Source organism: Glutamicibacter sp. (assembly GCF_050701915.1).
Lineage (GTDB): Bacteria > Actinomycetota > Actinomycetes > Actinomycetales > Micrococcaceae > Glutamicibacter.
In genome coordinates this window covers 1-56,600 of the sequence record NZ_JBOGEG010000003.1, presented here as the reverse complement: position 1 = coordinate 56,600, position 56,600 = coordinate 1, and the positions used below count along the sequence as shown (strand labels likewise).

Below are 56,600 nucleotides of genomic sequence, written 5' to 3'. Positions count from 1 at the left end.
CGCCGCTGGGCATCGCGCTGGCCACCGTGTGCTTCTTCCTGGTGTCGCTGGCTGGTGATGAGGTCTTGCTCGGGTGGGCCTGGCGCATCCCGTTCCTGGTCTCGGCACTGCTGTTCGTGGTGGCCATCTACATCCGCAACAAGCTGGAAGAGACCCCGGACTATGCCGCTGCCATGGCGTCGGCCCGTGCCAACCAGCAGCAGGCCAAGCTTCCCATCGTGCAGGTTTTCGCCGGGCACTGGCGCCGCGTGGCCCTGGGTTTCCTGGCCATCACCGGGCACAATGCAGTCAACTACATCCTTGCGGTCTTCGCGCTGAGCCTGATGGTCACCAGCGGCATGGAACGCAGCCATGCGCTGCTGGCGGTCACCCTGGGCTCTTTGGTCTCCGTATTGCTCACGCCGGTGGGCGGCTGGCTGGCCGATCGGTTCGGCGCTTCCAAGGTCCTGGCGGCCGGAAACATCTCCGGCTTCATTCTCGCGTTCCCGATCTTCGCGATGATCTCCACCGGCGAGTTCGCCTTCGGTTTCCTGGGCATCGCTGCCGGCTATGCGCTGGTGATCCCGTGCACTTCCGGTGCCCAAGGGGCCTTCCTCACCGAGCTGTTCCCCGTCTCGGTCCGTTTCTCCGGGATTGCCATCGCGCGCGAATTGAACGGCGCCATCGTCGCCGGTCTTTCGCCGCTGATTGCCGCCGCTCTCTTGCAAGCGGGCAACGGCTCCATCGTGATGCCAGCGGGATACCTGGCCCTGTGCTGCCTGTCCTCGGCCATTGCGATCTTCATCGGCACCCGCGCGAGCTCGCGCACCCTGTACTAAACCGACAATTTTTCACAGAAGTAAGGAACAATCCATGGGTAACCTCAAGCGCCAACTGCCGGACGTGGCCGAACTGGTCAGCCTGATAAAGTTCAAGCTCCCCTCCACCAGCCGTCGGGCCGCCCGCCTGGCCGGTGCCGCCGACATCTGGGATCTGCGCAAGATCGCCAAGCGCCGCACCCCCACCGCGGCCTTCGACTACGTCGATGGCGCTGCCGGACGCGAGATCACCGCGACCCGCGCCCGGGCGGTGTTCGACGGCGTCGAGCTGTTGCCGCGAATCCTGCACGGAACCGCGCACTCGGATCTTTCCACCACCATTGCCGGTGCACCATCGGCACTGCCCTTCGGCATCGCCCCCACCGGCTTCACCCGCTTCATGCACTCCGAAGGCGAAATCGGCGGCTCGCGGGCTGCCCAGAAGGCGGGGATTCCCTTCAGCCTGTCCACCATGGGCACCCGTTCCATCGAGGAGGTCGCCGAGGCGGCGCCCGAGGGCCGCAAGTGGTTCCAGCTCTACCTGTGGAAGGACCGGGAGAAGTCCAGGGCGCTGGTGGAACGCGCTGCTGAAGCGGGCTATGACACCTTGCTGGTCACCGTGGATACCCCGGTGGCTGGCCAGCGCCACCGCGATACCCGCAACGGCATGAAGATCCCGCCGGAATTGACCGTGAAGACCGTGCTGGATGCGTCCTACCGCCCGGAATGGTGGTACAACTTCCTTACCACCGATTCGCTGAAGTTCGCATCGCTGTCGGATACGTCGGCAGACCTGCCAACCATCATCAACTCCATGTTCGATTCCTCTTTGGACTTCGAGGATCTGAAGTGGATCCGCGAGCTGTGGAAGGGAAAGCTCTTCGTCAAGGGCGTGCTCACCAGGGAGGACGCTGCCAAGGCCCAGGCCGCCGGTGCTGACGGACTGGTGGTTTCCAATCACGGCGGCCGGCAGCTGGACCGCGCACCGATCGCTTTCGAGGCGCTGAGCGAAGTGCGTGCCGAGGTCGGGGCGGACATGGAAATCATCATGGATTCGGGCATCATGTCCGGCGCGGACATTGTCGCCGCGCTGTGCGCCGGAGCGGACTTCGTGCTGATTGGCCGCGCCTACCTCTATGGCCTGATGGCTGGCGGAGAAGAAGGCGTCAGCCGTGCCATCGAATTGCTGGCCAAGGAAGTGGAAGTGAATATGCAGCTGATGGGCGCGGCGAGCATCAAGGATCTGGACGAGTCGCTGATTCGCCGACGGCTCTAGAAGGGAAAAGCCTGAGCAACTAGACATATCGCATGGAAGGCATCAACGCATTATTAGATGATAATTGCTAAATTTCATCGCTATTTCTGATTTAGGGCTTCTATACTGGCCGTATGGATATCACGTTGACGCAGCTGAGGTACTTTAGCGAAGCAGCGGCACAGCTGTCGATGACGGGCGCCGCTGAACGGCTGAAGGTCGCTCAGTCAGCCGTATCGAGTGCTGTGGCACAGGTGGAAAAACAGCTCGGTTCCCAGCTGTTTATCCGTCAGCGTGCCAAGGGGCTATTGCTGACCCAATCGGGGGAGCTCTTCCTGAAGGACGCGAATGCGGTGCTCGCACATCTTGAAGAGATCGTAGAGAACGCAAAGGGTGACCAATCCAGAGTTTCCGGAGTGGTGCGACTGGCCTGCTTCAGCACATTGGCACCGTTTCATATCCCAGAACTGGTAAGTCGGCTCAAAGCCGAGCATCCGGAACTTGTGCTTGAGGTTTTGGAAGCTGATGCAGCTGGCTGTGCGAGGGCTTTGAGCGAGGGGCAGGCTGATCTGGCTCTCTGTTACGAATTGGGGCTGCCGGAAAATGTAGCGATGAATACCGTCAGCAGCGCTAGGCCTTATATTGCGCTGCCCATGGAGCATGAGTTGGCTGGTGAAACAGCCCTAAAGCTGCAGCAGCTGAGCGACGAGCCTTTCATCTTGCTGGACATGCCGCATTCCAGGGAACTGATGCTCTCGATTCTCCGGAATGCAGGTGTGGAGCCAAAAGTTCGATACCAATCAGCGAGCTATGAAACTGTGCGAACTTTCGTAGCGCACTCGCACGGCTACTCGATTCTCCACCAGCGGCCAACGCATTCGTCGACTTACGACGGCAACCAGGTGGCCATGGTGGAGATTGCAGACAAGGTTCCGGAATTGCGCACGGTCCTTGCCTACCTTCGTTCGCAACGACCTACCGGGAGAATGCGCGCGGTGGCCGAAGCCGTTCACGCGCAGGTCGCGGAACGGGCTACGATCTCCCTTGCCAAAAACACGCGGTAATCCGCTAGTTCGATGACCGGTAGCGGTCAATCATTTTCTTGAGCAGATGCCGTTGGTGTGAGGACGTGACTTCCGCCGGATCCAGCATCGAGGTGATGTGCAAGCCCATCATGGTATTTATCAGCTCGCTGCGAGCATGATTCAAATTCAAGTCACGGGGCACTTCGCCAAGGGTCTTAGCTGCGTTCAGGCACTGCATGATCTGAACCTTCCAGCCGTTGAGAGCTGCCGCTCCAATTCTGCGCAAGGCCTCATCGGTCTGGGCCCTTTGCCAAAAGGCAATGGCAACGCGGGCTTCGCTCGTGGTGATTTCGTCGGCGGGGATGATTTCAAAGCACAGTGCCAACAGGGCATCCAGTCCTTGGCGGGATTTCAGGACCCGCGCGATGCGTTGGTCGGTATGCTGGCAGATCAGCTCGTAAGCCGCGAGCAGCAGCTCGTTCTTGTTCGCGAAATAGTGGGAAATAATTCCAGGCGTGGCGTAGCCGCATTCGCTGGCGATGTCGCGCATCGTCGCGTTGTCGATCCCTCTCGTGGCAATGATGTTCCACGTGGTGCGGATTATTGCCGCACGGCGTTCTTCATGGTCGACAAGGCGGGGCATGGTTACGCAGCTTTCCGGCGGTAAAGGCCATTCGCAGGTGGCTCTGTGGAAAAAGGTCAGGTGCTGGGACCCTGAAGGCCCCACCACCTGACTATCCTTGCATGTTCGAAGGTGCGCGTGAGCTAAGCCCCGCAATGCCCGCCTGAGCCGGGGGCATCGGTGGCACAGTGCGAGCCAGCCGAGGACGGGATATTGAGCATCGGGTTCTCATTGAAGAACCCGTGCGGCTTCAGCGAGAAACCTACGGTATCCACCGGCATAATCGGCCAGTCCTCGGGACGCGGGAAGTGGGTCAGGCCGAAGGAATGCCACAGGACTATGTCTTGCCCGTCGATATCCCTGTCTGCTTCCACGAATGCAGGCAGGCCCGCACCGCCTGGATTGCGGTTGACCAGGTCGCCGGCTGCGTAGAGCTCGCCTTCGGCGAAGCGCGTGACCCACAAGTCGTGGCGCGTGAAAGCAGCTCGGGCGGCGATGGACGAGTCATCGGCCATGGCCAGGGTCGGGTTGTTCTGCGGGTATAGGGTGTAGCCCACCGGCTCGCCTACTTGGTTCAGCGAATTGGGGTTGCTCACCTGCCAAATGCGACCGGCTGCGGCGTTGGCGTCGCGCACCGCCTGCTTCTCATGACCCAAGCGCAACCGGCTCTGGGCGAACGCGTTGCCATGCGGATTTTCCGAGGATTTGGGCAGGCGGACTACATCCAGCTCATCGACGGCGTTGGTGTGCCCGTCGAGCATCATGTCCAATCGGGCTCCGAACAAATGCTGGTGGTATGGGGCAGCCAGGCCCGGCGCGATTTCCGAAGCATACTTGTATCCCTTGTGCGGCAACGCTGCGGTGAATACGATTCCGGTGGCCTTGGCCTCGAATTCTATGGTTCCATCCAGGTAGAGGTACCAGTAGAAGCCGTAGTCGTAGTTGCCCACGGTGGTGAAGAAGGACACGACAAGTCGGCGGTTGCGGCGCACCTCGTTTGACCCGGCCCATTCATCGGTGTGCTTCCAGCCTATGCCGGCGTCTTCCTCGTGGATGCAGATGCCGTTCTCGATGACTCGTGCGTTGCCGAAGTCATCGGCAACCACGGGGGACATGTAGTGGATTTCGCCTAGGCAGTCACAACCTAGCTTCAGCGAGTTCGCATCGCGGCCCACCAGGTATTCGCCGGTGTCGAAATAGTTCTGCCAGCTGCGGTAGGGTGCCGGGTCGCCATAGGGGACAACCATTTCCGAAATGGAGGCCCGGTGGATCAGCGAACGGCGTCTCTGATTCTGCGTGTGGTGGATTTGGTGCAGGACCAAGCCCTCGCGGGCGTCGAATCCTACGCGCAGATCCCAGCCGAGCCACGAGAGATGGTTGCCCTCGACCGTGAAGCTGGCGCCTTCCGGCTGGGTGATCTCGATGGGTTTCATATCATCCCGGAGCTCGCCGTGCACGGCCGAATCAGTGTAATTTCCATTGATTTCGGGGACGGGAACCGGGCCGTCATCGATGAGCCTGTCCACTCGGCAGTTCTCCAGGTCGACGAAGGCGACGAGCCGGTCGATTGGGTGCGCCCAAGCATGGTCATCTGGGGAGTTCTGCACGAATCCAAGACCGCGCAGCAGGCGCTTTCCCTCTTCGTTCTCGTAGTCGAAGACTCCGGCGGACAGCGGCGCGACGCGAACTTGGGACGGGGTCAATCCGCGGCTGGCCAGAGCGTTGATCCATCCTTCGTCGGCGGCCAGGATTTCTTCTACGGTATCGAATTCCTCTAGCAGGACCGGGACTTGTCCATCGAATTCTGGATCGATGTCCCGCTGGGACTCGATCTCCCCGCTGGTCAGAGACAGGATGATATCCGTTGACCAGGATTTGCTCGGGTCATAGAGCATTACACGGATCTTGCGGGGGATCTCCATCTCGGTTGCTGAATACAACAGGTCCTTTGGGGGATCGAGAAGCCCCAGATAGGCGAAGCGGGTGGTGTTCGCTATGAGCCCGGCGCTATCCAGGAGGCGCCGGGCGAGCTCGATTTCCTCGGAGGTAATCTGCTCCAGCGGGTGAGCAGTGCCCACTGCTGTGGTGGAATCCTGAGTTGTCATCGATATCTCCTTTTGTTTTGGTGGAACAGTTGTTCAAAAACAATATCGATTGTGACAGAGGCCATGGTCAAAGGTAAAGAGTTTCGGGAAAGGAATTTCCCGCCTCCCGCGCGACGCGTCTTTGTCGAACTCGCTTCCACCCACTGAGTTTCGGTGGTCGGCAAAGGAAATGATTGCAGCTGCGGGTTGTTCGCGGGAATGTCGAGTTCCCACGGGAGTGGTGTGTCTAAATCTGAAAATCCGATTCGAAACATCGGATTATATTTATTTACTTGATTCAAATGCGGCCTTAGCCTTAATTCATGTGACGCGGAGCACTTCTTGGATTGGGTAGTGCCACAGCGTTACCGCTAATTGCTCTGGCGTTCCCCCGCGCGGCCGGATTCCAGAGCACCACAGTTCCTGCTGGCACGAGCGTGCCCCGCAGGCAAGCAAGGGCAACGGGACATAGACATGCATAACGACGCGTCATCAACACAACTAGCCCAGGATCAAACACAGCACCTGCAAAAGAGCCTTGGGCGCCTGGATATCCTGCTCCTGGTAGTCGCCGCAGTAGTCTCCATCGAGATTCTCGGCTCCGTCTCCGGTTTTGGCGCGGAGACGTTCACTTGGACCTTCATCCTGGCGATTACCTTCATGATTCCCTACGGCCTGATCTTCGCCGAAACCGGTGGGACGTTCACCGAGGAGGGTGGAGTCTACGTCTGGACCAGGATGGCTTTCGGACGTGTCGTCGCTGCTATTGCCGCGCTGCTCACATGGGTGACCCAGCCAGTATGGGTTGGCGGGGCAATGGCTTTCGTGGCCGTCGAGACGTGGTCGGAGTATGTCTCCGCCATCGAAGCGGGGTCGGTGTGGGACTACCTGTTCAAGCTAGCCTTCATTTGGATCACCGTGACTTCCGCGATTATCAGCCTTAAGCACGGGAAGTGGCTCCCTTCGCTCGGTGCCATTCTCAAGCTGGCCTTCCTCGTATTTTTCCTTGTCGTCACATTGATCTACGGTTTCGTCAACGGTTTTAATGGATTGTCTTTCGGAGATTTCAGCCCGACATTAGGCGGATTCCTCGGCTTGACTCCACTGCTGCTGTTCTCCTTTCTCGGCTTCGAATCCGGTAACAGCGCCGCCGGGGAGATGAAGAATCCTGCCAAGGACGTGCCCATCTCGATTGCGCGCACCTCGATCCTCGCTGCTTGCAGCTACCTGTTGCCGGTGCTTGCGATCCTGCTCGTTGTTCCGCTGGACCAGATTACCGGTATCGGAGGATTGTTCGGAGCAGTGGAGCAAGTCTTCTCTATCTTCGGCGCTGGTGCACCTGCCATGCTGGCAATTGCCGCTGTGGTGTTCTGCTTCGTATTGGTCTCGCAGGGCGGTGCATGGATGATCATCTCAGACCGAATGCAGGCCATGGCTGCAGCGGATGGCTCATTTTTCGGAGGGTATTTCGGCCGGTTCAACCCAAAGCTGGGCACGCCGATGCGAGTTAATACCCTCTCCGGGGTTGTGGCGACGGTCTTCATGCTGGTAGCCATGCAGCTCAGCGGTTCCAGCGGAGCGATCTTCGGCATCGTGCTGACCATCTCGATTTCCACGTTCCTGCTGAGCTACCTCATTGCCATCCCCGCGGCCGTCCGGCTGCGCACCAAATTCTCCGAGGTGCCGCGGCCCTTCCGGGTGCCGGTATCAGATCCTATTTTCAAGGTTTTGGGCAGCATTTGCTTCGCTTGGATCCTGCTCGGGTCTTGGGTGGCCTTGTTCCCTGGGACGCTGGAGGCAGTCTTCTCTGTTGAATACGACTTCGAGGGAATCTGGGGCGTGTCCCAGCTGGAGTACGAGCTCTTTGCCTTGGGCACGCTGGCGGTCATTCTCGCACTGGGTATTGCGGGCTATCTTCGCGGCGGCAAGGTCCGCCGGGCCGGCAATACTGCTATCGATGATAAGGCGCCGGTAATCGTCCAGGAGCAACGCGGCCAGGAACAGGGCGTGCGCCCATGAAAATCGGGGCTTCGGGCAATGGTCGGGGGACGGCCGAATATTGGGCCAGGGGGATCATTCCATCGCTGGCCTTCGCCTCTGCCGCGGCGCATTTTGCCTTGGCGGCGCGCTCGGATGGATCCATGAAGCTGTTCATGATCGCCGGCGGGTTGCTTTGCTTCTGGTGCTCGGTGCACCCCTTGTTATCCAAATGCAGATTGCGGCAGAAAGCCTTATGGTCCATCGGAGCATCCGGGGCTAGTGCAATAGTGCACATGGGATTCATTACTGCTCATGCGCAGACTGGAGGGCACCAGCACGGTGGCGGGCCGCTGCCTGCCTCGGCTGGCGGACATGAGGAGTTGATGCTGGGCATGGTTGCCTTCGAATTGGCGCTCGTTATCTGCCTGAGCATCCTGGCCCGTTTCCTGCCAGACCCATCCGAGAGCGAGGGTCGTCAAGGCAGTGTATCTGCATCTAATTTTCAGATTTATATGCACTAAAAGAACTTCTTTACAGATTTGCTTTGCATCGGCAATTCTGGAATCAACACCAATCGACAGCTTTCCCTGGACGGAGAAGAATAATGCAGGAATCCCACACAGACGTACTCGTGGTCGGCGGCGGCCAAGCCGGCATCGCGATGAGCGAGCACCTAGGACAGCGCGGCATCAAGCACCTCGTGATCGAGCGGGACCGTATTGCCGAGCGCTGGCGCACCGGTCGGTGGGACTCGCTGGTCGCCAATGGCCCAGCCTGGCACGACCGCTTCCCGAATCTGGAGTTCAACGGCATCGAGCCTGAGGCCTTCGCCACCAAGGACCAGGTTGCCGAGTATTTCGAGCAGTACGTCTCCAAGCTTGGCGCCCCCGTCCGCACCGGCGTTGAAGTCACGAAGGTGACCCGCAACGAAGGCCGCCGCGGCTTCACCGCGCAAACCAGCGAAGGCGCCATCCAGGCCAATTACGTGGTTGCGGCCACCGGCCCATTCCAGAAGCCGGTCATCCCTCGGATCATTCCGGAAAGCAACCCGGTCAACCAGATCCACTCAAGTGCCTACCGCAATCCGCAGCAGTTGCCCGAGGGAAATGTCCTGGTGGTCGGTGCCGGTTCCTCGGGCGTGCAGATTGCCCAAGAACTGCGCGCGTCCGGACGCCAGGTCTACCTCGCAGTGGGACCGCATGACCGTCCGCCGCGGCGCTACCGGGGCCAGGATTTCTGCTGGTGGCTAGGGGTGCTGAACAAATGGGAGATGTCTGCGCCGCCCCAAGGTGCTGAGCACGTCACCATCGCAGTCAGCGGCGCCAACGGTGGACAAACTGTCAACTTCCGAACTCTCGGCCACCAGGGCATCACCCTGGTTGGACGAGCCACGACCTACAGCGACGGTGTGCTGCGCTTCGACCCGGATCTCGCTGCGAATGTAGCCAGTGGCGATGAGAACTACCTGTCCATCCTGGACGAGGCAGACGCCTATATCGAGCGCAATGGGCTGGATTTTCCAGTCGAACCCGAAGCCCGGGACCTGGGTGATCTGCCCGAATGCATCACCGATCCGCTGGTCGAACTCGACCTGCAGGCCGCTGGTGTCAGCACCATCGTGTGGGCCACCGGATTCACCGTGGACTACAGCTGGCTGGAAGCGGACACCTTCGATGAGCGTGGACGGCCCAAGCACCAGAAAGGCGTCTCGGAAGAGCCGGGAGTGTATTTCCTCGGTCTGCCTTGGCAGTCCCGCCGTGGATCCAGCTTCATCTGGGGTGTGTGGCACGACGCGCAGTACATTGCCGATCAGATCAGCATCCAGCGCTCCTACGCCGAGCACCTGCCGATGGACTCCTCCCTCGGGCTTTCCGCTACGGCCCTGGCCTGAACACCAACGCAAATCCAAGGAACGAATCACATGAACCACACCCGCATCCGCACGTTCAACACCAAGGACACCTACCCTGAGCAGAATCTGGACAATGACTTGTGCCAGGCCGTTGTCGCCAACGGCGTGGTCTACTTGCGCGGCCAGATCGGACAGGACCTCGATACCAGGGAGTCGGTGGGCATCGGCGATGTCGAGGCGCAAGCCGAAAAGGCCATGGCGAACATCGACATGCTGCTCAAGGAAGCAGGCAGCAGCCTCGAGGACATTGTTAAAGTGACGGTTTACCTAATTGACCCCCGCTACCGCGAGGCCGTCTACCGAACCATGGGCAAATGGCTCAAGGGCGTCTATCCGGTGTCCACGGGGCTGGTCGTCCAGGCTTTGGCACGCCCCGAATGGCTTGTCGAAATCGACGCGACCGCCGTTATCTCATAAGGAGGAGCAATGACTTTCAGCGTAATCGGCACCGATGGCAACGGCCGTTTCGGATTGGCAGTTTCCTCGTCATCGCCGGCTGTTGCGGCCCGATGCACGCACTTGCGAGACGACGTCGGGGCGGTAAGCTCGCAGAACATCACAGACCCACGGCTGGGGCCCAGGATCCTGGACCTTATGCAAGACGGGGCATCAGCCCAGCAGGCGCTGGATACGGCTTTGGAGGGCTACCGGTACGCACCGTTCCGGCAAATAACTGTTCTGGATGCCAGCGGTGGCAGTGCGCTTTTCCAAGGCGAGCAAACCTTGGGAATCCACGGAGGCTACGCCCAGGAGAACTGCGTAGCGGCAGGCAACATGTTGGCCAGCGGCCAGGTGCCGCAAGCCGTGGCGCGGGGATTCACCGCGGCCGAAGGCCAGCTGGAAGAACGCTTGCTGGCAGCCTTGCAAGCCGGGGTGGCCGCCGGAGGCGAAGCCGGACCGGTTCACTCGGCAGGTTTGGCTGTTGTCTCGGGCCATGGTTGGCGCGATACCGATCTGCGCGTGGACTGGCACGATAACCCCGTTGCCGAGTTAGAAAGGCTCCTGGGAGTATGGCTGCCGCAGCGCGAGGACTATGTGCAGCGAGCCCTGGAGCCAGCGGCCTCGGCGGGATACGGGGTGCCCGGCGATGAGCGCTGAACCACTATCGCAGACCGGATCGCTGGCGCAACTGCGACAGCGAACCGCAACCGCTGCGGAATCGCTCCAGGACGAGCTCATTGCCTTCTCCGAGTTGCTTCATGCCAATCCCGAGCTGGGATGGGATGAACACCGGGCCGCTGAATGGACTGCGCAGTTGCTGGAAAAGCACGGTTTCAGCGTCGAACGCGGCTATTTGGGTCTGCCCACCGCGCTGCACGCAGTCTACGGCAGCGGGCCTCGCCGTGTTGGCCTGATGGCTGAATACGATGCCCTGCCCGGACTGGGCCATGCCTGCGGTCACAACATCATCTCGGCAATGTCCTGCGGGGCGGCGATCGCACTGGCAGGCATTGCCGAGGACGCGGGACTGTCCGTCGAACTATATGGAACGCCGGCCGAGGAAGGCGGAGGCGGCAAGATCGAGTTGCTGAACCGAGGAGCCTTCAAGGGCCTTGATCTGGCATTGATGGCTCATCCGGCTCCAGTAGACAGCGCGGAAGCCAATCCTTATGCGGTAGGGCACCACCACGTGGAATACCGGGGAAAGGCAGCGCACGCCGCCGCCTACCCGGAACAAGGGGTCAACGCCAACGATGCCTTCATCGTCGCGCAAGTTGCCCTGGGGCTCATGCGACAGCAGCTCCCGTCCGGGACCCGCGTCCATGGCATCCAGACCAACGGGGGACAAGCTCCCAACGCAATTCCCGGGAAGACCGAAGGCCGCTGGTACGTTCGTGCCCAGACTCTTGCCGAACTGGAGAAGCTGGAATCGCGGGTCAAGGACTGCTTCGAGGCTGGTGCCCTGGCGACCGGCTGCGAGCTGGAATTGACCCCTGAGTCGGAACCGTACTCTGAATTCCGCACGGATCGGCGCGCACTGGGCATCTACCAGCGCCACGCGGAGTCCCTGGGACGGCGATTCGATGCTCCCGCCGAACAGGCCACCATGAACCGAGCCTCGACGGATATGGGCAACGTGTCGCAGGTCGTTCCGGCAATCCACCCCTATATCGGATTGGATTGCTACCCGGTATCAAATCATCAACCCGAATTCGAGGCGCATTGCATCGGGGAAGCCGCCAACCGCGCGATCCACGATGGCTCGATTTCACTGGCATTGACCAGTCTGGACTATCTGGCAATGCAAGGAGACGAATCATGAATCCAGCAACCCAGTCTTGGCGCACCGAAAGGGATTCGCTGGGTACCTGCCTGGTGCCAGCCCAGGCCTATTACGGCATCAGCACCCAGCGGGCCAAGGACAACTTCCCGGTTAGCGGGAGAAGCATCGGCAGCCAGCGCAATTTGATCTGGGCTTTTGGTGCAATCAAGCGCGCCGCGGCCCGGGCCAATGCACTGCAGGGACTTATCGGCGAAGGCAAGGTCGACGCCATCGAGCAGGCCGCATCCGAAGTGATGAACGGGCAGCTGGATGAGCACTTCGTCGTGGATCGGATCCAAGGCGGCGCAGGTACCAGTACCAATATGAATGTCAACGAGGTCATTGCCAATCGGGCTCTGGAAATCATGGGCTTCGGCAAAGGCGAGTATTCCCGGCTAGACCCGATCGACGACGTCAATCGCAGCCAGAGCACCAACGACACCTATCCGACGGCCGCCAAGCTGGCCCTGCATGTGGAGCTGGTGGAGCTGTGCCGCGAGCACCAGCTGCTGGAGCAATCCTTCCGCGCCAAGTCCGGAGATTTCGACGGAATCCTCAAGGTGGGGCGCACCCAGCTGCAAGATGCGGTACCGATGACATTGGGGCAGGAATTCGGCGCATTCGCCGACACCATAGCCGAGGACCGGCAGCGCATGCTGGAGCTGCTGGTCCACCTGAGGGAAATCAACCTTGGCGCGACAGCCATTGGCACGGGGATCACCGCCACGGGCGGATATCGCCATGAAGCGGTCAAGCAGTTGGCACTGCTGACAGGCATCGAGGTGGTCAGCGCCGAGAATCTGGTCGAGGCGACCAGCGACACCGGGGTCTTCATGCTCGTTTCCGGGGTGGTCAAGCGTGCTGCCATCAAGCTGTCCAAGATCTGCAATGACCTGCGGTTGCTGTCCTCCGGGCCGCAGTCAGGATTCAATGAAATCAAGCTGCCCGCCGTGCAGGCAGGGTCCTCGATCATGCCCGGCAAGGTCAACCCGGTGATTCCGGAAATGGTCAACCAGGTGGCCTTCCGGATTGCCGGGGCAGACACCACAGTCACCATGGCAGCTGAAGCTGGGCAGCTGCAGCTCAACGCCTTCGAGCCGGTCATGGTTGACGCGCTGATGGAATCCATCCAGTGGCTCGGGTCGGCCTGCCGGTTACTGCGCCAGCGCTGCGTCGAGGGGATCGAAGCCAACGAAGCGCTGCTGGCCCGCCGCATGGATGAGTCTCTGAGCGTGGTCACTGCACTGACCCCGCTGCTGGGCTATTCCGTGTCTGCAAGCCTGGCTAAGGAGGCCCTGGCAGAGGGCAAGAATCTCATGCGGCTGATCGCCGATCGCAAGCTGCTTGATCCGGAAGAACTCGAACAGGCGCTGAACCCGGACCGGCTCACCGGCTCCGGGTCGCGTGGCACCCTCGAAAACCCGGCACCCGCCAACCACTACTGAGCAATGGAGAAAACCATGACCAAGCTATCGACCGGCACCTCATGGCGCGAACTCGCCGGATCGCTGCGCCTTGACGGGCGTGCACTGATCGACGGGAAACGCCGAGATGCTGAGAACGGCGCGACTTTCCCCAGCATCAGCCCGATCGATGGAAGGCACCTCGCAGATATCGCGAGCTGCTCGGCCTCCGATGTGGATGCGGCCGTTGACTCGGCCCGGACGGCATTTGCAGACGGCCGCTGGAGCGGATTGGGGGCAGAATCGCGCAAGCGCATTCTGCTGCAGCTGGCGGAACTCATGGAAGCCCATGGGTCAGAACTGGCATTGCTGGACAGCCTCGAAATGGGCAAGCCCATCGCGCAATCCACCACGGTGGATGTTCCCGGAAGCGTCGAGACCTTCCGCTGGTACGCCGAATTGGTGGACAAGCTGTCCGATGAAATCCCGTCCACCCCGCCGGGATCTACTGCGCTGGTGACTCGCGCACCGTTGGGCGTCATTGCTGCAATTACGCCGTGGAACTATCCGTTGGAGATCGCCTGCTGGAAGCTCGCGCCGGCGTTAGCCGCGGGAAACAGCGTCGTGCTCAAACCGGCGGGCCAGTCTTCGCTATCTGCGCTGCTCCTTGGAGAATTGGCTATCGAAGCAGGCGTGCCAGCGGGGGTGCTGAACGTCGTGCCCGGAACAGGCCGGATTGCCGGGGAAGGACTGGCGCGCCACCTGGGTGTGGACGCCTTGGCATTTACCGGATCGACTGCGGTGGCCAAGCGCCTGCTGGAATGTTCTGGCCAGTCGAATATGAAGCAGCTGGGACTGGAAGCCGGAGGGAAAAGCGCCAACCTGGTCTTCGATGATGCAGAGGACCTGGATGCTGCTGCGGCGAAGGCGGCCTTCGGGGCCTTTTACAACCAAGGCGAGGTTTGCTCGGCGAATTCGCGGATCCTGGTGCAACGCGGGGTCGCGGAGCAGTTCCTTGAAGCCCTGGTCAAGCACAGCGCCGACTATCTACCCGGCGATCCGCTGGACCCGGAGCATAACGGGTGCGGTGCGCTGGTGAATAGCGAACATGCCGATCAGGTGCAACAGGCGATCGATGCCGGTCGTGCAGCCGGAACGGTGCTCACAGGCGGCCGGCGGCTGGCCTTGAACGGTTCGGATGCCTACATCGAGCCGACCGTCATCACCGGGCTGCCTGCAGACCACCCGCTGCACCGAACCGAGATCTTCGGTCCAGTGGCCACCGTGACGGTTTTCGACACCGAAGATGAAGCAGTATCGCTGGCCAATGACACGGACTACGGTTTGGCAGCGTCGTTGTGGACAGCCAGCCTTTCCCGTGCGCATCGGGTCTCATCCCGACTGGTAGCGGGCACCGTCTCGGTCAACACCGTTGACGCCCTGAGCCTGGCCACGCCGTTTGGCGGTTTCAAGCAGTCCGGGTTTGGGCGTGATCTGTCCGTTCATGCGCTGGAAAACTATACGGGGTTGAAGACGACCTGGATTCAGCACGGCTAGTTGCCGCTGACGGCCGGAGTGCTGCTGTACGCTAGCGGGACCTCGGGTCCATGCTCGGGCATGGGTCCGAGGCCGCCAGCGAATTTTGATGAAACATGCATTCCATAAAAGCTGAGAGGGGCCACAGGGGAAGCATCGTTGACCGCTTCCGCAGGTTTGAGGCCTGGCGCTTAACTGAGCCGTAGAAGAATCGAGTTAGGCATCACCATCCCCGTCACTTGCTCAGGAAAGTGAATCGTTTTTCCAGATTCAAAGTATCTATATTCGCTCATTTACGTAATTCAAGACGCCGTCTACTCTTGAAATAACGTGATGGGGAACACGCTGTTAATCCGTATTGGTCGACTAGCCGATGCCTGTCGGTCCGCCAGCACCAATTGCCCGCTACCCGGCGACTCCGGTTCCTCGGCTTCCCCAAGACCATCCGATGCAGGCGCTCCGAATGCGCCAGCAATCGGCCAGCGGAAAGCATCTCCCGACGAGCAAGGAACACCATGAGCAGCCTCGCGAAGAACCGGCTATTTGCCATAGAGAAGGAATCCATTGGGCCTATTCCGGCCCATGAACGGCACGGCAGCGGTAAGCAGCTGTTTGCGATCTGGATGGGCATGAACATGACGCCGCTGACTGTCGTCACCGGCGCAACGGCAACCACTCTGCTGGAACTGCCTTTCCTGCCGGCAGCGCTCGCCATTCTCCTGGGCCATGCCATCGGCGGCATCGGCATGGCGCTCCATGCGGCCCAAGGACCTGTGCTGGGAATTCCGCAAATGCTTCAGGCCCGCGGTCAATTTGGCACCAAAGGCGCGAGCTTGGTCGTGGTCATCGCCATTTTGATGTTCGTAGGTTACTTCGCATCGAATCTCGTGGTGTCGTCGGCATCGGTTAGGGCCATCATTCCGCAGAGCAATCCATCGGCAATCATCATCGCCTGCGCCGCGCTGAGCTTCGTAATTGCGGCCTTCGGCTACAACTTGATCCGAAAAGTCACCGAGATCAGTGCCTACGTGGTCGGCGCACTGGCGGTCATCTCGTTCGCGGCCCTATTGAGCACCCCCGACTTCTGGGGCAACTTGCTGGTGGGTGCGTTCAGCTGGTCTGGCTTCTGCGCAATGGTCGCAATCGGTGTTGTGTGGCAACTGGCTTATGCACCGTACGTATCCGATTATTCGCGTTACATACCGCGGGACTCCGGGGAACGAGGCGCGTTCTGGGGCACATACCTCGGTTGCGTAGTCTCCAGTGTCCTGTTGATGATCCTTGGGGCGGGGGTGGGCATAGCCTATGCGAACCTCGAGACGATGAGCGCCCTGTCGGCGATCGCCGGACCGTTTTTCGGTTACCTGATCCTGTTCGGCTTCGCCCTGGCCGCGGCTTCGGGCAACTCGGTCAACGTGTACTGCAGCACACTGTGCCTCCTGACCCTGGTGGAAACGTTCCGCAGTGGATGGCGGCCGGTGGCAAAGCACCGCATCGCGGCCTCCGCACTGCTCCACGTCATCGGCGCAGCGCTGGCATTGGCGGCAGCTACTTCATTCGCTTCGAGCTATTTCAGCTTCTTGAGCATCCTGCTGTACCTGTTGATTCCTTGGTCAGCGATCAACCTGGTCGACTACTATCTGGTGCGCGCTGGAAGCTATGCCGTCAATGATTTCTACTTGCCATCGGGAGGGCGCTACGGGTCATGGAATCGTTGGGCATTGGCCGTATTTGCGCTGGGAGTAGCGGTGCAGATTCCTTTCATGGCCACGGCCTTCTACACCGGGCCCGCAGCGGAGCTGCTCGGCGGCATCGATATCGCGTGGCTGGTGGGCTTGCTGTTCAGCGGAATTGCCTATCTGGCGATTTGCCGAATGGTGCCATCCGCTGTCCACGCTGTTGCCGAAACAGCGGCTTCGACCACCTCTGACTGGGAGAGATAATGCAGGCAGATCTGTTATTCGCCAACGGCCCGATCTACACCATGGACCCGTCATGCCCGAAAGCTTCGGCCTTGGCGGTGCGGGACGGCCGGATCATCGCCGTGGATGGTGCTGCGCATCAACTGCGCGGCCCAAGCACCGAGGTCGTCGACTTGGCATGCAAGGCCTTGCTGCCTGGTTTCCACGACGCGCACGTTCATCCGTTGCTGGGAGGGCTTCAACTGCTCCAATGCAACCTGGACGCCGTCCATTCGCTTGCCGAGTACCGCGAGATCATCAGCTCCTATGACCGAACGCACCCGGACCTCGAATGGATCCGTGGCGGTGGCTGGTACGGGGATGTATTCCCCGGGGGTTTCCCCACCAAAGAATTGCTGGACCAGTTGGTTCCCGACCGGCCTGCCTACATGCTTAGCCATGATGGCCATGGGGCGTGGGTCAATTCCAGGGCACTGGAGCTGGCAGGGATTACGGACAGCACTCCGGATCCAGCCGGCGGGATCATCCAGCGGGATCCCAGCGGCCGGGCCACCGGCATGCTGATGGAACGCGCGGCGGAACTCGTGGACAAAATGCTCCCAGAGGCAGGCGATGCCGAGATCGACCAAGCCCTGCTTGCGGCACAGGATTATCTGCTGTCACTGGGAATCGTGGCCTGGCAGGATGCCGCAGTGGGCCAGGCACTGGGAATGCCGGACTTCTTCGATCGCTACCGGGACCTGGAACGTTCCGGAAAGCTGGCTGCCAGCGTGACCGGGGCACTGTGGTGGCATGCCGACCAGGGGCTGGACCAGATCCCTGAAATGATCCGGCGCCGTGAAAGCACGGGAGGCCGCTTCCATGCCAGTGCCGTCAAGCTCATGCTGGACGGTGTCTGTGAGAACCTGACTGCCTCGATGACGAGGCCGTATTCAGGGCATCCGGGCAACCGGGGGATGCAGCTGATCCCCGCGCAGGACTTGAACCTGATTACCCGCCAACTGGATGCTGCGGGATTCGACATGCACATCCATACGGTCGGTGATCAGGCTGTGCATGACGCCCTGGAAGCCTTGCGGCTACCGGTGCGCGACGGCTGGGATCCGCGCCACCAGCTTGCACACATCGACATCTTGGACCCAGCCGATCTGGAGCTGTTTTCCCGGACGGGTGCCATTGCCAACATCCAGGCCTTATGGGCGCGGCAAGATCCGGTGCTTGTGGAAACCAAGCTTCCCTACCTCGATCACCGGCACCAGCAATCCCATTTCGCCTTTGAGACCCTGAGATCGGCGGGGATACCTCTGGCCATGGGCAGCGACTGGCCTGTGTCCAGCCCCGACCCGATGTGGGCCATCCACACCGCTGTCAATCGCACCGCTCCACCGGTGGATCCGCATGCCACCGATCATCGATCCCAGACCCAGCCTCTGCTTGCCCATGAAGCGATTTCACTGCAGCATGCACTGCATGCGCAAACTGCGGGGGCCGCCTACGCGAATCGTCAGGAACACCTCCGCGGTACCCTCCGCACGGGTTTGCAAGCAGATTTCGCGGTGCTGGAGGCGGACCCATTTGCAGTGGAGGCGTCCGAGCTGGGTAATATCGGCGTGCACCAGACATGGATCGACGGAGAGCTGGTCCACGAACTCAGCAAGGTGAAGGGCTGAAGGGGCATTGACCGGTGCAGGCACCGCGACGATGTGATTAACCCCGGGCGAACTGGCGGTTAGTTCTATGAGCGGTAGAATAGAAATTGTGCCTGCACCAAAAACCACCCCAGTTCAAGCTTCAGAAGTTTTCCGCCCAGTCTTCCTGCGCGGCCTGACAGCCCTGGCCTATGCACTGATGTCGATTTTCTGGATCGGCGCAGATGACAAGGTCGTCACTTACTCCACGGCAGCATTCCTCGTTGTCACTGGCGTGTTCATGTGGCAGTACGTATCTGTGGAAAGCGCGCCGGAGAAGTCGCGCGCCCCATACGCGCTGGGCGCGGGGTTGATGCTCCTGGCTGGTATCGCCACCATCTTTGTCAGCTCGATTGCCTGGGTTGGCTACGTGGGTGCCTTCGCATTCCTGGCCGGAGGCGTTGCCGAGCTCATCGTCTTTGCCAAGCATCGCGAGGCCTTCCCGCCGTTCAGGAACCAACTGGTTACCGGCGCAGTTGGCGTGATCTTGGCCATTTCGCTGTGCTTCAGCGGTGGCATGGATGCGCACGCATTGTTCGGCCTGATTGGCGGCGGCGCTATTGTTCTCGCGGTCTTCGCGCTGATTGCCGCCTTCGGCCATCGACATGAAATGAAGGCAGCCGCCCCAACCTCGATCAATACGCCGGACCAGGAAAACAACTAGTCTTTAGGTCTGCAGTAAAAGTAGAAACGGAGTTCCTGGTGGGAAACAACAAGAAGAAGCAACCGTGGAGCCAGTCAATCAAGGGCCCGCTGAGCTTCTCGCTGATCTTGGCCATCGTCGCCGGCGTGGTCGGTCTGATTAGCTCCACCGGCGGATCGCAGAATCCATTGCGCTTCGATATCGGCTTGGCCTGTTTCGGCATCGCATTCGTCGCAAGCCTGCTGGTCATCTCGGTGATGACCATGGCTGCCAAAGACAATGATCCTGACCTGGGAAAGGGGACCGGGGTAAACCGATCCTCCTCCAACCCGGACAAGAAGTTTGAAGACTGATAATAAAGCTTAGCCACGCGGCATGACGCGCTGGGACTGTCCATCAACAGATAGTCCCAGCGCGTTGTCGTTTGCGGGCCAATTGATCGAGGCAGGACGCCTCAAACACGCACCAAGGATTTCAAGTGAGTAGCACGAGTATCTCTGAGCAGCACGGCCGCACCCCACTGGGCAAGCAGCTGCGGCGCCGCAAGTCCATCCAGGCGATGGCCAACGACGCCGCGAACAACGCCGGGCTCGGGGCGCTCAAGCGCTCTCTGGGCGTCACCCAGCTGGTCATGATCTCGGTCGGAGCCACCTTGGGCACCGGCATTCTGGTGATCCTCGGATCTGCCGTTCCGGTCGCCGGCCCGGCGATCTGGATCGCCTTCGTGCTTGCCGGCATCACCGCGCTGCTTTCGGCGGTGTCCTACGCCGAAATGGCGGGTATGGTCCCGGTCTCCGGCTCCAGCTACTCCTATTCCTACGCCACCCTGGGCGAAGGCATGGCTTGGGTGTGCGGTTGGTGCCTGGTGCTGGAATACGCGGTTTCCGCGGCAGCCGTGGCGGTCGGTGCCGGTGCCTACGTGAACCAGACGCTGGAGATTTTCGGGTTGGCATTGCCGCAAGCCCTGGCCGCCGGTCCGGGCGATGGCGGCATCATCAACCTCTCGGCACTGGTCGTGGTCATCTTGGCGACCCTCTTGCTGGTACGCGGAGCCCGCGAATCGGCGTTGGCCAACACCGTCATGGTGATCGTGAAGATCGCCATCCTCATCTTCTTCGTGGTCGTTGCCTTCACCGCTTTCAACGCCGGGAACTTCGCTCCGCTGCTGCCCATGGGCGCCGCGGGCGTGACCGGTGCAGCCTCCATGGTCTTCTTCTCCTACATCGGCTTCGACGCGGCCTCGACCGCCGGCGAAGAAGCCAAGAACCCGCAAAAGGACCTGCCGAGGGCCATCATGATCGCCATGGTGCTGGTCACCACCATCTACGTGCTGGTTGCCGTAGCCGCCATTGGCGCCCGGGAATGGAACTGGTTCGCCGACTCGGAAGCCGCCCTGGTGCAGATCGTTTCCGAGATCACCGGACAGAAGTGGATGGTCTTGGCCTTCGCCTTGGCCTCGGTGATCGCGATCGTCTCGGTGGTGCTGACCACCCTGTACGGCCAGACCCGCATCCTGCTATCCATGGGCCGCGATGGGCTGATCCCGCGCTTCTTCGCCAAGGTTTCTCCGAGCACGCACACCCCGGTCATCGGCACCTATGTCACCGGTGCGGTCGTGGCCATTGCCGCCTCGCTGATCCCCTTGGGCCAGCTGGCCGAAGCGACCAGCATCGGCACCCTGTTCGCATTCTCGCTGGTGGGCGTATCGGTGATGTACCTGCGCAAGACCCAGCCGGATACCCCGCGCACCTTCCGCGTCCCGCTGTATCCGGTGACCCCGATCCTGGGCATCGCAGCCTGCCTGTTCTTGATGTTCAACCTGGCCGGGATCACCTGGCTGGTCTTCGCAATCTGGATGGCTGTAGGTGCTGCCATCTATCTGGGCTTCGGCCGCTGCAACTCGCGCCTTGGCGCCTTGGATGCCAAGGGCTACGAAGCGGAACTGAACCTCTAAACCTTTCGTCATGCTCTGGGGTTGCGAGCACTGAGGGCTAAGCTGTGTGGTGGACCACTATCGCAGCTCATGAAGGAAGCGCCATGCACCAAGAACCGATCAGCACCGCCGACCTCTACGACCAGCATGGGGATGCGCTGCAGTCCGTCTCGGCGCAATTCCAGGACTTCGGCGGGCGGCTGTCCTTCCACGGGCCTGCACGAACCGTGAAGTGCCATGAGGACAACGGCCTGGTCAAGGAGATCCTGAGCTTCCCGGGCAACGGCGCGGTGCTCGTGGTCGATGGGGGAGCATCCCTGCGTTATGCCCTGATGGGTGACATGATTGCCGCGAACGCCGAAGCCAATGGCTGGGCCGGGGTCATCATCAGCGGTGCCGTCCGCGACCGTGCTGCGCTAGCCGAAATGGAACTCGGCATCAAGGCGCTGGGCAGCAACCCGCGCAAAACCGTCAAGCGCTCGCATGGCTCGGTGGATGAAGTGATCAGCATCGGGGATGTGAAGGTCCGGCCGGGAGCGATGGTCTATGCGGATATCGACGGAATTCTTGTCGAAAACTAGCCGCTAGCTTGCCCAGCTAGGACTTGTCTCCGGCGCCTTCCCACTCCGCCTTGAATTCGTCAGTGTCTAAGGCTTCCAGATCCGCGCGGATCTGGACGATCAATCGCTCAGCTTCTTCGAGGCTGGAGGTTGTCATGCGCAGAAGTACCGAATCATCTTGGCGGGAATGCACGACTACCTGGGGCTCATTCGCTTCGTATTCGGCATCGCCCAGTGCGGCAGAAGCCAGAGCTACAACCCAGCGGGCGGCGGCTTTCAAAGGTCCGCTCTCAGCAGCCTCTATCCGTGCCTCATAATCATCTGAAGCGTGGGTTTCCTGAGTCATGACCTGCCCCTTCCACTACTGCAACTGCCGGTATCCCGGTTGTGTGTTCATCATATGGCCCGGGCAAGGTAAAAGGCGAGGGGCACCGCCCAACGCTATTTCGACCACGAGCTTGGACCACGCCATGCAGGGAACCTGATGGCCATGATAGATGCCCTGCGATGATCATGGGCATGGGCGGCGGTCCCGAGGCCAAAGCGAATTGCTCGAAAGGCGCTGCGGAGATGAAGAGCATGGGAGCGATGGCATGCCGCGCGCGATATAAGCTAGGCGCGCCCTCGGTGTTTGGGTACCTGCTAGTCGGAACGCTTTCCCGCTTTGCGCGCGCGGTAAGCGCGAACGTGCTCACGGTTGGCGCAATTGCCGGTATCGCAGTACAACTTGGAGCGGTTGCGCGACAGATCCAGCAGGGCCGCCTCGCAGTCCTCCGAGGCGCAGATCCGCAGCCGCTGCAATCCGCCGGAGCGTATCACCTCGGCCAGCGCCATCGCGGCGTCCACGGCCATGCGGTCGTAGAGCGGGGTGCTATTGGTGGTGGCGTGCAGGTGGTAACCCAGCGATTCGCTCTTGATCAATTGAGGCTGGGCGTTGGCGTTGCGCAGGATCGCATTGACCCGGAAGACAGATTCTTCTTCGGTACCTACCCAGATATTCTTCAGCTGGGAACGCAACTGGCGAATGGAGCGAAGCTCTGCCTGGTTGTGCGCGTGAGAGCCTTCGAAGTTCTCGGCATCAAGGAATTCATCGAGATCAGCGACGGTGGAGAGCATGTCCACGATTTGCACCTCGGTATTCAGAAGGTTCACCACGGTCTTCAATGAAGCTTCGATATCTGGGGCAAAGGTCATAATTCGTTCCTGAAAGCTGGGTAGATTGACTGCCCCTCAAGCCTAACCGTATCGTCATGCTCATACCCCCATTTGCCCCTGAACGGGACATGAAATTCTGCGCGAAAGACCCCCATGAGCGATCTGCCTAACCCCGGCTTGCCTGCAGCTTCCAACCTGGCTGAAACCCGCCGCCCCAGCCAATCGAAGGGCATCTGGATTGCCCTTGCCTCTTCGGCCGCCTTCGGGCTATCCGGGTCCTTCGCCAAGGGCCTTTTCGAAGCAGGATGGAGTCCTACCGCTGCGGTGGCCGCGCGCATGGCTGGCGCGGCGCTGGTCCTGGCCATTCCGGCCCTCGTGGCGATGCGCGGACGGTGGGTCTTGCTGCGCACCAACTGGGTGTCGATTGTGCTCTTCGGCCTGTTCGGGGTGGGCGCCTGCCAGCTGTGCTACTTCCTTGCGGTGCAAAGGCTGGATGTGGGCGTGGCGCTGCTTCTGGAGTACCTGGCGCCCGTGCTGATTGTACTGGTGCTTTGGGCCAAGCACCAGAAACGTCCATCCATCGCGACCATCGCCGGGACCTTGCTGTCGCTGGCTGGGCTGGTGGCGGTCCTTGACCTGGCCGGAACTACGCGGATAGATCCGATTGGCGTGCTCTGGGGCCTGGGCGCCGCAATCGGATTGACGGTCTACTTCTTCATCAGCGCCAAGGTCGATGGCGCGCTGCCGCCGATCATGCTCTCCGCCGGGGGCATGGCAGTGGGCGCGCTGACCATGCTAGGTGTGGGCGGGCTGGGCATTCTCCCCATGCACTGGGCCGCCGGCACAGGTTCCTTCGCGGGCTTTGAAACCCCTTGGTGGCTGGCGCTGACCGGGTTGATCCTGATCGCAACGGTGTTCTCCTACACCACCGGAGTGATGGCCGCCCGCGAATTGGGTTCCAAGGTGGCCAGCTTCATCTCGCTGACCGAGGTGCTTTTCGCGGTGCTGTGGGCTTGGCTGCTGCTCTCCGAGCTGCCCGGGGCGGTGCAGCTGTTCGGCGGCCTGCTGATCGTGTGCGGCGTGGTCCTGGTTCGCATCGACGAATTGCGGGCAGCCCGGATCACCAGGGACCTCAAGCGGTCCAGGGGGCGAAAAAGTCGCACGCGAAGCCAATAGTCCTGCGCCCGATGCCAACCGCAAATCCGCTGGCCTGAACAGACTGGGGAGCAAGAACTTACGCAGGCATCCAAGCTGAAGGACAACTCATGGGCAGCAAGTCGGTCATAATCGTAGGCGCAGGTTCCGCTGGCTCGGTGGTCGCCCGCCGGCTCGTGGATGCCGGGGCGCAGGTGACCGTGTTCGAGGCCGGTTCCGAGGATACCAATCCGGCCATCCACGACCTGTCGCGCATGGGCGAGCTGTGGCATAGCAAGGACGACTGGGATTACCACACCGTCCCGATGGCCGGGGCAGCCAACAAGCCGATGCACCTGCCGCGGGGCAAGGTGCTCGGCGGTTCCCACGCGCTGAATGCAACGATCTGGGTGCGCTGCGCCCCTCAGGACTTCGATGACTGGGCCAAGGACTGCGGCGAGCAGTGGGCCTGGAAGAATGTACTGCCGGTCTACAAGGAAATCGAGAACTTCTCTGGCGGTGCCAGCGAACTCCACGGTACCGATGGGCTGGTGCCGGTGGATAACGACTACGAGCTGGATGAGATCCACCAGTCGATTATCGACGCCGCCGTGCAGTCCGGAATCGGGTTCAATCCCGACTACAACGGCGAGCAGCTGGAGGGCGTTTCTAAGGAGCAGATCAACGTTGTTGACGGCGAACGCATCAACACCTGGAAGGCATACCTGAAGCCGGTGCGCGAGCGCATTGAAATCATCACGGGTGCCGAGGTGCATTCGGTGATCCTGGAGTCCGGAACCGCGGTTGGCGTGCGCTACCAGATCGACGGGCAACTGCAGGAGCTGCGCGCAGATGAGGTGGTGCTCAGCGCCGGCGCCCTGGGATCCCCGCAAATCCTGTTGCGCTCCGGCATTGGCCCGGCTGCCGAGCTCGAGGCTGCGGGCGTTATCCCGCTGCATGAGCTGGACCAGGTAGGCAAGAACCTGCATGACCACCTGCTGGCCCCGGTGATCGCCGAAACCACCACCCGGGCGATTCCCGCCCCGCGTGCCGGGGTTTCGGTCTCGCAATCGCATATGTTCGCCAAGTCCCGCGAGGGCCTGGACCGCCCCGATACCCAGCCGATCTTCTTCGCCGTGCCCATGTACTCCCCGGGCATGGAGCCGATCGACGGCACTGCGTTCACCTTGCATTCCGGGATCGTCACCCCGCACAGCCGCGGCGAAATCACCTTGAGCGGTCCTGGATTGGCTGATCCGGTGAATATCGATTTGAATGCGCTGGATGATCCGCGGGATATGCAGGCATTCCTGTTTTCGATGAAGCAATGCCGCGCGATGGTGGAGCAAGATGCCTTGGCCCAGAACTGGGGAGCCAGGGAAATCTACCCGGGCGACGAGGTGCGCGGCGACGAGCAGTTGGCGGATTACATCCGGAACAACGTGGTGACCTACCACCTCCAGGTGGGTACCTGCCGCATGGGCACCGATCCTCAGGCCGTGGTGGATCCCCAGTTGCGGGTACGGGGCCTGCAAGGGCTGCGCGTCATCGATGCCTCGATCATGCCCAAGATCACCACCGGCAACACCAATGCGCCTGCCATCCTCATCGGCGAGCTGGGAGCCAAGTTCCTGGTTTCGGATCTGGGGCTCTGAAACACGGCGCGCTTTCGCCGCGGCCGTGGCCAGGGCGAACAAGTCCTCCATTCCAAGGGGCGATGATTCCGTGCACCGGGTTGAGCGATGGAACGCGCCTAATCTGCGTGTGAGATTCATCGAATAAACCGCTTCAAGTTGAAATCGTTTCCGATTGAAATGATATTTTGAAGGAATGAATGAACACCGGATTCCGCAGTTCCAATGGAACTCGCTGAGCTACCTCACCGCCCGCGCCGGACGCATCGGCACCCAGGAGCTCACCGAGCTGATGGAATCCGAGTCCCTGGCCCGGCATCATTTCACCATCATCTGCGCCCTGGATGAGTTCGGCGGCATCTCCCAGAACGACCTGGCGGCACGTTCGAATCTGAACCGCGGCCACCTGGTGGCATACCTCGATCAACTGTCGAGCCGTGGAATCCTGGAACGCAACGTCGATCCGGAAGACCGACGCCGCAACGTCATCAGGCTGACCGCCGAGGGCAGGACGTTCGCTGCCCGGGCGATGAAGGCTGCCCGGCACAACGAAGCGAAGGTCTTTGGCGCCTTGGACGCGCAGCAGCAAGTCCAGTTGCGCACCCTGCTTCAGCTGGTCGCTGCGCAGGACGGCGAGGTGCACCAGTGAAACGCCATCTCAGGGAAGTCGTGCAGCGCAGCGTCGTCGTGGCCCCGCACCGCCCGTCGATCATCCCGGCGGCCAAGGCGACGCTCAGCCTGGCCGTGCCGCTGATCCTGGTAGCAAGTTCTTCACGCCTGGACTGGGCGATGTACGCCGCGTTCGGCGCCTTCTGCGCGGTCTTCGGCCGCTTCGATGCCTATGCGCCGCGTTTCTGGCAGCAGCTATCGGCGGGCATCGTGCAGATCCTCGCAATGCTGCTGGGTACATATTTCTCGTTCATCGACGCGCCGTTCCTGGTGCGTGCGCTGGTCCTGGCTGCCATCGGCTTCGGCGCGAACTACGTCTCCCATGCCGCGCGCTGGATGCCGCCAGGCCCGATCTTCGCCGTCTTCGCCGGTGGCGCCTGCTTGAGCATCCCGGCCAGCGCGCAAAGCTTCACTGGGGTGCTGCTGGTGGGCGGCGGAACGATGGCCTTCAGCGTGCTGCTGATGCTTGGCCTTTCGCTGCGGAAAGCGAATCTGCGCCATACCCTTGGCTCTGGCTACTCCTGGTCGCCCACAGAACGGGCGATGGCTGAATCGATCCAAATGGGCTCAGGCGTACTGCTCGCGGGCATCGTTGCCTACCTGGTCGGCGACGGCCATTGGTACTGGGCCAGCCTCGGCGCGATCGCTGCGGTCACCGGGGCCGACGCCTATGCGCGCCTGGCCCGCGGGCTCCAGCGTTGCGTAGGCACCTGCATCGGCGTAGCGCTGACCGCCATAGTTTTCGCCTTCGATTCCCCCATCTGGGTGATCCTGGCTGCCGCGCTGGCCTCGCAATTCATCATCGAGCTGGTGATCCTGCGCAACTATGCGGTGGGCATGGTCTTCATGACCGTTACCGCGCTGCTCATGGTCCATCTGGTCAGCCCTGAACCGGCCGCGTCCCTGCTCATCGACCGCATTTCCATGACGGCGCTCGGGGCCTTGGTGGGCGCGGTGCAGAGCGTCATCATCTCGCTGCTCGTGGCTCGCCGGCGCCAAGGCTGAACGCTGGGAGCTACCAGTGCTCGGTGATCACCTGCGCTTCGAGCTTGCCGGCCTCGATGGAGATATGGCGGGCTAATTCCAGGTCCAGTGTTCCCAGGTGCTCGGGCTGGTTGTGCGTTAGGCGCAGCTCGACGATGGTGACCCGCCAATCCAGGTGCGGATGCCGGTTGCCCTGCTCGGCGCGCAGGCCTACCTGGACAATGAACTGCAAGGCTGTGCTCGCGGAATCGAAACGGTAGGCGGCCCGCAAACCCAGGTCATCACGCTTCCAATCGGGCAAGGCCCCCAGCCTTTGGTCGAATTCGAAGCGCGGTAACGGACCGGTTGATGTCATGGTTCTTTCCTCCAAGGCGGCAGCTGGTCGAACTTTGCTAGTGTTTGCTGCCTGCAGCCATGATCGCATCGACTCCGGCCATTGCGGTAGCGATCCCAGCGTCTATGCAGTTAGGCTCCGGCATCTGGTGATGCCGGAGCCTAACAGATAGGGCTGGTGCGCGCGGGGCTACTGGCGGATGTCCTCGGAGACCTGCGCGGCGGTTTCCTCCTCGCGCATGGCGAAGGATTTCGCATCACGGTAGGCCGCGGCCTCGTAGCGTTCGTGCGATACCTTGGCCAGGTGCGCGGCGCGCAGTGCCTGGTGCTGCGGGTTGCGGCGGATGTACAGGTAGCCGGCGCCCAGGATCAGGAACCATGCCGGGGTGATCAGCAGGGCGCTGAAGGTATCGGCCTGGGTGGTCAAAGCCCACAGGATGAAGCCGAAGAAGCCGAGTACCACGTAGGGCATTGTGACCCCGCCGGGCACCTTGAACTTCGAGGCATCGTGCAGGTGCGGGCGGCGTGCGCGGAAGAGCAGGTAGCTGAGCAGGATGATGGTCCACACGAACATGAAGCACAGGGCCGAGACGGTGGTGACCAGGGTGAAGGCGCCCATCACCGAGTCGCCGCTGTAGAGCAGGGCGACGCCGGCCAGCAGGAACATGCAGGAGAACAGCAGCGCGTTCTTCGGGACCTTGCGGCTTGAGAGCTTGGCGAAGCCCTTGGGCGCATCGCCTTCCATGGACAGGCCGCGCAGCATGCGCGAGGTCGAGTAGATGCCCGAGTTGGCGCTGGAGGTCGCGGAGGTGAGCACCACGAAGTTGATGATGCCCGCGGCGCCGGCCAGGCCGGCCAGGGCGAACATGCCCACGAACGGGGACTGCTCGGCGGAGAACAGGTTCCACGGTTCGACGGTCATCAAGATGATCAATGCGCCCACGTAGAAGAACAGGATGCGGACCGGGATCGAATTGATCGCCTTGGGCAGCGTCTTTTCCGGGTCCTTGGTTTCAGCTGCGGTGGTGCCGACCAGCTCGATGCCCACGAACGCGAACACCGCAATCTGGAAGCCGGCGACGAAGCCCATGAAGCCGGTGGGGAACATGCCGCCCTCGGTCCACAGGTTGGAGAAGGAAGCGGTGGCCGAGTCGTGTTCGAATCCGGTGATGATCATGACCAGGCCGACCACGATCAGCGCGCCGATAGCCACGATCTTGATCAGAGCGAACCAGAATTCGGTTTCCCCGAAGGCCTTCACGGTGGCCAGGTTCAGCACCAGCAGCAGCGCGATGCACCCCAGCGCCGGGATCCACAGCGGAAGGTCGCCCCACCAGAAAGCGACGTAGTGGGCGATGGCCACCACGTCGGCAATGCCGGTGACAACCCAGCAGAACCAGTAGGTCCAGCCGGTGAAGAACGCCGCCCATGGGCCCAGCAGGTCCCCGGCGAAGTCGGCGAAGGTCTTGTATTCGAGGTTGCTCAGCAGCAGCTCGCCCATGGCGCGCATGACGAAGAAGAGCATGAAGCCGATGATCATGTAAACGAAGATGACCGACGGGCCGGCGACCGAAATGGTCTTGCCGGAGCCCATGAACAGGCCGGTGCCGATAGCGCCGCCAATGGCGATCAGCTGGATGTGACGATTGGAGAGTCCGCGCTCGAGAGTGGGATCAGAACTGGTGGTACTCATGCTGGTTGCCTTCCAGGAGTGTGGCGTGACGCCCTGAAGTTGTTCTGCCTCCAAGCCATCATGGCTTGGAGCGCAGGAACTCGCTTCGTTGAACACGTCCGATTTGGAGGATTCCAGCTGGCGTGCCCGGCAAGCTGCGCAGAGAGCAGGAGCCAGGTAAGCCACGGGGAGTACCTCGAAACCGGTGCGCTCGGTGCGGCACTGTTCTTGGTCCCTCCCCAATCTGTATATCTACCTGAGAGTTTTCACTTCGGCCCGACTACTGGGCGAAGCTTGCTCCTTCGGTGAGCACGGTGGAGCCGCGCTGCTTTCCAGATTTGCCTCTTCGTGGCGGTACGGGTGCCTGAGAGTTTCCCGGGGAGGAAATTGCTCCTACGGCGCCCGCCCTTGGCATGGGCGGATCTCTCCCGCCACGTATCAACGGCATATGTGGTGATTGCCATCACAGTATGCCCAGAAAATAAAACGTGGTGCAAGTCGCAATTTCACATTTCGGGCCCCGGATAACCGCTTGGTCACGCCAAATGGGGAAAGCGGCGGGTGAAATAGGGGATTTTCCGCTTCGTAACGATTCGGGAAGAAGCGCCATGAATACTCCAAAGCGGGGCATCGGATCAACCGATGCCCCGCTGTGGAAGTCCGGAGGGCTACTTTCCGAAACTTCGCAGTCGCAACGAGTTCAGTACCACCAGCACCGAGCTGGCTGCCATGGCGGCTCCGGCGATCATCGGGTTCAGCAACCCTACGGCCGCAATTGGAATGCCGGCAGTGTTGTAGGCGAAAGCCCAGAACAAGTTCATCTTGATGGTGGACAGGGTCCTAGCCGATAGGTCGATGGCCTGCGTGACCTGATGCAGGTCATTGCCCATCAGGGTAATGTCCGCGGCTTCGATGGCCACGTCGGTGCCCGAGCCCATCGCGATGCCGAGGTCGGCCTGTGCCAGTGCTGGCGCGTCATTCACGCCATCACCCACCATGGCCACGACCTTGCCCTGCTCCTGCAGCGACGTGATCGCCTTGGCCTTGTCGGCAGGGAAGACCCCGGCAAATACATCCTCGGCCTTGATGCCTACCTGGGCGGCGACCTCGGTAGCCACCGACTGGTTGTCGCCGGTCAGCAGCACGACGCGCAGGCCGCGTTCCTGGAGCTCGGCAATAGCTTTCGCGGAGCTGTCCTTGATCTTGTCGGCCACCGAGATCACTGCCTGGAACTGCTGGTCCACCGCGACCAGGATGGCGGTAGCGCCGGCCTGCTCGGCTTCCTCGAGCATGGCCCTGGCGGAGGCATCCAAGGAGGTGCCCTGGGCTTCAAGCCAGCTGAAGCGGCCTACGGCAACACGATGCCCGTTGACCGTGCCGACCACGCCGCCGCCTGGATCCGAATCGAAGTCGCTGGCCTCGGGCAGCGGGCCCAAGTCCGCTGCGGCCTTGGCGATGGCCTGGGCGATCGGATGCTCGGAATGGTGCTCCACGGCACCGGCCAAGGCCAGGGCCTCATTGGCATCGACCCCGTCGATGGCCTGGGTGCCCTGATGGGTCATTACCCCGGTGGTCACGGTGCCGGTCTTATCCAGCACGATGGTGTCCAGCTTGCGGGTATCTTCAAGGACCTGCGGGCCGCGGATCAAAATACCCAGCTGCGCGCCGCGTCCGGTACCGACCAGCAACCCGATCGGGGTCGCCAGGCCCAATGCGCAGGGGCAGGCGATGACCAGCACGGCTACCGCAGCGGTGAACGCCTGGTAGGTATCGCCGCTGGCAAAGAACCAGATCACGAAGGTGAGCAGCGCAATGGCCAGTACGATAGGCACGAAGACGGAGGAAATCCGGTCGGCCAGGCGGGCAATAGGCGCCTTGCCTGATTGGGCTTCGGACACCAGCTTGCCCATCTGGGCCAGGGTGGTATCCGCGCCAACACGGGTAGCCTCGATCACCAGCCGGCCCGAGGCATTCAAGGTCGCGCCGGTGACTTCATCGCCGGCCGCCACCTTCTGCGGTACCGATTCGCCGGTCAGCAGCGAAGTGTCTACCGCGCTGGCGCCGTCAAGGACCACGCCGTCGGTGGCGATCTTCTCGCCGGGGCGCACCACGAAATGGTCCCCGACCTGCACCTGCCCGGCAGGGATTTTCACTTCCGTGCCGTCACGAAGCACCACTGCATCCTTGGCCCCCAAGTTCAGCAGGGACTTGAGCGCATCGGATGCCGAGGACTTGGCGCGGTGCTCCAGGAAGCGGCCCAGCAGCAGCAAGGTGGCCACGACGCCGGCCGTTTCAAAGTAGAGCGCATGCTCGGACATGGACATGCCGATATGGGCGGTCAGCTGCGGATCGAGGATCAGCTGCACGGCTGAGAAGAAGTAGGCTGCGAGCACACCGAGGGAAACCAAAGTGTCCATGGTCGAGGCCAGGTGCCGTGCGTTCACTGCCGCTGCCTTGTGGAAGGGCCAGGCGCCGTAGAAGACCACGGGCGTAGCCAGCGCGAAGGCGACCCAACCCCAGTGCGGGAACTGCGCTGCGGGAATCATGGAAATGATGAACAGCGGGATGGTGAAGATCGCGGAGACCAGCAGGCGGCGCAGCAGGTGGTTGGGCACCAGGTGCTCGTGCCCGCCATGCTCATGCTCCCCATGTCCCTGGTGGTCCGAACCGGCAGGCTTGGGCGGGTGCTTGAGGGAGGCGGTATAGCCGGCGGCTTGCACCGTATCGATCAGTGCCTCATCGGTGACATCGGCTGGGACCTGGACCTTGGCGGTTTCCAGGGGCAGGTTCACCGTCGCGCTGACTCCGGGCAACTTGCCGAGTTTGCGTTCCACCCGATTCACGCACGAGGCGCAGGTCATTCCCTGGATGTCCAGATCGACGGTGCGCAACTCGGGGAATGTTTCATGCGGGGCATGGGAAGTCATGATTTACGACCTTGCACTTTCTTGCCGTTGTGGCGTGGTGCCTGGCTTTTTGCGGCTAGGCGTTAATTGCTTCGACGGTGTAACCAGCCTCGTCGATGGCATTGCGAATGCTTTCTTCGCTTACGGTTGCGGTGGTGGTGACGTTGGCGGTGGACACGCCCTTGGCATCGAGGATCACTTCAACCTCTTGTACCCCTGGAAGCTCCTTGAGCTCCTCGGTGACAGAGGATACGCAGTGGCCGCAGGTCATGCCGGAAATCTTGATTTCCAATTGGCTGGTCAGCGGGGTGCTCTGCTCACGGGGAATGATCTGCAGGCCCTGGTTGGCGTTCTTTTCCGAGGAGCATCCGCAATTGCAGTTGTGGCTCATGATCTTGCTCTCTTTCAATGAATTCTGTGTGAATTGGAAATGGGTGTTTCGGGACGCTCTTAGCGCACCAAACGGGATATGGCGGCCGTGGCCTCGGCGATTTTGTCTTGCACGATGGATGGATCGCCCTTTTCGATGGAGGACTTGGCCGCATCAACCACGCAGTGGCCGATGTGGTCATCGATGAGCTGCACGCTGACCTTGTGCAATGCCGCGTTAATAGCGGAGATCTGGGTCAGGATGTCGATGCAGTACTTGTCGTCATCTACCATCTTGGCCACTCCACGCACCTGGCCCTCAATGCGCTTCAAACGTCGTTCCAAGGCGCTTTTGTCCGCGTGATAGCCGTGGTGCTCGGCTGCTTCATGTGGCGTGTGGTTGGTATCCATATCTCGATCATACCCCTAGGGGGTATTAAGTCAAGTACCCCCTAGGGGTATCCAGCATCCCCCAGTCCGGGAGGGAAGCACGGTAGGATTTCACCCGTGAGCCACAACGAACTTCATGTGCGTCCGATTTCCGGCACCGAGCACTCAGCATTCCTTGAGACCGCCCAAGACGTCAGCTTCCTGCAGCGTCCCGAATGGGCTCAGGTCAAGGGCGGCTGGCGCGGCGAATCCCTCGGCTGGTTCGAGGAAGATGACCTGGTAGGCGCCGCACTGGTACTGCATCGCGCAGCCCCGGTCATCAAGAAGACCCTCGCCTACATACCCGACGGCCCGATCATCGACTTCGGTACCTACGCACCTGAACGGGTCATCCGGCCGCTGGCCGCCTACCTGAAGAATCGTGGCGCATTCCAGCTGAAGATGGGCCCGGGACTGACCGTGCGCACCTGGGGTGCCGCTGCGGTGCGCAAGAACCTGGGCAAGGAAGGCTTCACCCAGCTCGCTGACCTTGAAGCCAAGAGCTCCTCGGGCACCGCGCTAGCGCTGAATGACGCCTTGTTGGAAATGGGATTCTCCAAGGAAGATGTGGGCCTGGACTTCGCTGCGGGCCAGCCGGAATTCGTGGCCCGCGTGGCGTTGCAAGATGATGCCGGCAACCAGCTGGACGTAGACCAGGTCATGGCCAGCTACTCGGCGACCACCCGCAACGAGACGCGCAAGGCGCTGAAGAGCACCTTGGAAATCGAAATCGGCCAGACCAAGGACATGGCCCGCTTCCATGCCCTGTACAACCACACCGCGGACCGCCAGGACTTCACCGGCCGCCCGCTGGGCTACTTCGAAAAGATGCACACCGTGCTCAATGAAGCGGTGCCCGGCTCCTGCACCCTGTACATCGCCAGCAATGAAGGCGTGGACTTGGCCGCATCCATTGTCATCCGTTCCTCGAACCTGGCCTGGTACCTGTACGGCGCTTCCTCCTCGGAACAGCGCAAGCTGTTCGCGCCGAAGGCGATCATGCAGCATATGGTCATCGATTCCATCGAGGCCGGCTGCCGCTACCTGGACCAGGGCGGCGTGAGCGCGACCCTGGACAAGGAGCACCACCTCTCGGGGCTGACCAAGTTCAAGACCAACACCGGCTGCGACATCGTGCAGACCAACGGCGAATGGGACCTGGCGCTGAACAAGCCACTGGCGTGGGCCTTCGAAAAGTACATGAACTGGCGCAAGAAGTAGGGAAAACACCACTTTGGCAATCGATCCAACCCAGCCATTTGTCCCGGTCATCCTCGGCGGGGACATCGGCACCTACACCCTGGCGCGCGAATTCTACGAGGCCTACGGCGTGCGGTCGGTGGTCCTGCCGGCTGCGGGCAACGGCGTTATCGAGCACTCGGTAGCCATCGAGCTGCGCCCCATCGGTTCCATGGCTGACGAGGCCCGCGTGGTCACGGCCCTGGCCGAGCTGGCCGATGAGCTGAAGGCCGCGGCGGATCGGCCGCTGATGCTCTTCGGCTCCCTCGACTTCCACATCATGCTGATCGCCAAGAACCGTGCGCAGCTTCAGGAGCAGTACGTCATCCCGTACCCCCAGCTGGAAACCATCGAGGGCGCGGCACTGAAGGAAAACTTTTACGCGCTCGCCGAGAAACTGGGCATCGCCCACCCGGGCACCGCCGTGTATTATCCGGGAGCCCAGCTGGATTCGCTGGTTGGTTCCTTCGACTACCCGGTGATCGGCAAGCCATCGAGCTCCGCGGATTGGATCGCCGCCAAGTTCGAGGGCAAGCAGAAGATCCACACCATCGACAGCCGTGCCGACCTCGAAGCGCTGGTTTCCAAAATAGATGGCAGCGGCTACGCCGCGGGCTACATCTTCCAGGAGTATATCCCGGGTGGAGATGACGCGATGCGCCTGTGCACCTACTTCGCCACCCAGGAAGAAAAGGTCATCTTCGCCGGCTACGGCGAAGTGGTGATCGAGGAACATGCCCCGCTGGTGCTGGGCAATTCGGCCGCCATTGTCACCGGGCGCAACGATGCGATGGCAGCCGATGGCGCGCGCATGCTCGAAGAACTGGGCTGGCGCGGAATTGCCATGATCGATGCAAAATATGATCACCGCGATGGCCAGGTCAAATTCTTCGAGATCAACCCGCGACTGGGCCGCAACCACTTCTACCTGACCGCAGCCGGGGTGAACCCGGCCCGTTTCTATGTCACCGAGTTCCTCGGCGCGCAGTTCGATCACTCGAACCCGGAAACCGACGCGGTGGTGGACACCGAGGCAGGCGTCTTGCAGCTCTCGCGCCAGCGGCTGTTCACCGTGCTGCCGCACCACCTGCTGCGCCGCTTCCTGGATAGCGAAACGGGCCGCAAGGCGGAAGCACTGCTCAAGGCCGGCAAGGTCTCGAACCCGTTGAAGTTCGCAGCCGAGAAGAATCCTCGCCGCAAGCTCTACTTGCTGTTGAATGCGGTCAACCACTACCGCAAGTTCAAGCTGTTCCCGCCGCGCACCCAGTAGTCTTCCCCAGGCTTAGGGTCGAGGACTGGTGGGCGGTTGCGGCTTGAAGGCGTCGTCAGGAGGTCCCCACCCGGCGCGGGCCTGGACCCAGGGGCTTTGGATAATCTGCGCCCCGTCCAGGATGTCAAGGGGCGTCGGCTGGCCATCGTATTCAGGTGCGAGCTGGACCGGTTTCATTCCCTTGGCTGCGGCGATGCTCAGGGCAACGGTTTGATCCGGGTCCAGGGAGGTCGACATGGCATTCCAATCCAGCGTCGAAATCACCGCTTCGCCGGAAGGGATGGCAACGCGTTCAAGGAGGATATCCGGTTCGGGCTGCAGCGCGATATCCGGTTGGGCTTCGCCGGCCTCGTTGAGGAAATCGATCTGCGGGTAGGACTGCAGCGCGCACGAGCGAGCCGAAATGTTCTTGGCATAAACCGGCATATACCGGGAACCTGCAGCCGCATCGGGTGTGCCGAGGACTATTTCCAAGTCCTCATCTGCGCACAACGGGGCTGACTGATTCGCTGGCCAGCTCTTGACCTCATCGGGAAGAACCACAGGCTTGGGAATCAGCCATTCCGGTTTCTTGCTTCCAACCCAGCCTTCAGCGATGTCCGCGTAATCACGTGGAATCAACTTGTAGGCCATGGGCTCGGCAAATGGTTCATAGTGGTCCAGCCAGGCAAGGGTTTTCTTCTCCAGGCCTGCTGGCGCATCGTTGCCAACGGTCAAAATCAGGCCGGAATTATCAATGCTGGCGCTTTGAAAGCCGCCTCGATTGGCCGCATTGATTACAAGCTCGATCTCGGAAATAACTATGCGATTCTCGGGCGAATAGCGCACAGATCGATCTGCGAGTGCCAGGTCGGTGGGACGATTGGCCTGGGCAGCGAATTTTCCCAGCGTCAGCAGCTGCTCCAGGTTAGCCGCCGTGGCCGAGTAGTTAGCCACACTTGCCGCGCCAAGCTGGCGTAGGCGGAATGCGAATGAAGCCTTCTCACTGAGAAGACCTGGCTTGGCCCGCTCTTCACCACCAATGTCCGAAAAATTCTCGGAGACCTCCAGAGGGTAGGTTTTCGCCTTTGAACCTGGGATATTTTGGGGTGGACCGGCGACAAAGGCCATGTCGATTTCCCGCAAGCTCAGGGCATGGGCTCCGGCCTGGATCCGTTGTGCCATCTCCAACACGATTTCTTCAGCTTGCACAGGAGCGAGCTGATCCGAGAGCACGAATTGCAGGTCAACTGACAGATCCGGTTTGGCAAAGGCATCGTGATCCATGACCTCAGCGGACACCTTGGAGCCTAGGATCCCGTCTCGGTCCTCAATGGCTGCAACGAAATCGCAAACTTCATCGGGCGCGTCGCAGGAATTCCAGGGCTTCCAGATAATCATGATGGCTGCGACGAGGGCCAGCGCGAAGACGATAGCTCCAGCGCGCAGTGAATTCATCTGGCTACTGTATCAAATGCACCCTCATGCTTTACTGCTGGTACTTCGGAAAACCGTGACGGGATAATGCGAGTAAAATTTCAAGCACACGTATTGAAAGCGAGTTCCCATGAGTTTGAAAGATCGCCTGCGCGATGACAGCATCGCCCACCTGAAGGCCGGCAACGAGCTGGAGAAGACGACCCTGCGCAATATCCTCAGTGCCATCGGCACCAAGGAGAAGTCGGGAAAGAACCCCAGCGAGCTCAACGACCAAGATGTCGAGAACCTGCTTCGCAAGGAAGTCGGCAACCGCGAGGAAACTGCCGGCCTGGCCGCCAAGGACGGCCGCACCGAATTGGCTGAACGCGAATTGGCCGAAGCCGCCTTCATCTCCACCTACCTGCCCAAGATGCTTGACGAAGCGCAAGCCCAGGGCATCGTTGACCGGATCATGGCCGAACTTGCTGCCGATCATGACCTGACCATGAAGGATATGGGCCAGGCAATGAAGCTGGTCGGCGCCGAAATCGCTGGCCGCTTCGATGGCAAGGCCGTCTCCCAGATGGTGCGCGCCAAACTGGGCTAGCCAGCTCTGGACACTTCATTTGGCACGGGCCGTCCCATTTTTGGGGCGGCCCGTTGCCGTAGTCTAGGGAGCGGATATGGGATCCGGGTTTTGAAGCAGATAGTCTGTGGATACCATGCCTGACTTCCCGAAAAACCACGCCACCCTGTCCAAGGGCTTTGGTGCACTGCTGATCCTTGCCATCATCCTGGCCTCGCTTAACCTGCGTCCTGCCGTCACCTCCTTGGGGTCCCTGCTCGACCTGGTGATTGATGACCTGCAGATGAATGGTTTCGTGGCCGGAATGATCACCGGCATCCCGCCACTGTGCTTCGCGCTGCTGGGTCCCTTGGCGCCGCGGCTGGCCGGGAAACGCGGACCGGAACTAGTGGTGGCCGCCGCCATGGGCGCCGTCCTGCTGGGCATTGCCCTGCGAGCGGTCGCGCCGGGGACCGGATTCTTCTTGCTGTGCACCGCGTTGGCCCTTGCCGGCATCGCGGTGGGCAACATCCTGATGCCGGTACTGGTCAAGCGCTGGTTCCCGGGAAAGATCGGGATTGTCACCGGGGCCTACACTACGGCGGTTGCCTTGGGTGCTTCCGGCGTTGCGGGCATCGCCGTGCCGGTGAACCAAATGCTTGGCGGAAACTGGCGCGTGGGCCTGGGCTTCTGGGCAATATTGGCCCTGCTGGCCCTGGTGCTCTGGCTGCTGGTGTACTTCGGCATGCGCAACCAGATTGCCGCCCAGCAGCAGCATCTTGCCAGCAATTCAAATGATGCGGCCGGCATCGGGCCGATGAGCAAGAATGCCACCGCATGGTGGGTGGCGTTGTTCTTCGGCGGGCAGTCCGCCGTGGCCTATATCTTCATGGGATGGCTGCCCAAGATCTTCATCGACTTGGGGGTCTCGCCGGCATTCGCAGGATCCCTGCTGGCGATCCTGCTGGGTGTGGGCGTGCCCTTGTCCTTCGTGATGCCGGCGCTGGCTGCCAAATTCTCGAACCAGGCCCCATTGGTGATCTTCAACGGTGCCGTGGGCATCATCGCGGTCATCGGCATGCTGCTCGCTCCGGTCCAGGGAGCGGTGCTGTGGGCGGTGCTGCTGGGCATCTGCGGGTCGAACTTCCCGCTGGCCTTGACCATGATCGGCTTGAAGGCCCGCACCGCCGCGGGTGTCTCGAAGCTTTCCACCTTCGGCCAGTCTGCCGGCTACCTGCTGGCGTTCCCCGGTCCGTTCCTGGTCGGGGTGCTGCACGAAACATCGGGTTCATGGGTTGCGCCGATGTGGCTGATTGCCGGCTTGATCGTTTTCCAGACCCTGGTCGGCATCATGGCCGGGCGTCCGCGCTACATCGAGGACACGCAGCTTCAGGAAGTGCGCTAGCTGGCGACTTCTCCGGACGCGGCCGAATCGACGTGCTTGCCGAAACCGAGATCTGCCTGGCTTCCTGCAACCCGTCCGGCCAATGATGCATTGGCGCTTCCTGCTGCGGCACGGTTTCTGCTGCGGCGCAGGAACGGGTATTTGCTGCCTACGAATTCGTCGACCTGTTCCTTGCGGCTGGCCAGGACCAGTTCGGTCCCGCTGCCGCTGTGCACGCTTTCTTCCTGGTAGAGGATGGCGATGCGCGAAGCGACTTGCAGGTAGAAGCTGCGCTGGAATTCGCGGCGTTCAATGGATTTCTCTGAATCGGTGTACCAGTTCGTGTAGAGCTTGCCCTCCTGTGCCCACCAGTGGGCCATGGCGGCAGTCGCCTGGACAACCAAGGAAGCGAAAAGGTTCTTGACGGTGGCGACATCCGATTCATGGCCGATGATGTACAGCCTGCACGAGGTCGAGTAGTTGCTTTGCAGCATGGATACCGTGCGGAAGGCCCGGCCCACCGCGGACAGGCCATCGCGCTGCCCCAGGCGGTAGACGCCGCGCATATCGAAGTGCTCCTCGATAATGGCTTCCTTCTTCTTGCCCCGGTGGGCTGATTCGGCATCCAGCTCCGCGCGGCCGATGCCATAGCGCACCATGAGCCGTTCGGCATGTTCCTGGAACGCCTGCGCTTCGTGCGGGAAAGTGGTGTTCTCCGCCTTGTTCAGCAATAAGGCAATGCGTTCTTTCAAGCGTTGCAGCTTTTGCTCAGAGGTGCTCATGGCTTCTTCCTTGATAGCGGTCCTGCGGTGGTGAAGAGGTCGTATCCGGTTCACTGCATTAGTTTGCCACGAGGTGGACAGACCCGCTCGAGGGGCTGTGGGTAACTGCCTCCTGCAGACCCTAGCCGGTTGTGTAAACCGCGCGTAGAGTGAAGGCACCAAGCAGGTCCAGCAGGCCCGCGAACTTCGCTTCGCGGCTGGTCATCGGGAGGTTGTGATGGGTGATTTTCGGGCATACACCATGGAAGAGCGGGCCACGTACCTGGCTCCTTCGTGCGAGCGCTGCGGGCAGCACCGCCACGTGGTGTGGGAGAAGGTCGAAGGAACCGAGACCTACCTTCCGCGTGATGCGGGGTGCTCCAATGAGGCCTGCACCGCCTAGCAAGCGCGGCTTTCGGGCAGGTACCGCTCAAGAACGGATGCCGAGGCTCGCGGAGATGCGGGCCGAGGCGGCCGTGAGCACGGCGGCAATGTGGTTGCGATCGCGTTCCAGCGGCGGGTAGATGACGGCTATGGCCGCGGGCTTGCCCTGCGGGAGCACCAGCGGAACGGCAATCGAGGTCAAACCAGGGATCACTTCGTCATGGCTGAATTCAAAGTCCTTGGCCGGGTGCTCGGCGGGATTGAGCATGGAACGGATGACTCGTCCCGGTGCGCCGTTGTCGATCGGATGGCGGGTGCCCGGGCGCTGGGCCACGGTGGCATCGGCGAGCCGGGGTTCCGCGGTGCTCAGGGTAACGGCTGCCTCGCCGTCGAAGACAACGAGCAGCGCCGTCATCTGCAGCTCATCGGAGACGGTGGCCAGATGCGGTGCGGCCGCGGCCTGCAAGGACTTGGCGACGTTGCGCGCCAGCGCGCCCAGGCGCGCTCCCAATTCGAGCTCGCCTGCCGGATTGCGTTCCACGAAACCGTACTGCTCGAAGGTCTTGACCAGCCGGTAGGCCATGGAGCGGTGCACGCCCAGCAACCCGGCGAGTTCCGAGACGCTCAGCGGCGTCGCGGATTCCCCGATCAAGGTCAGTGCTTCTAGCCCGCGGCCCAGGGTCTGCGAACCGCCTTCGGTGGTTTTGCTCATGTTCCAATCATTCCATCTGGCCTGGGCATATGGCTGCCGCGCTGTTCCCGGTGTGATCTACGTCTTGCCTACAGCCTACGTGAAAGCTACGATTGTTTCTATAGTTAGAACAGTGTCGCAATTATAGAGACAATGAAGTTCGGCGGCACAGCGATAGGGGAGCCAGATAATGCAGATTCACCACAGGGGATACGTTTCCTCAGATCCACGTGTCAAGGAAGCCGCCGGCTACGGCATCGACCGCGCCGAGGAAATCCCTCATGAAATGGATGTGCTGATCGTCGGAACCGGACCGGCGGCCGCCGTGGTGACCGCGCAGCTTTCGCGCTTCCCGAGCATCAACGCCCGCGCCATCGAAATGCGCCCGGGCCGGCTCGAAGTCGGCCAGGCCGACGGCATCCAGGCCCGCTCGGTGGAAACCTTCCAGGCCTTCGGCTTCGCCAACGAGGTCATCGAAGAGGCCTACCGCAATGTGGAGATGTGCTTCTGGACCCCGGACCCCGAGAACCCGGCGAACATCAAGCGCCATTCGCGTGCCGCCGACGACTCCACCGGAATGAGCGAATTCCCGCACATCTACGTGAACCAGTCGCGCATCCTGGACTACTTCCTGCGTGATGCCGAACGCGCCCCGGGCAAGATCACCCCGGACTACGGCGTGGAATACCTCGGCTGCGAGATCGATCCGTCGGCCGAATACCCGGTCTCCGCGCGCATCAAGTACGTGGCCGGAGAACGCGCCGGGCAGGAGCGCACCGTGAAGGCCAAGTACCTGGTCGGCGGCGACGGCGCCCGCAGCCAGGTGCGCCGCTCGCTGGGCCACAAGCTGCACGGCGATGCGGCCCTGCATGCCTGGGGCGTCATGGACGTCATGGTCAACACCGACTTCCCGGACATCCAGGTCAAATGCTCCATCCAGTCCCATGACGCGGGCAATATCCTGCTCATTCCGCGCGAAGGCGGCTACCTGGTCCGCTTCTACGTGGACTTGGGCGAGCTGACCGCCGAGGATGCCGGCGCCATCCGCAACACCCCGGTCGAGGACATCGTGGCCACGGCCAACCGCATCATCCACCCGTACACCATGGACGTGAAGAACGTCGCCTGGTTCTCGGTCTACGAGGTGGCCCACCGCATCACCGACGGCTTCGACGACGTCTCCGATGAAGAACGCGGCACCCGCTGCGCGCGCGCCTTCATCATGGGCGATGCCTGCCACACCCACTCGGCCAAGGCCGGGCAGGGCATGAACGTATCCATCCAGGACGGCTTCAACCTGGGCTGGAAGCTGGCCGCCGTGCTCGAGGGCCGCGCGCCGGATGCACTGCTGGATACCTACGCCGAGGAACGCAAGGTCATCGCGCAGAACCTGATCGACTTCGACAAGGAATGGTCCACCCTGATGGCCAAGTCCGTGGACGATTGGGAAGACCCTGACGAGCTGGAGAAGTACTACACCAAGACCCAGGAATTCCCTGCCGGATTCATGACGCAGTACACCGAATCGCCGATCACCGCCGGCCTGGAGCACCAGGATCTGGCCCCGGGCTTCCCGGTGGGCAAGCGCTTCAAGTCCGCCGAGGTCATCCGCCGTTCGGATAACCGCTGGCGCCACCTGGGCCACTTCCACGAGGCTGACGGGCGCTGGCGCGTCTACGCCTTCGCCGACACGGCCGCACCGGCCCTGGAAGGCACTGCGATGGCCGACTTCGCCGCCTGGTGGAGCGCCGATCCGGCATCGCCGCGCAACCTGTACACCCCGGCCGGCGGGGACGAGGATGCCGTCTTCGATACCAAGGCCATCTACCAGCAGGACTACACCGAGGTCGAGCTGCATGATGTGCCCAAGGCCTTCCAGCCGCTGAAGGTCCCGTACGGCCTGCACGACATCAACCAGGTGTTCGCAGCCGGCCATGGCCGCGACATCTTCCGCGACCGAGAAATCAGCAAGGACGGCGCCATCGTGGTGGTCCGCCCGGACCAGTACGTCGCCGGTGTCTTCCCGCTGGATGCGCTTGAGGAGATCGCTGGGTTCTTCGCCGGGAACATGCTTCCGGTCAACGGCTAGAAAACCCCATTGGCTCTTTGGCCGCACCCTGCTGAACTATGGGTGCGGCCGAGGGGCCAAGCCTGTATAACGGCCGCCAGGCTGTCGTGAGCTACTGGTAGCCTCGGGTGCATGAGCGCACTTTTCGATACCCTGCCGGTTCGCCGCATTGCCGAACATCCCAAGGCACCCATGGATCGTTCCGACTGGGCCGCACGGATCCCGGCAGTGCAGCAACTGCTTGACGAGGGCCTGGAACTGGCCCAGCTGACTGTGCTGGTAGGTGAGAACGGCGCGGGAAAATCAACGCTCGTCGAGGCTATCGCAGCGGCCTTTGGGCTGAATGCCGAGGGCGGCACCCGCAACAGCATGCACCAGACCCAGATCACCGAATCCGGGTTGTCCTCGCACCTGCAATTGGAACGAGGGGCCGGTGCATCCAAAGCCGGAGTGTTCCTGCGCGCAGAAACCATGCACGGGCACTTCGCCTACCTGGGATCCATCGGCTCGCGCGGAAAACACAATTTCCAGAGCCACGGCGAATCATTCGTCGAGTTCTTCACCGAGCGCTCTTATGTGAACGGGTTGTGGGTCTTCGACGAAGCCGAGTCCGCGCTGTCCTTCAATGGCTGCCTCATGCTGCTCTCGCATATTGCAGATCTGCTGCGTTCCGGTTCCCAGGTGATTCTCTCCACCCACTCGCCAATTCTTGCTTCCTTGCCGGAGGCGAGAATCTACGAAATCGGTCAGTGGGGAATCCGCGAATCCGACTATGACGATTTGGACATGGTGCGGAACTGGCGGCTTTTCCTGGATGCCCCGGGCCGTTACCTGCGCCATTTCAATGACTAGACTGCCGGCGCAGCGTGGTCTTCGGTTAGAGCGGCGCAACTAATTCCCCTAAGCTTTAAGCAACGGAAGACGAAGGGACGCACTATGGCCAAGAAGCGCTCAATTTGGGCTCGAATGTTCGGTATCGGCAAGGCTAACGCCAATGCCGCTTTGGATGCTCTGGAGGATCCGAAGAAGATGCTGGACCAGACGGTTCGCGAATACACCAACAACATTGCCCAGGCCGAGCAGGCAGTTGCCCAGACCATCGGCAACCTGCGCATGGCCGAGGACGACCACTCCAAGTTCCAGCAGGAAGCCAAGGACTGGGGCAACAAGGCGCTGGCCGCGTCGAACAAGGCTGATGAATATTCTGCCGCCGGTGACGCCACCAACCAGCAGAAGTTCAACCAGCTGGCCACGGTGGCCATCCAGCGTCAGATGGACGCCGAGAAGCGCGCCAAGAACCTGGAATCCACGATCACCACCCAGCGTGATGTCGTGGCCAAGCTGAAGACCGGTCTGAACACCATGCAGACCAAGCGCCAGGAACTGGTGGCCAAGCGCGATGAGCTGGTGGCCCGCGCGCGCAATGCCAAGACCCAGAACCAGATGATGGACACCCTCAAGGCCCTGGACGTCAACGACCCGACCAGCGAGATCAGCCGCTTCGAGCAGCAGATCCGCCAGGACGAAGCCAAGGTCCGCGGTGCCCAGGAACTGGCGGCGTCTTCCCTTGATGCGCAGTTCGCGCAGCTGGAAGACCTAGGCGCCGAGACCGAAGTCGATGCGCGTTTGGCGGCCTTGAAGGCCAGCAACGCCCCGCAGGACATCCTCGAGGAAGCCGACGGCGCCGCGCAGATCGAAGCCGACGCACCGCAGGTTTCCGAGATCGAGGCACGCCTGGCGGCCTTGAAGAAGAACCAGGCTTAGGCCCTAGCCAAAAGCGGCAAAGCGTCCCTTCCCGGATCACTACTGATCTGGGAAGGGACGCTTTGCCTTTTTGCGTGGATACCGGGTCTAGCGGTCAATCGATTCCTGGTCGGTTCCTGCCGGGTACAAGGTGGCACTGCCCGCAGCTACATCAATGGTGATCTTGTTGGGGGAGTTCGGATCGGTGGCGAGCAGGTTCTCGACTGATCCGGCGGCCGTATTCTGCCGCAGGTCGTAGGTGGCCTCGGGCAATTGCAGCTCCAGCGAGCCGGCGCTGACGCTGCCCTCGATGTTCTTGGGAGCCTCGCCCGAAAGTTCGCCGATGAGCTCGCCGGCCGAGATATCGAACTGGGCGCTTTGGACATCGTCCAGGCGCACCGTGGCTTCCCCGGCACCCAGATCGATATCGGCAGTTTGCGCACTGCCGGTGAGGTTGAGGTCCCCGGCACCCACTTCAACCACTACGTTCTTGTATGCACCGACTGCATTGAAGGATCCGGCGGACAGCTCGAAGTCCGCATCCAGCGTTCCGTTGTTCATGGATTGCGGAAGCACCAGCGTTGCCTCGTTATCGTCGAATCCGCAGCCGAAGAAGCAGAAGTTATCCCAGGCGTTCGGGGCTTCGACGATGAGCCGATTGCGCTCCCGATGCAGCTTCCAGCTCGCTGACTTGGCACTTCGGACTTCAAGCGTTGCCTTGTCGGTGTCCGCGAAGACCAAATCGAAACGTCCCGAACTAGCCGAAACTTCCAAGGCGGTCACCCCGGAGATTTCTGCTTCGTGGACCGAATGCTCCCGGGAAACCGAAGCAAAGGCGCTGCGTGCCGTGGCAATGACCATGGTGAGGATGACCAGCCCGCCAAGCACCGCGAGGATGATATTCAGCGGCTTGCCGTTGTTGGGTGGCGCTGGTGGGTTTGGCGGTAGCGGCATGGTTTGCGTGGAAGTCATGATCCTGTCCTGTCTGTGCGGTTGGTGCCCAGGGTTTCAATATGAGCCAGGGCTGCCAGCACGCGCCGGTTGCCCGTTCCGTCGGCTTCCAAGCCGAGCTTCTGGAAGATGGAAGTGATGTATTTTTCCACGCTGGCTTCCGAGAGGAAGAGCAGCGCGGCGATGGCCTGGTTGGATTTTCCTTCGGCCAGTGCGGCCAGGACGGTGCGTTCCCGGTCGGTCAGCTTCTGCATGCGGTCATCGTGATTGCGTCGAGTCAACAGCTGTGCCACCACTTCCTGGTCCAAGACGGTTCCACCACCTGCAATCTGCTCAAGCGAAGCAATGAACTCGCTGACATCGGCAACGCGGTCCTTGAGCAGGTAGCCGATCGCTCCGGACTGGGTGGAAATCAGTTCCGAGGCGTAGCGCTCCTCTACGTACTGGGAGAGAACCAGCACCGGCAGGTCCGGATACTTCTTGCGCAGTTCCAGCGCCGCTCGGATGCCTTCATCCGTGTAGGTCGGCGGGAGGCGGACATCCAGGATGCAGATCTGCGGGAAATCATCGGCGGACGAGTTGTCCAGGAAATCCATCAGCCCACTGGTTTCGGGCAAATCCGCGACAACATGGTGGCCACTGTGGGCCAGCAACCTGACCAGCCCTTCACGGAGCAGGACCGAATCCTCGCAAATCAGTACGCGCATGGCACGTTCACCTCCACTGCAGTTGGCCCGCCCTGGGGGCTGTCCAGGTTAAAGGTGCCGCCGGCGGCGAGCACCCGATTATTGATTCCATCCAGCCCTCCGCCGGGGGTGATGCGCGCCCCGCCGGTGCCGTTGTCCTCGATGCGGGCCCACAGGCTTTGCTGGCCTTCATGCTCCCGTACCCTCACGGTGACCTGGCAACGCTGGGCCCGCGAGTGCTTGGCTGCATTTGTCAGCGCCTCGGCGATGGCGAAGTACACCGCCGCTTCGGCCACTCGCGGGTAGCGGCCATTGAGCTGGACATCCAGGCCAACCGGGATATGCGAGCGGCCTGCGATGGCCGAGAGTGCCGCATCCAGTCCGCGGTCATCGAGCACCGAGGCGTAGATTCCGCGGGTGAGCTGGCGCAGTTCGGTAATCGCGGACTTGGTTGAAGCGTGGGCTTCGGCCACTAGTTCCTTGGCTTGCTGCGGATCGGAATCGATCTGCTGGTGCGCAAGCCCCAAGGTCATGGCCACGGAGACCAGCCGGGGCTGGACCCCGTCGTGCAGGTCGCGTTCGATGCGGGTGCGCTCCACCTCTGCGGCGCGCACCGCTCCCTCGCGCTGCACTGCGGTGGTGCGCACGCGTTCGACCAGTGCGGTCTCGCGGGCAATGGAGCCGACGATTCCCACGGTGACCATGCGGTGCAGGAAAACCAAGCCGACGATCACTGCTATTCCCAGCAGCGCCGCCAGCACCAGCCAAGGTGCCTGGCTTACAGGGGTCTGGAAGCCCCACAGCCCGGGAACAGTCGCCAGCGGGTCGGCATTATCTGCCCGCAAGACGGGGGCGAAGGCCACGATGGACGAACGGACGGCCATCTGCAGGGCAGAGAGCATCAGCGAACCGGCCAGGCAGGAGAAGAGCAAGCTTCCCAGCAGCGCCCACATGCGTCCGTTGGACACATTGCGTCCGAGCGAACGAACGTATTCGCCAAAGCCTTCACGGCGGCGTGGCCGCCAGGTCAGCGGAGCAACGTCCATGTCGTAGAGGCTGCTGATTCGAGTCAGCTCGAAGCGGGCCAGGCCGAAGAGCGCATAGACCAGTCCGGCCAGCACGACCAGGCCCAGACCGAGGAGCGGGGTCAGCGCGACGCCTACCGAGAGCCAGGCAAGCAGCAGCGAAAACAGGATCAGTCCGGCAGATCCGAGCAATGCCATGTGCAGCAGGGTCATGCCCAATCTCAGCGGGGGACGGGCAGGTGCGGTGCCCGGTAGAACCTTAGGTGTCGAAGTCATACCTCAACACTAGAGCGCGCAGGTCAGCGCCAACACCGAGGGAACCGGAGTTCTTCATTATGGAAAACCCGAAGAATTTGCCTCCGGGGGTGCCATTTGAGCTTTTCGAAGCGCAGGATGGGCAGATGGAAACGAATCAGGATCCGCAGGCAGCGGGAACAGCGCCCATCGAGGTCAGGCCCTTGACCGAAGAACGCTTGGATGATTTCGCGACGGTAGTGAATCCGAGCAGGAGGCAGAAGCATTGCTGGTGCTTGTCGCACCGGATCGGTGCCAGCGAAATCAGGGAACGCGGCGCAGGGGACCGGTTCGCCGCCATGCGCTCGCTGAGCGCCGAGCCGATTGCCCCGGGAGTCATCGCCTATCGTGCCGGGGAACCGGTGGGCTGGTGCAGCATTTCTCCCCGTTCGAAGATCCCCCTGCTGGAGAAGTCCAAGCTCATCAGGCCCGTGGACGAGCTGGAGGCGTGGAGCATCATTTGCATGGTGGTGCGCGGCGGCTACCGCCGCCAGGGCGTGAATCGGGAAATGGTGAAAGGCGCAGTGGAGTATGCGCGGGACCTCGGGGCGCCAGCGGTCGAAGCCTACCCGGTGGATCCTGCAGGGCGCATGGACTTGACCATGGCCTTCGTTGGAACCAGGAGGATGTTCGAGCAGGTCGGCTTCGAGGTCGTCGGAGTCAGCGACGCCCAGGCCAGCAGGATGCCCCGGCTGATCATGCGCAAGCTGCTCTGACCCGGTCGCGCTGCGTTGCTCTTGCTCCGCTTTGGCGCAGGGACCAGAAGCCGCCGGGAATCATCGAGGTTCTGTCAGCGCTTCAACGCCGCGCACCCCTTCATCGTCCAGACGCGGCTTGAAATACGTGGAAATCGCCGTCTTGGCTGCATTTCCGGCGGTGACAGGCTCTCTGGCCTCAATTGCATCGAAGATGGCCCGGTCCAAGGCCACCACCTTTTTCATTTCGAGGGACTCGTTATCCGCATGGCTCATCTGGTCATTCATGACGTTCAAGATGGCACCGGATACCGCCTCGCCACAGATCCGCAACAGGCTGTTGTGGCTGGCCTCCCATACTGCCGCATGGAAATCGAGGTCGGCCCGGTTAAATGATCCGGAGCCCGCAGCTGCCTCGAATTCCATGCGTTCTACCGCATCGCGCATGGCCGATAGCTGCTCGGAACTGTGCATTACGGCGGCTAGCTGGCAGGCAGAGCTTTCCAGAACGATTCTGAACTGCACCAGTTCCGAGAGCGAGAGGGAAGCTATGCGCGCCATATTGGCAAAGGACCGGCCCAGATTGTCCGTGGATACCGGCAATACAACCGGGCCGCTGCGGCTGCCGGGACGCGACGCAATGAGGCCTTGGCTTTGTAATACTCGCAAAGCCTCGCGCACCGTTGGCCGGCTGACGGAGAACTGCACCATGAGCTCGCGTTCGCTGGGAAGATGCTGCCCAGGTTCAATTTCCTTGGACAGAATCGCCTCCTCGATTTGTTGCACTACTCGCTCGTAGGTCAATGTTGGCACGGCCGGCGTGAAAGTTAGCTTGCTCATCTGGGGCCTTCCTTTAGCTGCGAGTGGAAACGGTTTGCGGACAAGGTATTGCGGTTCTCCGGGGCGGCGCCGCCCCGGCCAAATATTTCGACAACTGGTAAGACCAGAAAACTTAGTAGAAATATCAGCATATATGGTGTTGTATGGATCACATCACTCAATAGGCATGTTGACCGATGGAGATCCCATGAACGAGAAAAAGAACTACAGTCGGCTTGCGGCGACAGTGCTGGTTGGCTCTCTGGCGCTGACCGCGTGCTCTGCAGGATCAGGGGGGACTTCGTCGGAAGGCTCGGCCGAAAACACCTCGGTGACCGTCGCACTGACTGGTGAACCGGTCAATCTGGACTTCACCACGACTGCAGGCGCGGCTATTCCGCAAGCGCTCATGTCCAATGTCTATGAAGGATTGGTCGAGATCGACCAAGATGGAAAGATCCAGCCGTTGCTCGCCGAATCCTGGGAGCTGAGCAACGGGAACAAGACCTATACTTTCAAGCTGCGCGAAGGCGCGACCTTCTCCAATGGCGAAGCGTTCACTGCCGATGACGTCAAATTCAGTATCGAACGAGTCCAATCCGATGCCTGGGTCTCGAGCTTGAAGAAGAAAATGGGAATCGTGGACTCTGTCGAGGTCCTCAGCGACTCCGAAGTCGCCATTACCCTGAAGCAGCCGAGCAATGCCTGGCTCTTCGACATGGGCACCCTGGTCGGAGCCATGTTCGACCCAAGCGGCGTTGACGAACTAGCCTCGACCGCCATCGGAACCGGGCCGTACGAAATTGACGCGTGGAACCGCGGGCAGTCCATCGAATTCGCGACACGCGATGACTACTGGGGCGAGAAGCCGCAGGTTGAAAAGGTCTCGCTGCGGTACTTCGCTGATGCGGTAGCCACTACCAATGCGCTTCAATCCGGCGACGTGGATGTCGTCTACAACATGCAGTCCCCGGAACTGCTGTCCGGTTTCGAGTCGAATGACAAGTTCCAGGTCCTTGAAGGCACCTCCAATGGCGAGATTGTCTTGTCGATGAATAACAACAAAGCTCCGTTCGATGACAAGCGCGTGCGCCAAGCCGTCATGTATGCCATCGACCGCCAAGCTGTAGTCGATACCGCATGGAACGGCTACGGCACGGTGGTAGGCGGACCGGTTCCAACCACCGACCCCTACTACGAGGACCTGAACGGTATCTACCCGTACGACCCGGAGAAGGCCAAGGCGCTGCTCAAGGAAGCTGGAGCCGAGAACCTGCAGATCACCTTCAAGGTTCCGACTCGTCCCTACGCAACCGCGGTCTCTGAAATAGTCGTCTCGCAACTGGCTGATGTCGGAATCGACGCGAAGATCGAGTCCTCCGAATTCCCCGCGGTCTGGCTCGACGAGGTCTTCACGAAGCACGATTACCAGATGTCGGTCGTCCTGGCAGTGGAGAGCCGAGACGTATTGGCCATGTTCAACAACCCGGACTACTACCTGGGCTACGACAATTCAGGGATCGAGGAACTTGCCGCTAAAGCCGATGCTGCCGACGAAGCCGGATACGTTGATGGCATGAAAAAGGTGGTTCGCACCATCGTTGATGATGCAGCCGCAGATACCTTGTTCATCTTCCCGAACATCGTGGTAGCCAAGGCAGAGGTGACCGGCATTCCGGCCAACTCCGTGACCGAAGCATTGGATATGACCAATATCGGCTGGAAATAGCTTCCATAGCCGCACCGACAAAGGGAAAATCACGTGGGAATTAGATTACTGATCAACTTGGCAAGATTCGTTGCCACGTATGTGATTGCAACGGTTGCAGTGTTCCTATTCATGCGAGCGATTCCCGGAGATCCCGCCCAGATTGCCCTGGGGGTGAACGCCACCCCGGAGCTATTGGCCAAAACGCGTGCCGAGTTCGGCACCGACCGGCCGCTGATCGTCCAGTACTTTGACTGGGCGCTGGGGTTGCCCACCGGCAACTTCGGCACCTCCTATGTCACGCGGCAAGATATCAGCCCGCTGATTGTCGACCGGGTGCAAGTCAGCCTGATCCTGGTCCTGCTGGCAATGGTTCTCGCCCTGGCGATTGCGATTCCCTTCGGCACCTACGCGGCGGTCAAGCACCGCAATCCGAGCGGCATCATTGTCAGCGGCATCAGCCAGATAGGCGTGGCCATTCCCAACTTCCTCGCCGGCATTCTGCTGGTGGTTGCCTTTGCCGTGGGCCTGGGTTGGCTTCCGGCCAACGGGTGGACACCGCCCGGCGAGGACTTCGGAGATTTCATTTCCCGCGTCGTCCTGCCAGTGCTCGCCCTGGCATCCGTGCAGGGAGCTATCCTGACCCGCTATGTCCGTTCGGCGGTGATGGAAGTGATGAGCGAGGACTACTTGCGGACCGCACGGTCCAAGGGCCTCGGGAAGCTTGAATCGCTGATCAAGCATGGTCTGCGCAACGCCTCTATCCCGGTTTTGACAGTTACCAGCGTGCAGCTGGCCGCATTGATCATCGGCGCGGTGGTCATTGAACGGGTATTTGTGATCCCAGGCCTTGGGTCCATGCTGCTCGATGCGGTAGGCAACCGCGATCTTCTTACCGTGCAATCGGTGGTCATGGTGCTCGTGGCGATCACCTTGATCATCAACTTGGTCGTGGACGTGCTCTACACGATCCTGGATCCACGCATCAGAAAGGGCGCGTAATGCCTGCAGAACTAGTCATCGCTTCAAGCACCCGTCGCAAACTCTCCGTGACGCTGCTGGTAGGCAGCATCCTCGTGGCTCTCGTGGTGCTCGCCGCACTCGTCTCCTTTTTCTGGACTCCTTTCGATCCGGTGCAAGCAGTTCCCCAGGATCGCTTGCAGGGATCCAGCGTCACGCACTTGATGGGCACCGATAGGTACGGGCGCGACGTCTTTTCGGGAGTCCTTTACGGAGCGCGCATTACCTTGCTGGTGGGTTTGGTTGCGGTAGGCATCGCACTGCTCGTTGGAACCCCGCTAGGAATTCTGGCTGGCATGCGGGGCGGCATCACCGAGGAGATCACCATGCGTGGCGCTGATATTCTCCTTGCTTTCCCGGCGCTGCTGGTAGCGATCATGTTCGGCGCCGTATTTGGGGCCAGCACGTTCACGGCCATGCTCGCCATCGGCATTGGCTCGATCCCCGGCTTTGCGCGTGTTGCGCGAAGCGGCACCCTGCAGGTGATGAGCACCGAATACATCATGGCTGCCAGGGCATCGAGCCAGAGCAGCTGGCGCATCGCACGGCGCCATGTGCTGCCCAATATCATCGGCATGGTCGTGGTGCAGTGCTCGGTATCGTTCGCAATCGCGGTGCTTGCCGAAGCCGCGTTGTCCTTCCTTGGCTTGGGCACTCCGCCACCGGTTCCATCTTGGGGCCGCATGCTGCAAGAATCCCAGCAATTCCTGGGGACCTTCCCGATGCTCGCCGTTTGGCCGGGCGCCGCCATTGCCGTTGCAGTGTTGGGCTTCACCTTGCTCGGTGACGGCCTGCGTGATCGGTTCGATCCGAAACTGAATGGAGAACGGTAATCCATGGGCAAGAAGCCAACTACCGGTGCCCTGATAGATGTCCAGGGCCTGACAATCAGCACCAAGCAACGCACGCTTGTCTCGAACTTTAATCTGCGCATGGATCCGGGCGATCGTGTAGGGCTGATTGGCGAATCCGGTTCCGGAAAGTCAATGACCACCTCCGCCCTCATGGGGCTGCTCCCGGAGGGTGTCAGCGCCAGCGGATCTATCCAGCTAGCGGGTCACCCGCGGAACCTGGTCGAGGCAACCGACAGGGAAATGCAGAAAATCCGTGGCAAGGATATGAGCATGGTCTTCCAGGAACCGTTGACCGCATTGAATCCGCTGATGAAGGTCGGGCCGCAGGTCGCGGAAATCATGACCAGCCATAAGACCGCCGCTTCAAAATCAGCGGCGCAGGCCCGTGCGGTGGAACTGCTCGGATCGGTTAAGCTGCCGGATCCGGCACGGGCCGCCCGTTCTTATCCGCACCAGCTTTCCGGAGGCCAGCGGCAGCGCGCCATGCTGGCGATGGCCTTGGCGAATAACCCGGGTCTCCTGCTCTGCGATGAACCGACCACGGCTTTGGATGTAACGGTTCAACGCCAGGTTCTGGATCTGATCTTGGAATCGGTCCAAGAACGCGGCACCGGATTGCTGTTCATCACGCACGACCTTTCGGTGGTCGCCAACGTCTGCGACCGGGTGCTGGTGATGAACAACGGCCAAGTGGTTGAAGAAGGCGAAACCGGCGAGGTATTCAGCAATCCGCAGCACCCTTACACCCGGGGCCTGTTGGCCGCCTCGGACCTGAATGCCACCGATGCCGACGGCCGGTTGTTCACCGTGGCTTCGGCCGCTTCCTACATCCCGCCGTTGGCCGAAACGCAGCCAGTAGTGGAAGCAGCAAAGGCGGAAACAAGCGATGTCCAGGAACGCGACGAGGCCGCGGGTGACACCGCTCCGGAAGAGGCCTCGTTGATCAGTGTCAAGGACCTGACGCGAATCTACCCTGTCGGACGCTCATCGCTCTTCGGGAAGCGATCCGAGGTGCACGCGTTGAAAGGCGTTTCCTTTGAAGTTGCTGCCGGGCAGCGTTTTGGGGTGGTCGGTGAATCCGGTTCCGGAAAATCCACCCTGCTGCGCATCCTGGCAGGTCTGGACCAGCCCACCTCGGGTAGTGTCCGTGTGGCCGGCAGCGAGGTTGCCGGGGCCAAGGAACGGGACCTCGTCCAGTTGCGCCAGCAGCTGCAGATCGTTTTCCAGGACCCCATGGGATCGCTGGATCCGCGGATGCGTGTCCGCGACATCATCGCTGAGCCTCTGCTTGTCCCGGGGCAAAAGGCGGATAGCGCCAAATACCGGAAGATGGTCGCAGAAATGCTCGGATCGGTGGGGCTTCCGGCCGACGCGGCCGAGCGCTTCCCGCATCAATTCTCTGGTGGACAGCGCCAGCGGATCTCCATTGCCCGTGCGCTGATCTGCGAGCCGCGGGTGCTGGTGGCCGATGAACCGGTCAGCGCACTGGATGTATCCGTCCGGGCCCAGGTACTGAACCTGCTTTCGGACTTGGTCGACGACTACCAGCTGACCCTCGTCTTCGTCTCCCACGATCTTGGCGTGGTGCGGCATATCTGCGACAACGTCGTGGTGATGAACGATGGGCGGATCGTCGAAAGCGGAACCACCGAACAGATCTATGACAGTCCGCAGCATGCGTATACGCGGACTTTGGTGAATTCATCCATGTCCCTGCGCAACGAACTGGCCCTGCGCTAGTACTGCTCGTTTTCCTTGAAAGGCCATCATGTCCCAGCTTTCTGAACATACCACCGCACTTCACCAGCTTTCCGCGCAGGAAATTCACGCGTCCTATGCGGCGAAGGACATCTCGCCGGTGGAAGTAGCCGAGTCGGTCATTAAACGGGTTCAGGAACGTGAACCGGTACTCAACGCGATGTACCGGTTCGATCCGGACGACGTGCTGAGCCAGGCCCGCGAAAGCGAGAAACGCTGGGCCAGCGGAACAGAGCTCGGTCCACTAGACGGCGTGCCTGCAACGGTCAAGGAGAACATAGCCCGCAAGGGCATCCCGATGCCTTCGGGAACGGCCCTATCCAACCCCAAGGTGCCGACGCAGAACGCGCCGATCACAGACCGGATTCTTGAAGCCGGCGGCATCCTGGTCGGATCGACTACCATGCCGGACTGGGGCATGCTCTCTTCAGGTGTTTCCAGCCTTCACGGAATATCGCGTAGCGCCTGGAACCCTGGATGGACCACCGGCGGCTCCAGCGCGGGTGCGGGATCGGCAGCCGCTGCTGGATACGGGCCGTTGCATGTCGGTACCGATATTGGCGGTTCCATTCGCCTGCCCGGCGGCTGGCAAGGCTTGGCAACGCTGAAACCCAGTGCAGGATTGATTCCCCTGGATGCCCCGTACATTGGCCGGGCGGCCGGTCCCATGGGACGCACCGTGGATGACATTGCCCTTTTCATGTCGGTGCTCGGACAACCAGATATCCGCGACTACACGGCACGGGCCTATCCCGCCATGCAGTGGAGGTCAAAGCTTGGCAGCGCCCGCGGGATGAAAATCGGGCTGCAGCTTGAAGCGAACGCTGGGGCCGCTGTCGACTCGGAAGTCCAATCGGCGGTGCAGGCGGTCGCGGAAACCTTTGCGCAGGCCGGTGCCATCGTGGAAGAGCTGCCGCCCTTCATCGACCAAGGCATGCTTGACCGGCTTGACCGCTTCTGGCGTACCCGGTCCTGGGCCGATTACCGTGAACTGCACGAAAGCGAGCAGGCGAAGGTCCTGGACTACATCGTGCGCTGGTGCGAAGGCGGAGCCAAGTTCGATGGCGCCGACACGATCAGGAATTTCGGTGCGATCGACCAGATGCAGAAGGCGACCATCGCGGCTACCGCCGGATATGACCTCATCATCTCTCCGGTCTCCCCGATGGCTGCTTTCCCTGCGGAACAGCCGATGCCGGTGGTGGACCCCGATGCCACCATGTGCCATATCGCCTTCACCGTCCCGTACAACATGTCTGGTCAGCCAGCGGCTACCGTCAATTGCGGATTCACCTCAGAGGGCAAGCCCATCGGCGTGCAGCTGGCCGGGGCAGTTGGAACCGATGATGATGTGCTGCGTGCCGCCAACTGGTATGAGGCTGCTCAGCCGCACAGCGCCAAACCGCAGTGGTCGACTTTGGACTGAGCATCCGGCACAAGCAGGGCACAGCAACCACCGCAGGTGCTGTGCACCGCTTGTGGTTCCCTTATCGAAGAACCGGGAACTCAGGGGGTTTGCGTGGCCTGCCCGAAGGATGCCAGTGCGGCAAGCGCGCTCCGGTCCTCCTCGTTGAGCAGGTGACCGTAGTATTCAAACAGGCTGCTGCGGGCAAGATGCTCGGCCAGGTGCGCATCTTGATCCTGGATGGCCAGGAAGACCTCGTGATGATGGTCGAGGGTGCGTTGCATCAACGCCTCGTCATCGGCGCTTTGCTCAATGCTGGAGGTGATGAGCTGTTCGATGGACTGGCGGACTGCTTCCCCGGTAATCTGCAGCAGCGCATGGCCGCTCGCCTGCGCGATCACGTCATGGAAATCGAGGTCTGCCTGGCTGAAAGCGCTTTGGCTCTGCGAACGCGCCGCCCGCATCCGCGCCATCGCCTTCTCGAGCTTCAGCAAGTCCGCATCGGAACGTCGCGTTGCGGCCAGCGAATTGGCCGAGGATTCCATGGTCATGCGGTAAATGAGCAGATCCGCGAGGCTCGACAAAGAGGTCGTGGCCAGACGGCTTATCATTTTTCGCAAGGGCGCTGACGTGGGAGAGAGGACAACCGCTCCGCGCGGATCACCCGGCCGCGAGGCAATTATCCCGTTGCTTTCCAGCACCCGCATCGCTTCACGCACCGATGAACGGCTCACCTCAAACCGGGTTACCAGTTCGCGCTCGCCGGGCAGGCGATCCCCGATTTTCAGTTCGCCGCTAAGTACCTGGTTTTCAATGCAACTGACAATGGCTTCAAATGCGCGCGTTTTCGTTGCGGCTGGCACCTCTGGTGTCTGTGGCATCTTAAGTTGCTTTCCTGGTGGTCCGTGGGATGAATCCTTGACAGCACCGCCTAGTTCGGTGGGGTGAAACGACCGTCGATGGCGGTCCAACCG

Annotated in this window: 52 protein-coding genes and 1 riboswitch (1 of these 53 running past the window's edge); of the genes, 35 read left to right on the top strand and 17 right to left on the bottom strand. The window is 61.3% G+C overall.

Annotated features, from left to right (window positions below):
* The 3 genes from ACRDT3_RS03890 to ACRDT3_RS03880 form a co-directional block, all read left to right on the top strand.
* Positions 1-818, top strand: the 3' portion of a protein-coding gene (locus tag ACRDT3_RS03890) for an MFS transporter (RefSeq protein ID WP_431491719.1). The gene continues 496 nt to the left of window position 1, outside the view; the window shows 818 of its 1,314 coding nt (coding positions 497-1,314); its start codon lies beyond the left edge, outside the window; its stop codon occupies positions 816-818.
* Between the two features lie 34 nt (positions 819-852).
* A complete protein-coding gene (locus tag ACRDT3_RS03885) occupies positions 853-2,073 on the top strand; it encodes an alpha-hydroxy acid oxidase (protein ID WP_431491718.1) in 1,221 nt (406 codons plus the stop codon).
* Between the two features lie 113 nt (positions 2,074-2,186).
* Positions 2,187-3,116, top strand: coding sequence for a LysR substrate-binding domain-containing protein (locus tag ACRDT3_RS03880; RefSeq protein WP_431491717.1), 930 nt, complete (start codon positions 2,187-2,189; stop codon positions 3,114-3,116).
* 4 nt (positions 3,117-3,120) lie between these two features.
* Here ACRDT3_RS03880 and ACRDT3_RS03875 read toward each other — a convergent pair whose 3' ends face one another.
* Together ACRDT3_RS03875 and ACRDT3_RS03870 are read right to left on the bottom strand one after the other, a co-directional pair.
* Positions 3,121-3,720, bottom strand: coding sequence for a TetR/AcrR family transcriptional regulator (locus ACRDT3_RS03875; protein WP_431491716.1), 600 nt, complete (start codon positions 3,718-3,720; stop codon positions 3,121-3,123).
* Between the two features lie 122 nt (positions 3,721-3,842).
* Entirely contained in the window at positions 3,843-5,804 is a 1,962-nt protein-coding gene (locus tag ACRDT3_RS03870) for a primary-amine oxidase (RefSeq protein WP_431491715.1), read from the bottom strand.
* Between the two features lie 453 nt (positions 5,805-6,257).
* Between ACRDT3_RS03870 and ACRDT3_RS03865 the strand changes: the two genes are divergently transcribed.
* The 14 genes from ACRDT3_RS03865 to rraA all read left to right on the top strand — a co-directional run bounded on the left by ACRDT3_RS03865 (position 6,258) and on the right by rraA (position 21,644).
* Positions 6,258-7,802: an APC family permease gene (locus ACRDT3_RS03865; protein ID WP_431491714.1), complete on the top strand. Its 1,545-nt coding sequence runs from the start codon at positions 6,258-6,260 to the stop codon at positions 7,800-7,802.
* Positions 7,799-8,284, top strand: coding sequence for a hypothetical protein (locus ACRDT3_RS03860; RefSeq protein ID WP_431491713.1), 486 nt, complete (start codon positions 7,799-7,801; stop codon positions 8,282-8,284). The genes ACRDT3_RS03865 and ACRDT3_RS03860 overlap by 4 nt, the downstream gene beginning before the upstream one ends.
* Positions 8,285-8,367: 83 nt before the next feature.
* Positions 8,368-9,654, top strand: coding sequence for a flavin-containing monooxygenase (locus tag ACRDT3_RS03855; RefSeq protein WP_431491712.1), 1,287 nt, complete (start codon positions 8,368-8,370; stop codon positions 9,652-9,654).
* Positions 9,655-9,684: 30 nt separating this feature from the next.
* Positions 9,685-10,092, top strand: a complete 408-nt coding sequence (locus tag ACRDT3_RS03850) for a RidA family protein (RefSeq protein WP_431491711.1) — start codon at positions 9,685-9,687, stop codon at positions 10,090-10,092.
* A gap of 9 nt (positions 10,093-10,101) precedes the next feature.
* Positions 10,102-10,773 (top strand): DUF1028 domain-containing protein, encoded by a 672-nt coding sequence (locus ACRDT3_RS03845; protein ID WP_431491710.1) that lies wholly within the window; start codon positions 10,102-10,104, stop codon positions 10,771-10,773.
* The gene (locus ACRDT3_RS03840; protein ID WP_431491709.1) at positions 10,763-11,938 is read left to right on the top strand and encodes a M20 family metallopeptidase; all 1,176 of its coding nucleotides are present in this window, start codon (positions 10,763-10,765) and stop codon (positions 11,936-11,938) included. The genes ACRDT3_RS03845 and ACRDT3_RS03840 overlap by 11 nt, the downstream gene beginning before the upstream one ends.
* Positions 11,935-13,383, top strand: coding sequence for an aspartate ammonia-lyase (locus ACRDT3_RS03835; protein ID WP_431491708.1), 1,449 nt, complete (start codon positions 11,935-11,937; stop codon positions 13,381-13,383). The genes ACRDT3_RS03840 and ACRDT3_RS03835 overlap by 4 nt, the downstream gene beginning before the upstream one ends.
* A 15-nt stretch (positions 13,384-13,398) precedes the next feature.
* Entirely contained in the window at positions 13,399-14,898 is a 1,500-nt protein-coding gene (locus ACRDT3_RS03830) for an aldehyde dehydrogenase (RefSeq protein ID WP_431491707.1), read from the top strand.
* 494 nt (positions 14,899-15,392) lie between these two features.
* Positions 15,393-16,820 carry a purine-cytosine permease family protein gene (locus tag ACRDT3_RS03825; protein ID WP_431491706.1) on the top strand — a complete coding sequence of 476 codons (1,428 nt, stop codon included), beginning with the start codon at positions 15,393-15,395 and terminating at the stop codon, positions 16,818-16,820.
* Positions 16,820-18,469: an amidohydrolase gene (locus ACRDT3_RS03820; RefSeq protein WP_431491705.1), complete on the top strand. Its 1,650-nt coding sequence runs from the start codon at positions 16,820-16,822 to the stop codon at positions 18,467-18,469. Before ACRDT3_RS03825 ends, ACRDT3_RS03820 begins: the two co-directional genes overlap by 1 nt.
* Positions 18,470-18,557: 88 nt before the next feature.
* A complete protein-coding gene (locus ACRDT3_RS03815; protein WP_431491704.1) occupies positions 18,558-19,151 on the top strand; it encodes a DUF308 domain-containing protein in 594 nt (197 codons plus the stop codon).
* A gap of 38 nt (positions 19,152-19,189) precedes the next feature.
* A complete protein-coding gene (locus ACRDT3_RS03810; protein WP_431491703.1) occupies positions 19,190-19,483 on the top strand; it encodes a hypothetical protein in 294 nt (97 codons plus the stop codon).
* Between the two features lie 206 nt (positions 19,484-19,689).
* Entirely contained in the window at positions 19,690-21,084 is a 1,395-nt protein-coding gene (locus ACRDT3_RS03805) for an amino acid permease (RefSeq protein WP_431491848.1), read from the top strand.
* A gap of 83 nt (positions 21,085-21,167) precedes the next feature.
* Positions 21,168-21,644, top strand: a complete 477-nt coding sequence (gene rraA / locus ACRDT3_RS03800; protein ID WP_105656102.1) for a ribonuclease E activity regulator RraA — start codon at positions 21,168-21,170, stop codon at positions 21,642-21,644.
* A gap of 16 nt (positions 21,645-21,660) precedes the next feature.
* Here the strand turns inward: rraA and ACRDT3_RS03795 are convergent, their stop codons facing one another.
* Together ACRDT3_RS03795 and ACRDT3_RS03790 are read right to left on the bottom strand one after the other, a co-directional pair.
* Positions 21,661-21,969 carry a hypothetical protein gene (locus tag ACRDT3_RS03795; protein WP_431491702.1) on the bottom strand — a complete coding sequence of 103 codons (309 nt, stop codon included), beginning with the start codon at positions 21,967-21,969 and terminating at the stop codon, positions 21,661-21,663.
* A 296-nt stretch (positions 21,970-22,265) separates the two neighbouring features.
* Positions 22,266-22,817 carry a CGNR zinc finger domain-containing protein gene (locus ACRDT3_RS03790; protein ID WP_431491701.1) on the bottom strand — a complete coding sequence of 184 codons (552 nt, stop codon included), beginning with the start codon at positions 22,815-22,817 and terminating at the stop codon, positions 22,266-22,268.
* Between the two features lie 114 nt (positions 22,818-22,931).
* Here ACRDT3_RS03790 and ACRDT3_RS03785 point away from each other — a divergent pair, with 114 nt between their 5' ends.
* The 4 genes from ACRDT3_RS03785 to ACRDT3_RS03770 all read left to right on the top strand — a co-directional run bounded on the left by ACRDT3_RS03785 (position 22,932) and on the right by ACRDT3_RS03770 (position 27,220).
* Positions 22,932-23,954, top strand: coding sequence for an EamA family transporter (locus ACRDT3_RS03785; RefSeq protein ID WP_431491700.1), 1,023 nt, complete (start codon positions 22,932-22,934; stop codon positions 23,952-23,954).
* A gap of 89 nt (positions 23,955-24,043) precedes the next feature.
* Complete coding sequence (locus ACRDT3_RS03780) at positions 24,044-25,567, top strand: GMC family oxidoreductase (protein WP_431491699.1); 1,524 nt, start codon at positions 24,044-24,046, stop codon at positions 25,565-25,567.
* A 175-nt stretch (positions 25,568-25,742) separates the two neighbouring features.
* The gene (locus tag ACRDT3_RS03775) at positions 25,743-26,195 is read left to right on the top strand and encodes a MarR family winged helix-turn-helix transcriptional regulator (RefSeq protein ID WP_431491698.1); all 453 of its coding nucleotides are present in this window, start codon (positions 25,743-25,745) and stop codon (positions 26,193-26,195) included.
* Positions 26,192-27,220: an FUSC family protein gene (locus ACRDT3_RS03770; protein WP_431491697.1), complete on the top strand. Its 1,029-nt coding sequence runs from the start codon at positions 26,192-26,194 to the stop codon at positions 27,218-27,220. The genes ACRDT3_RS03775 and ACRDT3_RS03770 overlap by 4 nt, the downstream gene beginning before the upstream one ends.
* A 10-nt stretch (positions 27,221-27,230) precedes the next feature.
* On the opposite strand, the gene ACRDT3_RS03765 is transcribed toward ACRDT3_RS03770, so the two are convergent.
* The 5 genes from ACRDT3_RS03765 to ACRDT3_RS03745 form a co-directional block, all read right to left on the bottom strand.
* Positions 27,231-27,554 (bottom strand): 4a-hydroxytetrahydrobiopterin dehydratase, encoded by a 324-nt coding sequence (locus ACRDT3_RS03765; RefSeq protein ID WP_431491696.1) that lies wholly within the window; start codon positions 27,552-27,554, stop codon positions 27,231-27,233.
* Between the two features lie 168 nt (positions 27,555-27,722).
* Entirely contained in the window at positions 27,723-29,225 is a 1,503-nt protein-coding gene (gene cycA, locus ACRDT3_RS03760; RefSeq protein WP_431491695.1) for a D-serine/D-alanine/glycine transporter, read from the bottom strand.
* A 321-nt stretch (positions 29,226-29,546) separates the two neighbouring features.
* Positions 29,547-29,645: riboswitch (glycine riboswitch) on the bottom strand.
* 227 nt (positions 29,646-29,872) lie between these two features.
* A complete protein-coding gene (locus ACRDT3_RS03755) occupies positions 29,873-32,131 on the bottom strand; it encodes a heavy metal translocating P-type ATPase (protein WP_431491694.1) in 2,259 nt (752 codons plus the stop codon).
* A 55-nt stretch (positions 32,132-32,186) separates the two neighbouring features.
* Positions 32,187-32,501, bottom strand: coding sequence for a heavy-metal-associated domain-containing protein (locus ACRDT3_RS03750; RefSeq protein WP_431491693.1), 315 nt, complete (start codon positions 32,499-32,501; stop codon positions 32,187-32,189).
* 59 nt (positions 32,502-32,560) lie between these two features.
* Positions 32,561-32,890 (bottom strand): metal-sensitive transcriptional regulator, encoded by a 330-nt coding sequence (locus ACRDT3_RS03745; RefSeq protein ID WP_431491692.1) that lies wholly within the window; start codon positions 32,888-32,890, stop codon positions 32,561-32,563.
* A gap of 96 nt (positions 32,891-32,986) precedes the next feature.
* Here ACRDT3_RS03745 and ACRDT3_RS03740 point away from each other — a divergent pair, with 96 nt between their 5' ends.
* Together ACRDT3_RS03740 and ACRDT3_RS03735 are read left to right on the top strand one after the other, a co-directional pair.
* The gene (locus ACRDT3_RS03740; RefSeq protein ID WP_431491691.1) at positions 32,987-34,129 is read left to right on the top strand and encodes a lipid II:glycine glycyltransferase FemX; all 1,143 of its coding nucleotides are present in this window, start codon (positions 32,987-32,989) and stop codon (positions 34,127-34,129) included.
* 13 nt (positions 34,130-34,142) lie between these two features.
* Positions 34,143-35,417 (top strand): carbamoyl-phosphate synthase, encoded by a 1,275-nt coding sequence (locus tag ACRDT3_RS03735; RefSeq protein WP_431491690.1) that lies wholly within the window; start codon positions 34,143-34,145, stop codon positions 35,415-35,417.
* Between the two features lie 12 nt (positions 35,418-35,429).
* Here the strand turns inward: ACRDT3_RS03735 and ACRDT3_RS03730 are convergent, their stop codons facing one another.
* On the bottom strand, positions 35,430-36,854 hold the full coding sequence (locus ACRDT3_RS03730; protein ID WP_431491689.1) for a DUF4232 domain-containing protein: 1,425 nt from the start codon (positions 36,852-36,854) through the stop codon (positions 35,430-35,432).
* Between the two features lie 109 nt (positions 36,855-36,963).
* Between ACRDT3_RS03730 and ACRDT3_RS03725 the strand changes: the two genes are divergently transcribed.
* Together ACRDT3_RS03725 and ACRDT3_RS03720 are read left to right on the top strand one after the other, a co-directional pair.
* Entirely contained in the window at positions 36,964-37,422 is a 459-nt protein-coding gene (locus ACRDT3_RS03725; RefSeq protein ID WP_431491688.1) for a GatB/YqeY domain-containing protein, read from the top strand.
* Between the two features lie 115 nt (positions 37,423-37,537).
* Positions 37,538-38,785, top strand: a complete 1,248-nt coding sequence (locus ACRDT3_RS03720; RefSeq protein ID WP_431491847.1) for a CynX/NimT family MFS transporter — start codon at positions 37,538-37,540, stop codon at positions 38,783-38,785.
* Here the strand turns inward: ACRDT3_RS03720 and ACRDT3_RS03715 are convergent.
* Positions 38,782-39,546: a DUF2786 domain-containing protein gene (locus ACRDT3_RS03715; RefSeq protein WP_431491687.1), complete on the bottom strand. Its 765-nt coding sequence runs from the start codon at positions 39,544-39,546 to the stop codon at positions 38,782-38,784. The genes ACRDT3_RS03720 and ACRDT3_RS03715 overlap by 4 nt on opposite strands.
* Positions 39,547-39,763: 217 nt before the next feature.
* Here ACRDT3_RS03715 and ACRDT3_RS03710 point away from each other — a divergent pair, with 217 nt between their 5' ends.
* Entirely contained in the window at positions 39,764-39,928 is a 165-nt protein-coding gene (locus ACRDT3_RS03710; RefSeq protein ID WP_431491686.1) for a hypothetical protein, read from the top strand.
* Between the two features lie 27 nt (positions 39,929-39,955).
* On the opposite strand, the gene ACRDT3_RS03705 is transcribed toward ACRDT3_RS03710, so the two are convergent.
* Complete coding sequence (locus ACRDT3_RS03705; RefSeq protein WP_431491685.1) at positions 39,956-40,621, bottom strand: IclR family transcriptional regulator; 666 nt, start codon at positions 40,619-40,621, stop codon at positions 39,956-39,958.
* Between the two features lie 169 nt (positions 40,622-40,790).
* Between ACRDT3_RS03705 and ACRDT3_RS03700 the strand changes: the two genes are divergently transcribed.
* From ACRDT3_RS03700 to ACRDT3_RS03690, 3 genes are all read left to right on the top strand, one after another.
* On the top strand, positions 40,791-42,689 hold the full coding sequence (locus ACRDT3_RS03700) for an FAD-dependent monooxygenase (RefSeq protein WP_431491684.1): 1,899 nt from the start codon (positions 40,791-40,793) through the stop codon (positions 42,687-42,689).
* 111 nt (positions 42,690-42,800) lie between these two features.
* Positions 42,801-43,520: an AAA family ATPase gene (locus ACRDT3_RS03695; RefSeq protein ID WP_431491683.1), complete on the top strand. Its 720-nt coding sequence runs from the start codon at positions 42,801-42,803 to the stop codon at positions 43,518-43,520.
* An 84-nt stretch (positions 43,521-43,604) separates the two neighbouring features.
* Positions 43,605-44,432: a PspA/IM30 family protein gene (locus ACRDT3_RS03690; RefSeq protein ID WP_431491682.1), complete on the top strand. Its 828-nt coding sequence runs from the start codon at positions 43,605-43,607 to the stop codon at positions 44,430-44,432.
* 87 nt (positions 44,433-44,519) lie between these two features.
* Here the strand turns inward: ACRDT3_RS03690 and ACRDT3_RS03685 are convergent, their stop codons facing one another.
* Genes ACRDT3_RS03685 through ACRDT3_RS03675 form a run of 3 tightly spaced genes read right to left on the bottom strand, consistent with a single transcriptional unit; the run spans position 44,520 to position 47,349 of the window.
* Positions 44,520-45,383 carry a hypothetical protein gene (locus ACRDT3_RS03685; protein WP_431491681.1) on the bottom strand — a complete coding sequence of 288 codons (864 nt, stop codon included), beginning with the start codon at positions 45,381-45,383 and terminating at the stop codon, positions 44,520-44,522.
* A complete protein-coding gene (locus ACRDT3_RS03680) occupies positions 45,380-46,069 on the bottom strand; it encodes a response regulator transcription factor (protein ID WP_332727922.1) in 690 nt (229 codons plus the stop codon). The genes ACRDT3_RS03685 and ACRDT3_RS03680 overlap by 4 nt, the downstream gene beginning before the upstream one ends.
* Complete coding sequence (locus tag ACRDT3_RS03675) at positions 46,057-47,349, bottom strand: sensor histidine kinase (protein ID WP_431491680.1); 1,293 nt, start codon at positions 47,347-47,349, stop codon at positions 46,057-46,059. Before ACRDT3_RS03675 ends, ACRDT3_RS03680 begins: the two co-directional genes overlap by 13 nt.
* Before the next feature lie 125 nt (positions 47,350-47,474).
* On the opposite strand from ACRDT3_RS03675, the gene ACRDT3_RS03670 reads away from it, so the two are divergent.
* Entirely contained in the window at positions 47,475-48,083 is a 609-nt protein-coding gene (locus ACRDT3_RS03670) for a GNAT family N-acetyltransferase (protein ID WP_431491679.1), read from the top strand.
* 60 nt (positions 48,084-48,143) lie between these two features.
* Here ACRDT3_RS03670 and ACRDT3_RS03665 read toward each other — a convergent pair whose 3' ends face one another.
* Positions 48,144-48,902 carry a FadR/GntR family transcriptional regulator gene (locus tag ACRDT3_RS03665; protein ID WP_431491678.1) on the bottom strand — a complete coding sequence of 253 codons (759 nt, stop codon included), beginning with the start codon at positions 48,900-48,902 and terminating at the stop codon, positions 48,144-48,146.
* Between the two features lie 187 nt (positions 48,903-49,089).
* Here ACRDT3_RS03665 and ACRDT3_RS03660 point away from each other — a divergent pair, with 187 nt between their 5' ends.
* From ACRDT3_RS03660 to ACRDT3_RS03640, 5 genes are read left to right on the top strand one after another with little or no spacing between them, the layout of a single operon-like run.
* Positions 49,090-50,610: an ABC transporter substrate-binding protein gene (locus ACRDT3_RS03660; protein WP_431491677.1), complete on the top strand. Its 1,521-nt coding sequence runs from the start codon at positions 49,090-49,092 to the stop codon at positions 50,608-50,610.
* A gap of 33 nt (positions 50,611-50,643) precedes the next feature.
* Positions 50,644-51,591 (top strand): ABC transporter permease, encoded by a 948-nt coding sequence (locus ACRDT3_RS03655; protein ID WP_431491676.1) that lies wholly within the window; start codon positions 50,644-50,646, stop codon positions 51,589-51,591.
* Positions 51,591-52,442, top strand: a complete 852-nt coding sequence (locus ACRDT3_RS03650) for an ABC transporter permease (protein ID WP_431491675.1) — start codon at positions 51,591-51,593, stop codon at positions 52,440-52,442. The genes ACRDT3_RS03655 and ACRDT3_RS03650 overlap by 1 nt, the downstream gene beginning before the upstream one ends.
* Before the next feature lie 3 nt (positions 52,443-52,445).
* Positions 52,446-54,203 (top strand): dipeptide ABC transporter ATP-binding protein, encoded by a 1,758-nt coding sequence (locus ACRDT3_RS03645; protein WP_431491674.1) that lies wholly within the window; start codon positions 52,446-52,448, stop codon positions 54,201-54,203.
* A gap of 28 nt (positions 54,204-54,231) precedes the next feature.
* Positions 54,232-55,647 (top strand): amidase, encoded by a 1,416-nt coding sequence (locus ACRDT3_RS03640; protein WP_431491673.1) that lies wholly within the window; start codon positions 54,232-54,234, stop codon positions 55,645-55,647.
* An 80-nt stretch (positions 55,648-55,727) separates the two neighbouring features.
* Here ACRDT3_RS03640 and ACRDT3_RS03635 read toward each other — a convergent pair.
* The coding region (locus tag ACRDT3_RS03635; RefSeq protein ID WP_431491672.1) for a FadR/GntR family transcriptional regulator at positions 55,728-56,600 on the bottom strand (873 nt) is incomplete at its 5' end.

Excerpts from the sequence above, each read along its gene's own strand:
- ACRDT3_RS03780 (WP_431491699.1), top strand. The coding sequence starts at position 24,044 with ATGGGCAGCAAGTCGGTCATAATCGTAGGCGCAGGTTCCGCTGGCTCG.
- ACRDT3_RS03825 (WP_431491706.1), top strand. The coding sequence starts at position 15,393 with ATGAGCAGCCTCGCGAAGAACCGGCTATTTGCCATAGAGAAGGAATCC.
- ACRDT3_RS03670 (WP_431491679.1), top strand. The coding sequence starts at position 47,475 with ATGGAAACGAATCAGGATCCGCAGGCAGCGGGAACAGCGCCCATCGAG.
- ACRDT3_RS03865 (WP_431491714.1), top strand. The coding sequence starts at position 6,258 with ATGCATAACGACGCGTCATCAACACAACTAGCCCAGGATCAAACACAG.
- ACRDT3_RS03870 (WP_431491715.1), bottom strand. The coding sequence starts at position 5,804 with ATGACAACTCAGGATTCCACCACAGCAGTGGGCACTGCTCACCCGCTG.
- ACRDT3_RS03820 (WP_431491705.1), top strand. The coding sequence starts at position 16,820 with ATGCAGGCAGATCTGTTATTCGCCAACGGCCCGATCTACACCATGGAC.
- ACRDT3_RS03750 (WP_431491693.1), bottom strand. The coding sequence starts at position 32,501 with ATGAGCCACAACTGCAATTGCGGATGCTCCTCGGAAAAGAACGCCAAC.
- ACRDT3_RS03745 (WP_431491692.1), bottom strand. The coding sequence starts at position 32,890 with ATGGATACCAACCACACGCCACATGAAGCAGCCGAGCACCACGGCTAT.
- ACRDT3_RS03730 (WP_431491689.1), bottom strand. The coding sequence starts at position 36,854 with ATGAATTCACTGCGCGCTGGAGCTATCGTCTTCGCGCTGGCCCTCGTC.
- ACRDT3_RS03725 (WP_431491688.1), top strand. The coding sequence starts at position 36,964 with ATGAGTTTGAAAGATCGCCTGCGCGATGACAGCATCGCCCACCTGAAG.
- ACRDT3_RS03835 (WP_431491708.1), top strand. The coding sequence starts at position 11,935 with ATGAATCCAGCAACCCAGTCTTGGCGCACCGAAAGGGATTCGCTGGGT.
- rraA (WP_105656102.1), top strand. The coding sequence starts at position 21,168 with ATGCACCAAGAACCGATCAGCACCGCCGACCTCTACGACCAGCATGGG.
- ACRDT3_RS03765 (WP_431491696.1), bottom strand. The coding sequence starts at position 27,554 with ATGACATCAACCGGTCCGTTACCGCGCTTCGAATTCGACCAAAGGCTG.
- ACRDT3_RS03710 (WP_431491686.1), top strand. The coding sequence starts at position 39,764 with ATGGGTGATTTTCGGGCATACACCATGGAAGAGCGGGCCACGTACCTG.
- ACRDT3_RS03715 (WP_431491687.1), bottom strand. The coding sequence starts at position 39,546 with ATGAGCACCTCTGAGCAAAAGCTGCAACGCTTGAAAGAACGCATTGCC.
- ACRDT3_RS03840 (WP_431491709.1), top strand. The coding sequence starts at position 10,763 with ATGAGCGCTGAACCACTATCGCAGACCGGATCGCTGGCGCAACTGCGA.
- ACRDT3_RS03660 (WP_431491677.1), top strand. The coding sequence starts at position 49,090 with ATGAACGAGAAAAAGAACTACAGTCGGCTTGCGGCGACAGTGCTGGTT.
- ACRDT3_RS03685 (WP_431491681.1), bottom strand. The coding sequence starts at position 45,383 with ATGACTTCCACGCAAACCATGCCGCTACCGCCAAACCCACCAGCGCCA.
- ACRDT3_RS03675 (WP_431491680.1), bottom strand. The coding sequence starts at position 47,349 with ATGACTTCGACACCTAAGGTTCTACCGGGCACCGCACCTGCCCGTCCC.
- ACRDT3_RS03860 (WP_431491713.1), top strand. The coding sequence starts at position 7,799 with ATGAAAATCGGGGCTTCGGGCAATGGTCGGGGGACGGCCGAATATTGG.
- ACRDT3_RS03850 (WP_431491711.1), top strand. The coding sequence starts at position 9,685 with ATGAACCACACCCGCATCCGCACGTTCAACACCAAGGACACCTACCCT.
- ACRDT3_RS03875 (WP_431491716.1), bottom strand. The coding sequence starts at position 3,720 with ATGCCCCGCCTTGTCGACCATGAAGAACGCCGTGCGGCAATAATCCGC.
- cycA (WP_431491695.1), bottom strand. The coding sequence starts at position 29,225 with ATGAGTACCACCAGTTCTGATCCCACTCTCGAGCGCGGACTCTCCAAT.
- ACRDT3_RS03680 (WP_332727922.1), bottom strand. The coding sequence starts at position 46,069 with ATGCGCGTACTGATTTGCGAGGATTCGGTCCTGCTCCGTGAAGGGCTG.
- ACRDT3_RS03845 (WP_431491710.1), top strand. The coding sequence starts at position 10,102 with ATGACTTTCAGCGTAATCGGCACCGATGGCAACGGCCGTTTCGGATTG.
- ACRDT3_RS03795 (WP_431491702.1), bottom strand. The coding sequence starts at position 21,969 with ATGACTCAGGAAACCCACGCTTCAGATGATTATGAGGCACGGATAGAG.
- ACRDT3_RS03790 (WP_431491701.1), bottom strand. The coding sequence starts at position 22,817 with ATGACCTTTGCCCCAGATATCGAAGCTTCATTGAAGACCGTGGTGAAC.
- ACRDT3_RS03705 (WP_431491685.1), bottom strand. The coding sequence starts at position 40,621 with ATGAGCAAAACCACCGAAGGCGGTTCGCAGACCCTGGGCCGCGGGCTA.
- ACRDT3_RS03645 (WP_431491674.1), top strand. The coding sequence starts at position 52,446 with ATGGGCAAGAAGCCAACTACCGGTGCCCTGATAGATGTCCAGGGCCTG.
- ACRDT3_RS03885 (WP_431491718.1), top strand. The coding sequence starts at position 853 with ATGGGTAACCTCAAGCGCCAACTGCCGGACGTGGCCGAACTGGTCAGC.
- ACRDT3_RS03880 (WP_431491717.1), top strand. The coding sequence starts at position 2,187 with ATGGATATCACGTTGACGCAGCTGAGGTACTTTAGCGAAGCAGCGGCA.
- ACRDT3_RS03720 (WP_431491847.1), top strand. The coding sequence starts at position 37,538 with ATGCCTGACTTCCCGAAAAACCACGCCACCCTGTCCAAGGGCTTTGGT.
- ACRDT3_RS03805 (WP_431491848.1), top strand. The coding sequence starts at position 19,690 with ATGGCCAACGACGCCGCGAACAACGCCGGGCTCGGGGCGCTCAAGCGC.
- ACRDT3_RS03755 (WP_431491694.1), bottom strand. The coding sequence starts at position 32,131 with ATGACTTCCCATGCCCCGCATGAAACATTCCCCGAGTTGCGCACCGTC.
- ACRDT3_RS03830 (WP_431491707.1), top strand. The coding sequence starts at position 13,399 with ATGACCAAGCTATCGACCGGCACCTCATGGCGCGAACTCGCCGGATCG.
- ACRDT3_RS03855 (WP_431491712.1), top strand. The coding sequence starts at position 8,368 with ATGCAGGAATCCCACACAGACGTACTCGTGGTCGGCGGCGGCCAAGCC.
- ACRDT3_RS03690 (WP_431491682.1), top strand. The coding sequence starts at position 43,605 with ATGGCCAAGAAGCGCTCAATTTGGGCTCGAATGTTCGGTATCGGCAAG.
- ACRDT3_RS03785 (WP_431491700.1), top strand. The coding sequence starts at position 22,932 with ATGAGCGATCTGCCTAACCCCGGCTTGCCTGCAGCTTCCAACCTGGCT.
- ACRDT3_RS03700 (WP_431491684.1), top strand. The coding sequence starts at position 40,791 with ATGCAGATTCACCACAGGGGATACGTTTCCTCAGATCCACGTGTCAAG.
- ACRDT3_RS03695 (WP_431491683.1), top strand. The coding sequence starts at position 42,801 with ATGAGCGCACTTTTCGATACCCTGCCGGTTCGCCGCATTGCCGAACAT.
- ACRDT3_RS03775 (WP_431491698.1), top strand. The coding sequence starts at position 25,743 with ATGAATGAACACCGGATTCCGCAGTTCCAATGGAACTCGCTGAGCTAC.
- ACRDT3_RS03665 (WP_431491678.1), bottom strand. The coding sequence starts at position 48,902 with ATGAGCAAGCTAACTTTCACGCCGGCCGTGCCAACATTGACCTACGAG.
- ACRDT3_RS03640 (WP_431491673.1), top strand. The coding sequence starts at position 54,232 with ATGTCCCAGCTTTCTGAACATACCACCGCACTTCACCAGCTTTCCGCG.
- ACRDT3_RS03650 (WP_431491675.1), top strand. The coding sequence starts at position 51,591 with ATGCCTGCAGAACTAGTCATCGCTTCAAGCACCCGTCGCAAACTCTCC.